Origin of the sequence: Maribellus mangrovi (genome assembly GCF_037646455.1) — a bacterium.
GTDB lineage: Bacteria > Bacteroidota > Bacteroidia > Bacteroidales > Prolixibacteraceae > Draconibacterium > Draconibacterium mangrovi_A.
Genome location: NZ_JBBIXN010000001.1, coordinates 1,123,026 through 1,180,696, shown reverse-complemented (window position 1 = coordinate 1,180,696; position 57,671 = coordinate 1,123,026). Strand labels below are relative to the sequence as shown.

Genomic DNA, 57,671 nt, shown 5'->3' with positions numbered 1-57,671 from the left:
AAAACCATAACTCTTCCTGAGTTTAAGGAATTAGCGCCCTTTGAATATGTTTCCCCCACCGGTCAGGTTACAAAAGGTAATCCTGATCTGGTAAAATCCGACAATTACAATTTCGACCTGAAGTGGGAATTTTTCCCGGACAGAGGCCAGTTGTTTTCGGTAACCGGATTTTATAAAATGATCAACGATCCGATTAACATGGCACAAACCCGCGGATCGTCCGGTAATTTCTACTTTGCCAACACCGGCGAGCGAGCCGATGTTTACGGCCTTGAGGCAGAAGCCCGCTTCGACATCATTAAAGCAGAAACTACCGGTACCCCCGATCTTAACATGACACTGAATGCCACTAAAATGTGGCACAACCAGGATCTCTACGATATTTTTCAGTACAACAGTAAAACCGAAACCGAATTGCAGGGAGCAGCCGGATTTATTTTCAACGGTGCTTTGAGTTATTCGACCAACACCGAGAACGAATTTCAGGCTACCGTAACCGGTAATTATTCATCGGATAAAATACTGGCATTGGGAGCTCCTGAAGACTATGCCAACAGTGCAACCTTGTTCAACAACGAAATTATCGAGAAAGGTTTTGCGACGGTTGATCTGGTTTTGAGCAAAGTGATCAACGAAACCTTTGAGTTGAAATTCTCAGCAAAGAATCTGTTGAATCCAAAAATTGAACAGACACAGGAAATCAAACCGCTGTCGAGTGAAGCATTCACCGACGTGGTAAGTTCTTATAAAAAGGGCATCAGCTTTGGGCTGGAGCTCAAGATTAACTTGAATTAAAAAATTAACGGAACGTATAATTTAAATCGTATTAAAATGAAAAAAGCAATTTTTAAAATTTTAGGTCTTGCTTTCTTGGCAGTATCAGTATTTACAAGCTGTGATAATGGAAATGATCCTACACCGGATCCATCTCCTGAAGTAATCACGAACCTTGAAAACGGTATTATGGACGGAACGCTGGAAGAGAACTACACTCTGAGCGCTAGCATGTCGTATAATCTTACCGGTTCTTTTATCGTATCCGACGGGGTTACACTGACCATCCCTGCAGGTACAAACATTATTGCCGATAACGGTGGTACCGACGTGTACATCGCTGTTTTGATGGGGGGTAAAATCATGATCAACGGTACTTCAAGCAGTCCTGTTGTAATGTCTTCACCAAATGCCAATCCGGGCGACTGGGGTGGTTTAACTCTTTGTGGTAAAGCCATAACTACAGCAGGTGTAAATGCTGAAGCTGAAGTAGGTGGATTTATTTATGGAGGTGATGATGACGGTGATTCATCGGGATCGATCACTTACCTGGTTATTAAAGGAACCGGGGCACAGATCAACGAAGAATCGCAATACAACGGTGTTTCGTGTTACGCCCTGGGATCAGGAACAACACTCGAGAACATTGCTGTAATCAACGGTTCTGATGATGGTATCGAATTTTTTGGAGGAACGGTTTCAGTTACGAACATGTTCCTGCAAAATAACGAAGATGACGCTATCGACTGGACAGAAGGTTGGAGCGGAACCGTGAACAACGCCTATGTTGAGCACACAATCGAAGGTTTCTCTACCGTAATTGAGGGAGATAAAGACAATATGAATCCAAAAATCAACAACCTTACTGCCGTTTCAACAACCGGAGGTACTGCTTTACAGTTCAAAAAAGAATCTGGTATGACCATTACAGGTTTGTCGTTGAGTGGTTATACCGTTAGTATCGATATGAAAGACGATGGTCCTTTATCGAACGTAATTATTGATGGCGAAACTGCCGATCCTACAAAATCATACAACGCTCCTGCCACGGTTGATCCAAATGGTTGGGAATGGGTTGATGCTGAACTGGCTGAAATTGTAGAATTGAATGGTAATGTTGAAGGTGATGTAACACTTGATGCCAGCAAAACTTACCGTTTAACCGGTTCTTACATTGTTCAGGACGGTGCTTCACTGACCATTCCTGCAGGAACAAAAATCCATGCCGACAACGGTGGTACAGATGTGTATATCGCCGTTTTAATGGGTGGTAAAATCTACATTAACGGAACGGAAAGTGATCCTGTAGTAATTGCATCAGACCTGAGCCAGCCCGGCGACTGGGGTGGTTTAACCATTTGTGGTAGAGGTATTACAACCGCCGGAGAAAACGCTGAAGCCGAAGTTGGCGGATTCATTTACGGCGGAACCGACAACGCTGATAATTCAGGCTCGGTAACCAACCTCGTAATTCGCGGAACCGGAGCTCAGATCAATGAAGAATCGCAATACAACGGTGTTTCATTGTACTCTGTTGGATCAGGAACAACGTTCGAGAACATTGCCATTTTCGATGGATCTGATGATGGTATCGAGTTCTTTGGTGGTGCTGCAACAGTAACAAATATTTATGTTGAAAACTGCGAAGACGATGCCATCGACTGGACAGAAGGTTGGAGCGGTGGAATCACCAACACTTATGTATCGCACACTATCGCAGGTTTCTCAACTGTTTTTGAAGGCGATAAAGACAACAATAATCCAACATTCACTAATGTAACTGCTATTTCAACAGTAGACGGAACAGGTTTGCAATTCAAGAAAGAGTCAGGTGCTACAATTACAAGCTTGCACCTTGAAGGTTATGCAATTGATCTGGACATGAAAGATTCAGGTGCATTATCGAATGTACAAATTGATGGTGCTGATCCGGATGCAACTTTAATGGATGGCGAAACCAGCAAATACACCCTGAATTCGGGAAAAGATGCTGACGCAATTGATATTTCAGGCTGGACCTGGATTGAAGCAGGACTCTAACTGAATAGAGAAATTGTCGCTTGTGTTTTAAATGAAACTCAAAAGAAAAAGCATAACAAATGCAGTGTTTAAGAACAGTTGGTTTTGACTAACTGGAAAGCTCCGGGAATTTATCCGGGGCTTTCATCTTAAACAGTTTAGAATTGGCAGTCAAAAAAACAATTAAATTTGATGATAAAGATCCTGGTCATACCGTTTAGAAGACAGATCAGACTGCTTGAATTAAAATTTTTAAACATGAAAAAAATAATAACACTGATTTTTATTCTGATGTCATTTATAGTTTCTGTGAATGCTCAGACAGTGAAAGAAGTAGACGGAATCTATTACCAGGGTGCAGATAAATTTACAGGCAAGTATGCCACCTATTACGAGAATGGAAATTTAAAGCAGGAATTACAAATAAAGGATGGATTGAAGCACGGAAAAATCCGCATTTACTTTGAGAATGGCCAGCTTAATGAAGTCCGTTCTTATAAAATGAATCAAATGCATGGCAAATGGATCATGTATAATGATCATGGTATAAAAACCTCCGTTGCCAGGTACAAAAATGGCGAGAAGGATGGGAAATGGCGTATCTGGAATGATTATGGCAACCTGCTATACGAATTACAATACGACATGGGCCAGAAAACAGGTGTATGGAAAAAGTACGATGAGCAGGGAAATCTGATCAGTGTCCGGGAATATTAATAGTCTTTTTTATCCCGGATTCCGATTTAATAAAAGTGTAATAATTCTTTAATTACCCCGTAATAGCCATTCTCTACTTTTACACTAACAATCAACAGTTAGAATACCATGAAAAACGTAATGATGATCGCCTGGATGTTACTCGTAGTAATAGCTGTACAGGCAAAGGATAACGAATCAAAAGTAAAGGATACTGATGGTCAGGCAACAATGATGCTTTCGGGATCAGTTGTTGACGAACAGTCCGGAGAATCCTTGGTGGGTGTTGAAGTTAAATTAGCAGGTACCGACAAAAAAACGTACACTGATTTTGACGGTAACTTTAACTTCGAAAACATTAAACCCGGAGAGTACAAATTAGAGACAAGTTATATCTCCTATCAGCAAAAGGCTGAAGAACTCACCATCAATACTAACGAAAACAAGATTAAAATAAAACTGCAGTCTTCGAATTAATTGCGAATTACTGCAGTCACTTAAGATTGAATCCGCCTCTGAGAGCAGGGGCGGTTTTCATCGTAATACGGTAGTCTCCTTTCTAAATGTTATCCGACAAATAAGGGATAAAATTTTATATCCAAGCAGTAGACCATGCATCAGATGATGTGTGGTTTTTTTTATGTTGTTGAATTTGCCTAACCAAAGTAACAGTTTCACGATAGCTCAGAGATTGAGAATCTCTTTTCTCGATTTAACTTTCAGTTTAGAAAATATACTGTTAACATGCGATTTTACTGTACTAAGGCTAATGTTTAATTCATCAGATATTTCTTTGTTCGTTTTTCCTTTTTGCAAGTGGGTGAAAATGTTTCTTTCCTGAACCGTTAAGGCTTGAATCGGATTTTGCGATTTTACCATCCTTCTTTTTTCGAATAAGTACATTAAAACAATACCAAGCATTAAGCCCAGGAATCCGTATAGCATTCCAAGGTTGTGATCGGCTTTTACCGGAATTTTATTGCGAAATTCAGTAAAATAAGAAGACTTTTCTTTTTTCCATTTCTTCAAAAAACGTATGTAAAATTCGGGATTAGTGTTGATGTCAGGTTCGAAGTTACTTTGATAAATGGAATACAATGCCACCAAAGGATAAGAACTGGTATCGGCAAACAGGCGGAGCTTTTCATCGAGGGCATTTTCCACGAACTCCCGCTTTAAAGGAGAACCGCTAAAATTAGCGGTGTCGACAAAAAGCACCATTTTATCGATTTCATTTAGCTGTCGGCTTTGAGGTGAATTTTTTATTTCAACTTTTCCGAAAATACTCCCTGCATCACTATTTTTGATTGACATGGCCGATTCTTTATTAGCAATCAGGAAAATATGATTTTCATCCTTGCCTCCAATGATTAACGAGGCGGGAGGATCGCCTTTCTTTGAAATGTGCAGGCGGTACAAATGATACTCTATGGGAAGATAACTGGTCTCAAACGAAAAGTTTCCGTTTTTTTCGATTTCAGCCTGATCGATAATCATTTGATTCGACATAGCGTTTGTTTGGTCGAACGCTGGAATCAAAGAAAGGTATACAATCCGGCTCCAGGTGGAATCTAAGCTAAGTTTACCTGTTATTCCGGATTGAGCAGATATTTGGCTTGATATTATAATTGAACAAATACCAGCCAATAACAATCGGCGATTAGAATTCAACATTACCGACTATTTGTTGGAAGTTTTTATAACTAAATCTTGAGAAAAATCGATTGCAACCTTCCCCACTGCATTTTTAGGTATTATTTTAATTTTCCAATCACCTAATTCAGGATTTTCAATCAGTTTGCTTATTTGGCCATTAACAGTCTCTTGCGAGTGGTCCGATTGTATCTCGCAACCAACGGAGAAATTTCCCTGTTTTTTCCCCTTTGGATTATAAATTTCTATCGTTACTTCTCCACCGCGAACCATACTATTAATCCTGAGATTAAACCGACATTCTTTTTCATTCATTTCAATTTTCACCTCCTTCGTTTGAGATTCATTTTTTAAATCAATGTTTCGATGAATATTGAAACTTGTTCTTTCTTGTGCCAGAGTAGAAACGGAGTAAAGTAAAAAGAGAATAAGAATTGATAAGTTTGCTGGAAATGATTTTTTCATGATTTAAAAATTAATGATTTGACGAAACAAATCTATTGGAAGCAAATCGTTTAGTTAAATTTCTTTGGTTTGAAATAAGAACGAAGAAAGTTGGAAAAAATGTTGAGGAACCCTCTTTTCTTGTGTATTTTAACTGATGCCGACATTTTATTTAAAAATATGTAACATTTTGTAACTTACATTTTGTAACTTACATTTTGTAACTTATATTTTGCGAGTCATGAAGTTTAAAAATCCATCAACCCCCTTTCCATCGGTTGGATATTTTGGCCCCGAATATTTCTGCGACAGGAAAGTTGAAACTGAGACGTTAATCAAAAATATTGAAGGAGGGCTTTCAACTACGCTTGTGGCAATTCGGCGAATTGGCAAAACAGGATTAATAAAACATGTGCAATATCTTTTACACGACAAATACATTTGTATTTACGCCGATATTTTACCCACCGAGACCGGCATCGATTTCCTTAATACCCTTGCATCCGCAATTCTGAATTCAGTTCCGGAGAAAACCGGGTTGGGACAAAAAATCTGGAGTTTTATTAAATCGCTTCGGCCCGTCATCACGTTCGACAAATTATCGGGTGAGCCTAATGTTTCGTTTAATATACAACCTAAGGAAACCACTCATCAGATTGAAAACCTGTTTGAATTTCTGGAACAACAGGACAGACGTGTGATATTTGCTGTCGATGAATTTCAGCAAATCCTCGACTATCCTGAAAAATCGATGGAAGCCTGGCTGAGAACAACAATTCAGCAGCTTCAAAATGTCATTTTTATTTATTCGGGAAGTCAGCCACACTTGATGAATGAGATGTTTGCAAACCCGTCAAATCCATTTTTCAGAAGTACGGTGCTACTTCCGTTAGAGAAAATAAATTTTGAATCGTATCAAGCGTACATCATTCAGAAATTTAAAGATTCTAAAAAGGAAATCGAGTCACAGGTTGCTGCCGAAATGTTAGACTGGACAACCGGGCATACATATTTTGTGCAACTTTTATGCAATCGTGTTTTTATTGGTTCAAAACGAGTAGTAACTACAGAAGTGTGGCAAAACGAGGCATTAAAACTGCTAAAGGAGCAAGAAATAATTTTTTTAGGATACCGGGATAATCTAACTCGCGAGCAATGGAAGCTACTTAAAGCAATTGCACAAGCAGGTAAAGCTTATTCGATAACATCAAAAAGTTTTATCCGGGAATATGCACTTGGAAGTTCAGCAACTATAATACGCTCAGTAAATTCTTTGGAGAAAAAGAGCTTTATTTACATGCAGTATGATGCTGAAGGAAACCGCTTTTACAGCGTTTATGATGTGCTTTTTCAACGTTGGATTCAAAATTTGTAACCATGATCTGCATTCAATTAAGAAACACGAACCCGTTTTTTTGTCTGGCTGCCGAAGAATACCTGCTAAAAAGTTTCTCGGAAGATATTTTTATGCTGTGGCAAAGTGAGAATACGGTGGTGGTGGGCAAACATCAGAATGCCCTGGGCGAGATCAATTACCCATTTGTGCGCGGGAATGAAATAACGGTGGCTCGTCGTATTTCGGGTGGTGGCACTGTTTTTCACGATGCAGGAAACGTCAACTTCAGCTTTATAAAAAACGTCAGCAGCCCGGCGGAGATCAGTTTTAGAATGTTTACCAAACCGGTGGTTGAAGCCTTGTCGAAGCTGGGGGTTCTGGCCACAACCTCAGGACGGAATGACCTGCTGATCGAAGGCTTGAAAATATCGGGGAATGCAGAGCACGTATACAAAAACCGGGTGCTGCATCACGGAACGCTGCTTTTTGATTCCGATCTCGAAAACCTTGGACAGGCGATAAAAGTCGTTCCCGGGAAATACGAAGGTAAAGCCGTTCAATCCAACAGAAGCAAAGTGGCCAACATTTCTCCCTTCTTGCCCAAAGCGATGAAGATTGATGAATTTGTCGATTTTCTGATCCGCGTTCAGATTCAAAAAGAAGGGAACAGCATGTATGAGCTTACCCAGGCGGATATTGAAATCGTTTCGAATCTGGCGCAGGAAAAATTTGTTACCTGGGACTGGAGTTATGGTTATTCACCCAAATATACCTTCAACAATAAAGTTGAAATTGATGGTAAGATCCTGAATGTTTTTCTGGAGGTGAAGAAAGGAATTATCCGGGACGCCAACCTCGAAGGAAACTATTTTGTGGAGCCGTTTACTACTGAATTATCGGCGCTGTTAGTTGACAAACGGCATTTTTATGAAGACATTCAGACCGTACTTAAAACAGATAACGAAGCCTTGATCTACGCTTTCTTCTGATTGAATTTTTAATAATTGCAGACTATTGAAACTGAAAGTGCAACATTTCTAAACAATAGTGTAAGTTCTTCGTGCCGAGTTTTTATAACTTGAACCTTCAAAATCAAATACCATGGGCCGATCCTTCTTGTTTGTTGCAGTTCTTCTCCCTCTTTTTTCGTGTCTTAGCTTAAAGTCGTTTGCCGGAAACTCGGACACCGTAAAAATCAGTAACAATGAATTTGTAATTAAAGCCCAAAAGTATGGTTTGTCGGAACTGAAAAGAACAAACGATATTTACCCTACAAATTACATCAGCAGACGAGGGCAACTGGGCGATGTTACAGTGAGATATATCTACAATAAAAAGCTCGATTCGCTTCGGGCTTCGGTAAACGGGAGTACGGAAATTTTTAAAGATGGCGAACCTGTTTATTCCTGGAGTATTGCCGATGAAGATCAAAAAGCCCTGAAATTGGAACAGGATTTTCTTCTTGAAGAAGGACAACTTGTTTGGAGAATTAAATTAACAAACACCGCAAAGTCGGCCATTCGAATAGAAGATCTGGTCGTTCCTGTTGCCTATCAGCGCCCTTACGGCGAAAATCCCCAAAAGATATTTGAAATGAGCGCTATCAAGCATCACCATATTGCCGGTGATAACTCGTTCTTTTATTTTGAGCGACCAACGGGTGTTGCACCTTACCTGCTTATGGTTCCGCAACAAAGTACTTCGTTGGAATACTGGACAACGGCATCGCATGTCCGTGCCGAAAGAGGCACTTTTAAGGCATTCATTCATTCTTCCTACACCGGAAACAGGGAGCAGCGTGGAGCATGGAGACAATATCATACTTCGGAATTAGTTGCACCCAATGAAACCCGGTCTTACGGATTTAAATTCCGCTGGGCCGATAATTATGATCAGATCCGCGATATCCTGGTCGAAGAAGGATTGATCGACGTGGAAGTAATGCCGGGGATGACGGTACCGACTGACCTGAGCGCTAAAATTGCTTTGCGCACCAAACAGCCGATTAACAGCATTGAACCCGAATTTGGTGGAGGCGAAACCAACATAAAGTTCCTGGGCAAAAAAAAGGATGACACCAACATTTACGAGATAAAGTTTAAGCATCTGGGTGAAAACAAACTGGTTATTAATTACGGCGATAATTTAAAAACGCAACTGGAGTTTTTTGTTACCGAGCCGCTGGAAACCTTATATAAAAAGCGCGCAGCCTTTATTGTAAATCGTCAGCAGCACCGCGATTCTACAAAGTGGTACGACGGATTATTTGGCGTTTACGATATGAAAAACGCCGAATTACGTGGCCCTGACAATGCAGATTATTTAGATACCAGTCGCTTAAGTTATATACTTACCTGCGACGATCCGAGCTTGTGCAAAGCTCCGTTTCTTGCGTCTAAAAATGTAGTTTATCCTAATAAAGAAGAAATTGAAGCCGTTGAATATTACATCGAAAATTTTGTATGGGGAGGTCTTCAACGAACCGATCAGGAAGAGCCATATCCGTATGGAGTTTATGGTGCGCCAAACTGGTTGGTAAATCGCAACCAAAGAGCCCGCGAAGCAAAAACAGAAGATCCGTATCGTTTTAAAATGCATGTGTGGCGTTCCTACGATTATCCGCACATCATGATGATGTATTATCACATGTACCAGATCGCTTCCATGTATCCGCAACTCACGAAATTTCGCGATGCCGATGGCTACCTAAAATTGGCTACCGAGACCGCAAAAGCCTATTTTATTTATCCGTACGAAATTCTTCCCTGGTACGAAACCTACAAGTGGGGATGTTACAACGAGCTCCTGATTCCGGAGCTTATTGAGGTATTGGAAGAAAAGAGTTTTGAAGAAGACGCCTCGTTTTTAAGAAATGAATGGGAGAAAAAAGTGAAGTATTTTATTTACGATGATGAGTACCCGTTCCGTTCGGAATATGCGGTTGATGCTACTGCTTTCGAATCGAGTTATGCCCTGGCAAAATACGGAGTGCTGAATGAAATGGAACCCGACTCGAATTTGTGGTTCGATAAAAACCTGAAACGTTGGTATTCGCATCCGGTTATCAGAAAAGAGGATGCTGTCGATTTTATGGTGCGCCAGAATGAGGCGAACATTGCACAACGGGGAAGCATAGAACCGGCTTACTATTTTTTAGGAAGCGATTACAGGGGGAGAAGTGATAAATATGTACTCGATTACATGGCGCAAATGGGCGGCTGGTCGATACTGGATTATGGCTTGTATTTTTCCGATTCGCCGGGAGCCGATATCCGTTTGGGGTATCAATCGTATTTAAGTTCGTTTGCATTGATCAATTCAGGAACACCCGAAACAAATTACGGATTCTGGTTTCCCGGGAAAGAGAATGACGGTGCGTCGGGCTGGGCGTTTGAGCCTCAAAAGTATACGCGAAACTGGATGCAAAAAACGCAGGGCAGAGGGCCGTGGTCATACGATGGGGAAATCGACCTTGGATATTGCGGAGCTTTGCGAACTGCTGCAACTGTAGTTTCCAACGATGAGGTATTTGGCATGGTGGCCTATGGTGGGGAACTGCAAAAAGACGGCGAAAAATACAGCGTCATTCCAAAAGACGGCTTGCGTCAGAAACTCTATTTCAGGGACAATGACCGAAAATTTGATGTTATTCTGAAACAGGATGGTTTTCAAAAAGATCAAGCCATTCAATTTAATAAGGACGGTGAAAGCATTGAGTTTTTGGTGGAAAACCGCAGCGGCGAAGCGCATCAACTTTCAGTAGAAATCAATGGTTTGAAAGGAGATTATTTAGTTGAAGCCGGAGAAAACTGGTCGGAAACGGTCTTTCTGGATGAAAATGCCGTTTTGAGTTTGCCCGTTTCAGGTGATACATCTTCCCTAATAAAACTTAGCCGAAAACCTAGATAATCTTCACAGGATCCTACAAAAAAAGCGCGCTACAAAACTGTAGCGCGCCAATTCTCATATTCTTATATTCCAATCTTCCTACTTTGGCAGAGGGTATCCTTCTAGTTTTTTCAGGTTCTCGGCAATTTCCGATTCCGGGTATTCGTAATCGTGTAATTCGCCGGCCAGGTATTTATTGTAACCTACAAGGTCCATCAATCCGTGTCCGCTAAAGTTGAAAAGGATTGTTTTCTCCTTGCCTTCTTCTTTCGCCTTTTTAGCTTCGCGAATGGTAGCGGCAATAGCGTGAGTGGTTTCCGGTGCAGGAATAATTCCTTCGGTTTTTGCAAACAACAATCCGGCTTCGAAACATTCACTTTGGTGAACAGCAATCGCATCCATTAATCCGTCGCGCAGAGCAGCACTTACCAGCGGCGCCATTCCGTGATAACGCAAACCTCCGGCATGTATCGGAGCAGGAATAAAGTTATGCCCCAGGCTGTTCATGGCCAGCAGCGGAGTCATTTGTGCCACATCGCCGTTATCGTAAATAAACGGCGCTTTGGTAAGGGTCGGGCAGCTAAACGGTTCTGCTCCGATCACCTGAATGTCGGCACCGTTGATCTTGTCGTAAATAAACGGGAACGATAGTCCTGCAAAGTTACTTCCACCGCCACAGCAGCCAATAACCACATCCGGCTTGTCGATACCGACTTTAGCCAGCTGTTTTTTGGCTTCGAGTCCAATAACGGTTTGGTGCAGCATTACGTGGTTCAAAACCGAACCCAGCGAATAACGTGTCTCACCGCTTGGATCAGTTACTGCGGCTTCCACCGCCTCCGAAATGGCAATTCCCAAACTACCGGGAGTATCGGGGAATTTGGCCAGAATATCGCGTCCGGCCTGTGTTTCTGTACTTGGACTCGCAATACATTTTCCGCCCCAGGTTTCCATCATCATTTTACGAAAAGGTTTCTGGTCGAAACTTACGCGAACCATAAATACTTTTACTTCCAACCCGATTTGGGCAGCAGCAAACGAAAGTGCCGATCCCCACTGTCCGGCTCCCGTTTCGGTGGTCAGCTTTTTAATCCCGAACTGTTTATTGTACCAGGCCTGAGCAACTGCCGTATTTGGCTTGTGACTACCGGCAGGCGAAACGCCTTCGTTTTTGTAATAAATTTTTGCCGGTGTTCCGAGTGCTTCCTCCAGCTCGTAGGCACGGATAAGCGGACTTGGACGCCACTGGATCAAAATGTCGCGAATACCGTCGGGAATATCGATCCAACGCTCCTGGCTTACTTCCTGTTCTACTAAATTCATTGGGAAAACCGGGGCCAGCATATCCGGATTCACCGGATTTCCGTCCGGTCCGAGTGGCGGATTTAGAGGTGTTGGCAGGTCGGGTGCCAGGTTATACCATTGCTTCGGAAATTCCGACTCTTCTAAAAAAATCTTTTTTTGTCTGGTCATGATTGTCTATTTTTTTGGTTGATATTTTTGTATTAGAGCTATTGCTCGGGATTCCTCACTTTGCTCAGAATCTTTTACTTCTATCCCATTCAATATTTCAACAAAAAAGGGACCTGCTGCATACACAACAAATCCCTTTTCCCGGCCTTCACCGCAAATTTATAGTATTATCCAGCGCTTCCATTTTCACGTTGCGCCAGTTCCATTCTTTTCCGTATAAAGGCTCTTTGTACATTTACTTTTCAGTGAACCGTAAAGCTAATTATTATTTTTTATCGTGGAAACATTTCCGTTTGTAAAATGGCCTACATTTGAATGTCTTAATTCCTGTTCATCTATTTTCCAGCAAAATTTATTAGACTATCTCAGGATTGAATCAATCTTCATCGATCTGTTTTCAATCGACATCAATCTGCTTTCACCGAAGATAAAATTGGCTGAATCAATATTGTTTTGAAAATTTGTAATCATTAAAAATGAATCATGAAGAAGACAAACGCCGCACGTTTTCTCGATACCAAAAAGGTGAACTACGAGTTGGTCGAGTATTTGGTTGATGAAGCGGATTTAAGTGCCGTGCATGTGGCTGAAACTATAGATCAGAATGTGGAACAGGTGTTTAAGACGCTGGTTTTGCGCGGAAATGCCAATGGAATATTTGTGGCCATAGTTCCGGGAAATGCAGAGGTAAATCTAAAAAAGGCGGCAAAAGTCTCGGGAAATAAAAATGCAGTAATGGTACAAATGAAAGAATTGCTGCCTCTGACCGGATACATTCGCGGAGCCTGTTCACCACTTGGCATGAAAAAGTCCTATCCCATGTTTATTCATGAAAGTTGCCTGAATTTCGAAACTATTTTTGTGAGTGCCGGTAAACGCGGGCTACAAATCAAGATCGATCCGCAAGATCTTATTGCTTGTGCAAATATTCGGGTTTGCGATTTAGTTAATGTATAAATTATTGATATTGAGCATTTAGCTGCCAGTTGCCATGTTTTTGTCCAATCGCTTTCTTTTTATCTTTTTACTTTCCTGCTGAATGTCTATTTTTGCAGCTACTTAAAAATCAGAATAGTAAAGATGAATAAACCGACAGTTGTTAGCGGAATACGACCTACAGGATATTTGCACCTTGGAAATTACTTTGGGGCGGTGCAGAATTTTATACGTATGCAGGATGATTTTAACTGCTACTTTTTTATTGCTGATATTCACTCACTGACCACACACCCAACTCCTGAGAATTTACAGTCGGGCGTGCGCCAGGTACTTGCCGAATATTTGGCTTGTGGAATTGATCCTGAGAAATCAACGATATTCATCCAGAGCGATGTTCCTGAAGTTTCGGAACTGTATGCTTTCCTGAATATGAATGCTTATTTGGGCGAGTTGGAACGCACAACCTCGTTTAAAGATAAGGCCCGCCAGCAACCCGACAACGTCAATGCCGGTTTGCTGACTTACCCGGTTTTAATGGCCGCTGATATCATTATTCATAAAGCGCATTTTGTGCCTGTTGGAAAAGACCAGGAACAAAACCTGGAAATGGCGCGCAAGTTTGCCAAGCGTTTTAACCGCATGTACAAGAGCGAGGTGTTCCCGATCCCGCGTCCGTTTACCTTTGGTGGCGGCGATATGATCAAGGTTCCCGGCCTCGACGGTAGCGGTAAAATGGGAAAATCGGAAGGCAATGCAATCAACCTTTACGAAGATCCAAAGTCGATCCGTAAGAAGGTGATGCGTGCTGTTACCGATTCGGGCCCAACCGAAATGAATCAGGAAAAACCTGAAGCTGTGCAGAATTTGTTTACACTGATGGATATCGTTTCAACACCGGATACTGTAGCACATTTCGATGAATTGTACAACAAGTGCGAAATCCGATATGGCGATCTGAAAAAACAACTGGCGGAAGATATAATTGCTTATACAGCACCGATCCGTGAACGTATTATCGAGATTCTGAAAGACGATGCTTACCTCGCAAAAGTGGCTAAAATGGGGGCCGAAAAAGCGCAGGAGTCAGCCGCAAAAACTTTACAGGAAGTAAAAGATGTAATCGGATTTAAGAAGTTATTTTAAAAAATCATAGAACGTCATTCCGAACTTGTTTCGGAATCTTTTTTAAAATAGATGCTGAATCAAGTTCAGCATGACGATTCATTTCAATCAAAATGAGTATAGAAAAAGAACTACAAAAACGCACTTCGGTATGTGAACTGTGCGGAGCATCAGAAAACCTTGGAGTTTACACTGTTCCGCCGGCAACACAGGAAAGTGAAAAAGACAGCATTTACATTTGTGATACCTGTTCATCTCAGATAGAAAATCCTGAAACTATGGATGCCAATCACTGGCGCTGCCTAAACGATAGTATGTGGAGCAATGTTCCTGCTGTGCAGGTTGTGGCCTGGAGAATGTTGAACCGCCTAAAAGCTGAAGGTTGGCCACAGGATTTATTAGACATGTTGTACCTCGACGGAGAAACTCAGGCATGGACAGAAGCAACAGGCGAGGGAATTGATCCGGACGATGTGGTAAAACACCTAGATAGCCACGGTGCTGTTTTACAGGCCGGCGACACGGTTGTTTTGATTAAAGATCTGAACGTAAAAGGCGGAGGGTTCACCGCTAAGCGTGGTACTGCCGTTCGGAATATCTCGCTGGTACACGATAATCCAGAACAGATTGAAGGAAAAGTTAATGGCCAGCAAATCGTTATTCTTACGCAGTATGTAAAAAAGAACTAGAAAGTAAATTGTACAAAATAACTGAGGCTGTTTAGGAATTCCGGAACAGCCTCTGTGCATTTATAAGCAATATAGAATTGATTGATTATTTGCTCAAATCTTTGATCCGGATGTTTCGGAAATACAGTTGAGACCCGTGACCTAAAAATCCGATGTAGCCTTTATCGCGTTTCAGACCCGGATGGTCTTTGCCGTCCTTCGTGCCGTTCTTGCGTGCATCAGCAATATCGCCGTCAAGAATTACTTCTCCGTTCAGGGTGATTTTGATTTTTGTGCCCTTCACGATGACTTCCTCTGTATTCCATTCGCCAACCGGTTTTAAAAATCCGCGTTTTGCTGCAATCGTTCCGTATACCGAACCGTGATACTGGTAATCGTGTAGGTTGGCATAAATTGGTGCAGTGTTATCCAGAATTTGGAGTTCCATACCAACATAAGCGGCATCGCCTTCAAGTGGTGCGCGAATTCCCAATCCGTTGTTGGCTCCGGGAGTGAGTTTGAATTCAAAACGGTAGATAAAATCACTGTATTCTTTTTCCGTAAACAGGTTTCCGTGACCACCCATTTTAGGATTCACAACTAAAATTCCATTTTCGGCATAATAGTCGGTAAGATTTCCCTGCCAACCGTCGAGGTTTTTACCGTTGAACAGCGTTACAAAACCTTCATCAATTTCTTCCTGTGTAAGGCCAATATTTTTGGTGTCGATCTCACGAACATATACATCGCGGAAAGCCAGTTCGTTACCATGAGCCTGCAGTTCGATGGTGCCTTCACTAAAAATCGGGATGCTGCGATCCCAGTAGTTATCCATTTTTACATTATCGACGACCAGCTCGCCGTTAAGGTAAACCGTAACATTTTCTCCGATCATGGTGATGCGGAAAGTGTTCCATTCGTAAATCGGGTTATCGGCAACCAGCAGCGGATTACGTACATTATCCGCATTGTTGTTGTACAGGCCACCTGAACCAACCTGGGCGCCCACTTGAACTCGCGAGGTATCCCATATCTGCACCTGAGGCGTGCCACGCAGGTAAATACCACTGTCACCTTCCTTAGTGATCTTCCAGTCCACGATCATCTCAAAATCCTTGTATCGTTTTACCGAAACCAGGTTGGCACCTTTCCCGTTAAAAATGATCATACCATCTTTTACGCTCCAGTTTTCGCGCATTTTTTCGTCCGCTCTTAGCTGCTCTTTTGCGCGTTCTTCATTGCTTAATTTGGCAATGGCTATCGGGTTACCGTTTAGCAACATACCTTGCCAGCCATCCAGGTTTTTACCGTTGAACATCGATACAAAACCTTTATCCTTTGGCATTTCATCCAGGTATTTCTGAATGTTGATCCGGTCGTACTGGCTGTCTTCTCCCGAGAGCGCGTTTTTTGCTTTCTCAAGGATCCGACGAACTATTTCACCCGACATTCCGGTACTTTCATCCGAACCCGGTATAGCAATGCGCATACAAGCGTAAGCCACTGTCGGCGCCAGTTCTTTTTCGTTGAAATACCTTTCGAGATAAACCAGCGACAGGAAGGTTTTTAGTCTTCCGATGGATGAAATGATGTTGTTTTTTTCTTTGTTAGTTTGGGCATAAGCCATGATTTTCCGGAACTGCAACAGTTTCTGATCATCGGGAATGTCGGCACTTCGAACTAAACGAACAAAATTGGCAAATGCTTTTTGGCGATATTCTCCTTTAGAAGTTTTGCAAATCTCGAACAAGGGTTGCGATGCTTCATAATCGGTCCATGCTGCCAGTGCCTCAAAAGCTGCTTCTTTTACTATTCCCGAACCGGTGTTGAAATAGCTGGTCACAGTCTCAAGTGCAACCGTTCCACCGATTTTCGGTAGAATGGGGAAAAGTCGTTCTTTTTTGTTACTCGTTTTTAAAGCAGTAAGTACTTTCCCGTTTTCCTGTTTTTCTGCCTCTACATTTTTTATGGCTGCTATAACTGCCGCTTGAGTTTGTGCTATTTCAGTTTCATCCGAAACAGAATGCAACAGATTTAAAAGCTCGTCAGTGTTTTCGTAGCTTGAAATACTTTTAAGTGCTTTAAAAGCCGCTGATTTTTCAACTACATTATTCGATTTAGTAGTTGCCAGCACCTCATTGAAATACTGAGATCCCGATTTAGCAGCAACGAGTTCGATAAAGGCTGCCTTAGTTTCTCCTTTTGAATTTTTCAGCGCCGCTTCCAAAGAATAAAGATGGTCTTTATCCAACAACGTATTTAAAGTTGTTTTTGTTATTTCAATATCTTTTCCTTCAGCCAGGCGAGCTACTAATACAGGAACGGCATCTTTCTCCTTTAACTTAGCCAGCGCAACAATGGCTTCCTGTCTTATATTTTCGAAAGAAGATTCCAGATTTCCTTTTACAAAAGCGGTGGCATAAGTGTCTCCGCGGCGACCCAGCATCGAAATAATATCGGCTTTTACTTCGGCCGTTTCACCTGCCGCTTTCTCTACCCAAAGACGGGTGTCCGCAATATCACCAGTCTTTGCGGCAATGTTCAGCACCGAATAACGGAAGGCTTTGTCAGTATTATCAACTGCGTCCAATAACAACGGAGTAGCTTCGCTGCCCAGGTATTTGGCATAGATAAATAATGCCGAAGAGTAGTTGTGCAAATGATCTGCCGCAGCATTGGCTTTAATGATGGCTTTGCAGGCTTTTTTCATCATCTCGATTTCATCCTGTGCACCAAGCCGGTCGGTATAAACGATAAAAGATTCCGTAGCATTGGTCGCATCGTACTTAAAATCAACATCCGAAGCGGCTTTCAGCAAGGTTTTATACGAATCAGGCGAGCCGATTTCTGCCAGAGCTGTAAGTGCTGTTTTTTGCATGGATAGTTCGTCAGAAACCGCGAAAGGAGTAATCTGGGCAACTGCCTTTTTGCATTTCAGCTGACCAAGTGCACGGATCAATGTCATTTTTGATCTTTCAGAAGCAGTTGGCAGCGCTTCCAAAAACTTTTCTGCTGCAGCATGTTCACCGGTTGCGAGCATGGCTTGTGTTGCCGGTTCAGCCAGTGCTTCGTTGGTCAAATAGCCCAACAAGCCTTCAATTGTATTCATTCCACCAACCAGGTTCAGTTGATTCATTATAAATGTTGAAACTTCAACATCAGTTTGTTTTTTCAGTGCAGTGAGCAGGTTTTCTTCAGCAAATGCCTTTTCTTTTTCTTTGCCAAAATCACTGGCATAACGCGAAAAACTGTTTAGTGCAAAACGCACGGCAGTATCGTCGCCGGTGCCCAGCGGAACCAGCATGCCTGCAAGTTTCTGAAATCCTTCCGATCCCATTTTATAAAATTCGGCCATCGCATTGTCGCTCTGTGCCAGATTTTGTGTCGGCATTTGTGCAAGCAGGTCGGCTACTTTTGTGTCGAGTGTCCGTCGGTCCTGTGCCGATGTTCCCAGTACAATTACTGATAAAAGGAGCAGTGTAAAAAGTTGAACTATATTTTTCTTCATTGTTGAAATTCTTTTAATCATAAATTTTTTACCCCTAAATCCCCTGAAGGGGACTTGAACATTTGCATTGCAAATGTTTTCTTCACCCCCTTTAGGAGGCAGGGGGTGTTATATCGTCCACGGTGAGCGCATTGGTTGATCGATCAATCGGTTGGCTCCCTCATCGTCGATAAACTCCAGTTTCTCCGGATCAAAATTCAGTGTTCTTCCCAAACGCACAGCTATAATTCCAAGATTCACCAATGTTGATGAACGGAAACCGTTCATTTCGTTCAAGGCAAATTTCTTTCGTGTTTTAACGGATTCGGAAAAAATACTGATCTGAGGTTCAGGTTCAGGTAAGGTTTTAATAAAACTCTGAAGATTGGGGATATCAGAACGGAAGCCCTGATAGATCTTGCCGTTCGGCCCTTCGATATAAGCCGCATCATTGTCGCGGTTCTCACCATCGAGGATGATCTGGCATCCATCGGCATAGGTATAAGTAATGCGTCGCCAGCTGCCGACGGCATCGTAATGTTGCTGTGGTGCATCCACTTCAATTTTTACCGGGCTGGTTTCGTCCTTGCCCAGCATGTACTGCACCGGATCGAGGTAGTGTTGGCCCATATCACCAAGGCCACCACCGTCGTAATCCCAGTAACCACGGAAGTTGGAGTGAACACGCAAATGGTTATAAGGCTTGTAAGGAGCCGGTCCCAACCACATGTCGTAATCCAGATTTTCAGGTACCGGCTCCGGGGTGAGGTTGTGTTTACCGCTCCAGTAGAACTTCCAGTTGTAGCCGGTAATTCCGCTAACGGTAACTTTCAGCGGCCAGCCCAGGATGCCACTGTCGATCACTTTTTTCAGTGGTTTAACATCGGTTCCCAGCCCGTAGAAGGTATCCTTAAAACGGAACCAGGTATTCAGGCGGAACATGCGACCGTGGGCATTTACAGCCTCCACCACTTTTTTGCCTTCGCCAATTGTACGGGTCATTGGCTTTTCACACCAAATGTCTTTTCCGGCTTTGGCAGCTTCCACTGCCATAATTCCGTGCCAGTGGGGTGGGGTGGCAATATGCACGATATCCACTTCGGACAATGCGCAAACTTCTCTGAAATCGTCAAATTCTTTTACTTTGTAATCTATTAGCTTGCGGGCCATTGCCAGGTGCATAGTATCCACATCGCAGATGGCTACTACTTTTGTTCCTTCGTAAGGGATGTGTCCGCGTCCCATTCCGCCAACACCAATAATCGCTTTAGTTAAAGTGTCTGATGGTGCCAGAAATCCATTTCCTCCCAGAACATGTCGCGGGACAATGGTTAATCCGGCTCCGGCAGCTAGGGCACTTTTTAAGAATTTTCTCCTTGATGATCTTGTCGAACTCATATCAGTTGCTTATAGATTATTATTCGAATTACTTAGTTAGCTTTCAAAAATAGTAAAGTTTCTAAAATTAATTTGTAATCGAGCAGATACTTTTTAAAAAAATATGGAATTAGGGATTGGCAGTTCCCGTTGAATAAATGTTGAAAACTAGCACTACGTCCGATCAGTAGCAGGATGATCAATTTGTATCTTCGGGAAGACTTTAAACCGATTAAAATGAAGAACATACCTGTTATCACCGTTTCCTGTGTATCGCTTGCCGAGACTTATGAAAATGCCCTGATCAGTTTGTACGAGCAAGGCACACGTTTTAAAACCCAGTACGATAAACCCGGCGACCCACAAAGTATCGACTGTACCATGAATATGACCATTCTGGAGCCCGAAACCGATCCGATGATCCACATGGCATTCCCGGGAGGGATTGATGATTTGAAGGAGTATGTTCTGGAATTAAAAGGTTATAAAAACCACTGGGTAAAAAACATGAACGACATGAGCGACACGCGGTGGGAATATACTTACCACGGGCGTTTGAAAAATTATGGAGTTTGGAAAGACCTGGTGGATGGGGCTTCAACCGAAGTTGGGCCGTTTAAAGTCGATCAGATAGAAAGTGTGATCAAGAAACTATCGGAGCAGCCGTTTACCCGTCAGGCGCAAATGATCACCTGGATGCCCAACCTTGATAATGCTTGCTACGATCCGCCTTGTTTGCAATCGTTATGGTACCGGATTCTGGAAGATGAGGATGGTGTGTACTGGCTGAACAGCAACATCCGGTTCCGGAGCAACGATGCCTGGGGAGCAAGTTTTATGAATATGTTTGGTTTTATTCAGTTTAACAAAGAAGTGATTGCTGCGGGTGTTGCGGAAAAAACAGGTAAAACGGTAAAACTTGGCCGCCTGAACTGGCAAGCCGATTCGTACCACATTTACGGAAAAGATATTAAAGCGGCCAAAGAACGCTTATTCGATCGTGTTGCCGATATGGCTTTTGAGGAACGTACCATGCCTTTTAACGATCCTTTTATTCGCGATATGTACGACGGTGCCGAGCCTGTTGTTATTCAGAAAATAAAGGAATTCGATGAGCGGCATTAATAGATTTTGTTGAACTTTTCTTTGGCGATCTCTTTAACCTCCTCCATGGAAATTTCTTTACCGAGTTCCTGTTGAATGGAAGTAACTGCAGACGATGCAAAACCACAGGGATTAATGTAGTTGTAGTAACGCATATCGGTGTTTACGTTAAGCGCAAAACCATGCATGGTTACAAAGCGACTTACGCGCACCCCGATCGCACAGATCTTGCGGGCACGAACTTTATGATCGGGTTGCAGCCAAACGCCTGTTGCACCTTCTTTTCGACCACCTTCGAGTCCGTATTCGGCAATCGTGGCAATGATGGCATCCTCCATTTTTTCGATGTACTCACGCACCCCGATTTTGTAATATTCGAGGTCGATAATGGGGTAACCCACCAACTGCCCCGGCCCATGATAGGTGATATCGCCACCGCGATTGATCTTGTAATAAGTGGCCTCTATTTTTTTCAGGAAATCGGCATTGGCCAGCAGGTTTTTTTCGTCGCCGCTTTTACCGAGGGTATAAACATGCGGATGTTCCACCAGAATAAATTCGTTACGCGAAGTCGCCTGATTGGAACTGCGTTTTTCATCCGTAACTTCTTTCAGCCTATCTTCCTGGTAATCCCAGCAATCCTTATAATCTTTTAATCCTAGATCTTTATAATTGAAATCTGCCATTTTTTCGTTTAGCTTCAAGCTACAAGCCCCGAGTCCTAAGCTCACTCACTCAGTAACTCATTTTTATAATTGCTAAATTGTTAAACTGTCAACTGCGACTGATTGCTGTTCTCTTCCTTTAAGCATTCACATGCTCCTCTGCCCTGTACGAACTACGCACCAGCGGAGAACTCTCTACAAACTTAAATCCTTTTCGGATGCCGATGTTACGGTATTCTTTAAATTTCTCAGGTGTGATATATTCTTCCACCGGCATGTGTTTGGTGGTTGGTGCCAGATATTGTCCGATGGTCATGACTTTTACTCCAGCATCCAGCAAATCGTCCATGGTTTGCAGAACATCTTCGTATGTTTCGCCAAGCCCAAGCATAATACCCGATTTGGCTACCCTGAAATTTTCTGAAATATATTTAAGAACATCCAGACTGCGGCGGTATTTCGAAGCAAAACGGATAAATGGTGTCAGGCGCTCGGTAGTTTCCAGGTTATGAGAAATAACATCCGGTCCGGCATCAATTACCTGTTGGATTAGCTCTGTTTTTCCCCTGAAATCGGGGATAAGCACTTCAATTTTAGTTTCAGGATTTACACGTTTTACTTCGCGTATGGTCTCCGCCCAAATTCCGGCTCCCTGATCATCCAGGTCATCGCGGTCAACCGAAGTAATTACACAATGTTTTACGCCCATGATTCGTACCGATTCGGCGAGCTTTTTAGGTTCTTCCAGATCGGGAGCAAGTGGCCGCCCACTTGGCACCGCACAAAACTTACAACGGCGTGTACAAATATTTCCCAGTATCATAAAAGTAGCGGTTCCACGACCCCAGCATTCACCAATATTCGGACAATTACCACTGGTACAAATGGTATGCAGTCCGTTTTCTGCTACCAGATTTTTTACTTTCGAGTAGCTTTCGCCTTTTGGCATTTTCATCTTCATCCACCGCGGCAGTCGTTCCCTGCTCTTCAACTCATGTGCCATAATATAAACTGACTAAAAATTTTTTGCAAAGGTAAAAGATAAATATCAATTAAGGATGATAAACTCCCAAATGCTAAATTTGTTCTAACCTGAAAGATTCCAGAATTTTTCACACGAAGTGTTGACAATTGAAAATCAAAAGAATATATGATGTGGAATACAAACCAATTATGATTTTCAATATCAAGATCAGCCCGTTGGGTGATTCATCCATCAAAATGAATTAATCAGGCTAAAAGAACACTATTTAGTGGTTCTGTGTTATTTTTGTATTCAATGTTGAATATTATGCACTATTTAAAATACATCATTCCGGTCCTGTTTTTGCTTTTTACGTTGAACACTGCTGAGGCGCAGCAAAAAAAGCAATCGGAATTGCAGACCAAATCGAGCCTGGGCATCCGTTACTACAATGCCAAGGATTACGAAAAAGCTATGCCCTTGCTTAAGGATGTTTATAAGCTGACCAAAAGCACCACGTATTTTCGTTATTACATAACCTGTTTAACAGAGCTGGATCGATTTACCGAAGCTGAAGCAGAGATCCAGGATGAGATCCGCAAGCAAAAAACACCTCGCCCCGAGTACTATATTCACTGGGGGTATGTGCTCGAAGCTCAGGGGAAAGAGGAAGAGGCTCAACAGAAATACGAAGAAGCCATTAACAAAACACTGCCCAACAGGGGAAGTTATTTAACCGTTGCCAATACGTTTATGGGTTGGCAGAAATTCGATCTGGCAAGGGATACCTATTTGCGTGGAAGGGAAAAATTACCCGATCAGGAATTTAATTACGAGTTGGCGCGTTCGTACCTGTACCTGCGCGATTACACCAACATGATGGAAGAATACCTGAATTTACTGAGGCAGGATGAAAAACATTTGTCGAGGGTACAGAGCAGCCTTTCTTCGGCCATGCGTTTGGACATTGATGATGGGTTGCGCGATCAGTTCAGGGAGCAGGTCTTATTACGCATTCAGTCGGAGCCCGATGTAATTGGCTATAATCGCTTGTTTATTTGGTTTTTATTGCAGGAAAAGCAATTCGCCAGTGCCTTGAGACAGTCGATTTCTATTGACAGAAGAACGGGTAATGAGGCCGGACAAATTGCTCAGCTGGGTGATATGGCATTGCGGAACAAACAATACACCGAAGCTCAGAAAGCCTACGAATATTTAATGGACAAAGGTGTTGAAAACAGTTACTATGCCCAGGCTTTTGCCCGAAATCTGCACGCTTCATACCTTGAATTTGTAAACGAAACTCCCGATGACAGTATTAAAGGAGCAGAACTTGCAGGGCAATTCGAAGAAGGACTCGGATTTCTGAATTACAGTCCGGCAACTTTAAATCTGGTTCGTGAATATGCGCACCTGCTTACTTTTTATTTGAACCGTACGGATGATGCACTGGCGGAACTGGAAAAAGGGTTGAAAATCCCGGGACTAAAACCTGAAGAAATAGGAATTTTGAAAACCGAAAAGGCAGATATTTATGTGTATGCCAACGATCCCTGGGAAGCAATGTTGATTTATTCTCAGGTGATTGAAGAGAATAAGAAAAGCAGTTTGGGTGATGAGGTGAAACTAAAAAAAGCCAAACTGGGTTATTACATGGGTAATTTCAACTGGGCCAAAGCACAGTTGGATGTCTTGAAGGCAAGTACTTCGAAATTGACTGCCAACGATGCCATGGAGCTTTCGATGTTGATAGGGAATAATCTGAATTTGGATACGACAGCCTTACCGTTAACCATGTTTGCCAAGGCTGATCTGCTCTTTTTTCAGAACAGAAATGATGAAGCAATGACAATTCTTGATGGCCTGGCAGAAACTTATCCTTACCATTCGCTGGTTGATGATATCCTGTACAGAAAAGCCAAACTGGCCATGGCCGATCAGGATTATACCTTAGCTGCTGAGTATTACGAAGCGATAATAACCGATTACAGTTACGATCTGCTGGGTGATGATGCTTCCTTCAATCTGGCAGAAATTTATAATTACCATCTCGATCAAAAAGAAAAGGCGCGGGACCTGTATAAAAGAATGTTAACTGCCTATCCGGGTAGTGTTTACATTGAAGAGTCGCGGGCAAAATACCGGGAACTTCGCCAGGTTTACCCCGACGAAGAATTGAATCAGAAAACGAAGGAAGAACTCTTTATGGAGGGAGTGAACCCGGATGAATTCCAGTAGTAAGGCATATCTTTTTGCGGCGCTGGCTGTATTTTTCTGGTCAACCGTGGCCACATCCTTTAAATTGGCTTTACGCGAATACGACTTTATTCAACTCATATTTTATGCTTCTGCAGTAAGTGTAATCCTCTTGTTTTTGGTTTTGCTGGCTCAGCGAAAAACGCATTTAATTTTGCAACAAACCCCACGGCAATGGACCCATTCAATGCTCATGGGCGCCTTTAATCCCTTGCTGTACTACCTGGTGCTTTTTAAAGCGTACTCCTTGCTACCGGCGCAGGTGGCGCAACCCCTGAATATGATCTGGCCAATAACTTTGGCGCTGCTTTCGGTGCCTTTGTTGGGACAGAAGATCAGCTGGATCAGCGTGGTGGCACTCATTATCAGTTTTGGTGGTGTATTTTTTATTTCGTCGCAAGGCGGACTGGACGGATTCAGAAATACCAATCCACTGGGTGTGATACTTGCTGTCGGGAGTTCGGTTCTTTGGTCGCTCTACTGGATCTTTAATGTGCGCGATCGACGCGATGAAGTGGTAAAATTGTTTCTCAACTTCTTTATCGGGATGGTATTTCTGGTGCCGGTTGTGGTCTTATTTTCGTCGTTTAAATTTCAATGGGGCCCCGGATTTTGGGCCGTTATTTATTCCGGAGTTTTTGAAGTCGGGATAACCTACGTATTGTGGTTAAAAGCTATGAACCTCACCACAACCAATGCCAAAATTGGCAACCTGGTTTTTTTCGCTCCCTTTCTATCGCTGGTCTTTATTCATTTTATTCTGAAAGAAACCATTTATACCACTACTTTCATCGGCCTGATCTTCATTGTTACAGGTGTTTTGGTTCAGCAAATGGACAGGAGGAGAAAGCGAGTTTGAATGAGATTGATTGTGGACGGAACAACTATTCTCAATTAATTACCATAAGTCGCCACAAATCACTATTTTCAAAAAATGGAAAAACCACTACGTATTTTGGGGATTGATCCGGGAACCACGGTAACCGGTTACGGCTTGGTGGAGATCCGTCAAAACAAACCGGTGATCCTGCACATGGGCAACATTACGCCGGGTAAATACTCCGATCATTACCAACGTTTGAAATACCTGCACGAGCGGGCACTTCACCTGGTAGAATCGTACAAGCCGGATGTGATGGCTATTGAGGCTCCGTTTTATGGGAAAAATGTGCAATCGATGCTGAAGCTGGGACGCGGACAAGGTGTACTGATGGCCGCTGCACTGATTCACGGTGTGCCGATACAGGAATATGCACCTTTGCTGGTGAAGCAGTCGATTACCGGAATGGGACGCGCCTCAAAAGAACAGGTGGCTTATTTTCTTCAGAAAGTGTATCACCTGAAAGAAATAGACAAGGTGCTGGACGAAACCGATGCAGTGGCCGTTGCGATCTGTCATTTTATCCAGATGAATAAACCGCAAAAATCGAAAGAATATAAAAACTGGGCCGATTTTATTAAGAAGAATCCCGATAAAGTGAAGTAAAAATTCATGTTAAAAAGGAAATCAATCATTACGATATTGCTGGTATTCTTGGCTGTTGCACTGTTTTTATTTGTACCGCCTCTTATCGTTTGGGCAAACGGTGGAGCTTTTGAAGTGCAGGTTCAGGAATTGCGTTTTTCAATTCTGCTGCTGATTTTAACTCCGTTCCTGATCTGGCTCTCCTCTAAAATAAAAAACAATTGGTTGTTCGTTTTTCTGGCGATTGTAATTATTGCTGTTGCAGGATTCCTCATGAATATAATTTTCCCGAATTAACATATCTCATGTCTCAAAATCTAATAATCTATATGTTATGAAACGACGTACTTTTTTCAAAACCGGGGCCCTCGGAGGATCGGTGCTGGCGATCTCCGGAGTGGCTGCCTGCACTACAGAGAATACTTCAAATCAAAAAGAATTGGATTTTACCGACTTTGATTTGAATGAAACTACCGTTTCTGATCTTCAGCAAAAAATGGAAAGCGGTGAATTGACTGCTGAAAGTATTTGCCGAAAGTACCTTGATCGCATTGATAAAGTTGATCCTTCTCTGAAATCGGTGATTGAATTAAATCCCGATGCGTTAGCCATTGCACAAAGTCTGGATGAAGAGCGGAAAAGTGGAAAAGTACGCAGTGCATTGCACGGTATTCCAATAATGATTAAGGACAACATCGATACCGGAGATAAAATGCAAACAACGGCAGGATCGCTGGCGCTGTCTGGCAATGTGGTGGAAAAGGATGCATTTATCGTAAAGAAATTGCGTGAAGCCGGTGCGTTATTGCTCGGAAAAACCAACCTTAGCGAGTGGGCCAATTTCCGATCGAATAATTCGTCAAGTGGCTGGAGTGGGCGTGGCGGCCAGGTGCGTAATCCGTTTTGCCTCGATCGCAGCCCCTGCGGCTCGAGCTCTGGAACAGGCGCTGCCGTTTCTGCCAATCTTTGCACCATCGGTATCGGCACCGAAACAAATGGTTCCATTGTTTGTCCATCGGGAATAAACGGTTTAGTAGGTATCAAGCCAACGCTTGGTTTGTGGAGCCGGCAGGGTATAATTCCCATTGCTCACAGCCAGGACACGGCCGGTCCAATGTGCAGAAACGTTAGTGATGCAGCATTATTGCTGGGAGCACTGGCAGAATCCGATCCAAATGATGCTGAAACACATATTGAAAAAACGGATTCCCCAAAAGATTATACACCGTTTTTGAAAGCCGACGGTTTAAAAGGGAAACGTATTGGAATTGCTTCACAAATGTCATCTTCTGATCAAAAAGTAAAGGCAATTTTTGCGCAGGCTATTGATGATTTAAAAGCTCAGGGAGCCGAAATTATTGAAGACGTAAAATTCGAACATAACCGGGAGTGGGGAAGTCCTTCGTATCAGGTGTTGTTGTACGAGTTCAAAGCCGATCTGAACAAATACCTGGCAGAACATCCCAAAGCACCGACGCGCACAATGGCCGAGATCATCGAATTCAATAAAAAGAATGCCGACAAGGAAATGCCCTGGTTTGGACAGGAGATTTTTGAAATTGCTCAGGAAAAAGGAGATCTGTCTTCTGAAGAATACCTGGAAGCATTGAAGAACTCGAAGCTTTTTGCCGGTAAAGAAGGCATTGATAAGGTTATGGAAGAGAACAGCCTGGATGCGATTATTGCGCAGACCAATGGCCCGGCCTGGACGATCGATTGGGTAAATGGTGACCATTTCAGTGGCGGTAGCTCGTCGCCGGCAGCCATTTCCGGTTATCCGAATATTACTGTCCCGATGGGTTTTGTGGAAGGATTGCCCATTGGGATTTCTTTTTTCGGAAAGGCCTGGAGTGAACCAAAACTGATCGAGATCGCTTTTGCCTATGAGCAAGCTACCAAGCACCGAATGGCTCCGGGCTTTATAAAATCGTTAATGACATAAGACTCCGAACAGAGAACCGTTCTTTTAGGTTTCATTAAAGAGCTGACAGCCAAAGGAATTTTTGCTTTATCTTTGCACCAAATTATGCATAGGATGAAAGAAAGGTTGTTCGGAAAAACGTTAACGGAACTGCAGGAGATTGTGCTGGAATTGGGATTGCCAAAGTTTACGGCAAAGCAAATAACCGATTGGCTTTATAAGAAACAGATTTCGTCGATTGACGAGATGACCAATCTTTCACTGAAAGCGCGTGAACTTTTAAAGGAGCGATTCGAGTATGGTTTGACGGCTTATACAAAAGTTCAGGCTAGTGTCGACGGCACAAAAAAATACCTTTTTCCAACTATTCAGAACAAGTTTATTGAAACCGCGATGATCCCCGAACGTGACCGTAAAACCGTTTGTGTGAGTTCGCAGGTGGGTTGCAAAATGGGCTGCCTGTTTTGTTTTACCGCCAAGCAGGGATTTCAGGGACAGCTCTCGGCAGGTGAAATTCTAAACCAGATTCAAAGTATCGACGAGTTGGATGAGGTGAGTAACATTGTTTACATGGGCATGGGCGAGCCTTTCGATAACCTTGACGAAGTGTTGAAGAGTCTGGAAATCCTGTCTGCCGACTGGGGTTACGCCATGAGTCCGCGAAGGATCACAGTGTCAACAATCGGAATTATTCCCGGCATGCTGACTTTCCTTGAGAAAAGTGAAGCGCACCTTGCCGTGAGTCTGCATACTCCTTTTCACGAAGAGCGCCAGAAACTGATGCCCGTTCAGGTGGCTTATCCCGTTGAACAGGTGGTAGAAGAAATAAAAAGCTGGGATTTTGGCCGGCAGCGACGCATTTCGTTCGAATACATTGTTTTTGAGAACCTGAACGACACGATGGAACACGTGGACGAACTCGCCCGCTTGCTTAGCGGTTTGAAATGCCGGATCAACCTGATCCGCTTTCATCCGGTTCCGGGAACGCCGCTAAAAAGTCCCGACGATGCCACCATTCAGAAATTTAAAGATGCGCTGAATAAAAAAGGAATTCTCACCACTGTTCGTGCTTCGCGCGGTCAGGATATTTATGCCGCCTGTGGTTTGCTTTCTACAAAAGAGTTGGTGAAATGATGGCACGCTGAAAGCGCTGATTCAGCAGATTTACATGGTAATTATATGTTTGGCATTGTAACCGAATAATCTGGGATCACTTGAAATTTATGGTTGAGAATCCTTTGGGGATAAATGAACGTTTAAATAGCAAAAATAGGTTTTTGCCTTATCAGGCGCATTCTACTCTTTGGCTTAGCCCAAAGAGTAGACAGAAAACCCAAGGTTGTGCCCGCTTCCCTCAGAAAACTACGCGATACCGACTATAATTACAGAACTCGTCGTACCTCCTCAAACAGCAGTAATTTTTAAACGCCGACACCGCTTGTTTTCTGGCTCACCGTCCGAGACCATAGCTCTGAAGTAGCTTACCAATTTACTGTCTGTTCAGGAGTGGAGCGGCCTCTTTTGGTCGTTGTCCGGAGCTGAAATAAAACCTTAGTAAGAGCGGTAAGCTCTCCCGAGGACTCGGGAAGGAGATCACCCGTCCGAAATTAGGTTTTATGAAAACGCAGGGAAACGATCAAAAGCAGCCTTGAATTTTGTGCATACTATTTGGTTCAAGCCAAATAGTATGACTGCCGGTAGGCAAAAGATTCAATTAGTTATACTGTTGTCCATTAATTGAAATCAGCCGGATTTTCAATGAAATCCATTATCTGCGATTATCAAATCGATCAGTGAAATCATTGTTCAAATCTTAAAACATCATCATCTTCTCAATATAAATATCCTGAAATGCGGGATCGCCTTCCAGGTTGATGTGGGTAGTGAGATCCAGGATGTTTTGTATTTCTGTTTCTTTTTCGAACAAAAACATTTTAGCCCCGATCAGGGCTGTATTGCCCAATTTGTGAATTTTTTCCTCGGGCGCTTCTATCAATCCGGTTCTGATCACATTTTTCAGATTCAGAAAGTTGCCAAAACCGCCGGCGATATAGATTTTCTCTACATCATCCATTGTAATTTGAAGCCGGTTTAACAACAACTGAACACCAGTTGCGATGGCCGCTTTGGCCAGTTGGAATTCGCGGATATCCTGTTGGGTGAGATTTACATTACTTGTAATTTTTATTTCCTGATCGCCGTTTTCAATCTCACCAAACATCCCGATTTTCTGCTGCTCCAAAAGAATCGCCATGATATCAATCAGCGCGCTGCCGCAGATGCCACGTGATTTTACATTACCGATTACATGGCAGTTTAAATCCTTGCCCCTTAATTCAATGGAAGAAACAGCACCCGTGGTTGCCCGCATCCCCTGGCTGATTTTTGCTCCTTCGAAAGCCGGCCCGGCAGCCGTTGACGCGCAAATGATCTTCTCACGATTCCCAACAACAATTTCGCCGTTGGTTCCGAGGTCGATCAGAATAGAATAAGCCTCATTCCTTGCCATTTTTGTAGCAGCAATCCCGGCCAGGATATCGCTGCCGACAAAACTGCCGATGGAAGCATGAAATTTTATCGAAACTTCCGGTTGAATTTCCCATCCAAGTTCTTCTGGTGTAGGTGTTTTACTGCCCAGGTTTGGTGATTCAAAGGGATACATGGAAAGTGGCTGCACGTCGAGGCCACAAAAGATATGCTGCATTACCGTATTTCCGACCAGTTCAATGTTGGTCAGTTCAACCGGGTGTTTTTGCAACATCTGTATAACCATCTCACCGATTTTTTCGCGAATCAACTTTTGCAGTTCATCCAGTTTTCCGGCAAGACAACTTTCGATTCGCGAGATCAGATCGGCACCAAATTTAGCTTGCGGATTTACGTCGGAAACAGAGTCAATGATCTGTCCGCTTTGAAGATCAACAAGTTGTGCGACGATGGTTGTTGTTCCTAAGTCGACCGCAATCCCGGCTCCTTTTTGTGGTTTAAAGTGAAACTCCGAATTGTCGGCAAGTATAATGTGTTCAAACTGCGAAACTTCAAGCGTAATATCCGAATCGGCATTGCAATAGCACGCCAGTCGCCAGTTTTTGGGGTAGTTGAGTTTTTGCAGTTTTTCAGCTTCCTGCGAACTGGTTTCCAGATTGCCATCAACAAGTTTTACTTTGCATGCCCCGCAACTTCCTTTACCACCACACGGGAATTCCACACCATATTCGTGCAATACATCAATAAGCGGTGTTCCGGGATTTACTTCCACGATTTTGTCGAGAGGCTGTAATGTAATTTTTACTTTATCGGGCATGAAAAATCGTACCATTGGTGCGTGGCTACGAATTTAGTGGTAATTTAATATGTTTTGTTCGCGCAACCATTTTTTCTGAAATAACATCCAGTAAATAAAACCGCTTTCATGAAAAAATCAATCCTGACAGTTCTTCTGATTGCATTATTTCTTGCTTCCTGCAGGGATAATGACGCTAAAAATTGTGAAGAGCTCACCGGCAAATGGGAGATAAAAGAATTCATTTCAATAGAATCAGTTCTGTATGCCAAAGACAATGCTTACAACCCGCTTATCGAGTTCAATGATGATGGAACATATAACTTGTATCTAGACAGAAATGGCTGTCAGGGCAGTTTTGAATTCGGGGAGGGTGATGCAATTCATATTTCGCCAGCAGGGTGTACCGAAATGTGTTGTGACAGCGATTTTTCTATTAAAGCCGCGATAATGTTAAATCAGGTTGAGACATACGAAATGCAGGACAATGATTTGGAATTGCATATTCCCACCTGGGGATTTCTCGTCTTAAAGAAAGTTTCAGATTAGCTCAGTCAGTATCATTTTTTCGTTCAAGGCAAAACCTTTTTCCGTTTTCCGGACAGTGGCGCACTCGGTATAATAATCATGTACGAAAAAAAGAACGTAATCTTTTTCCACAACTTCCTCCAGAAATTGTTCTTTTTCTTCCATAACCTTCACAGGATCGAGGTCGTAGGAAGCAATCCAAAGCAGAGGAATATTTGCTGCTGTTGGAATGAGATCTGATGTATAGAAAAATGTTTTGTCCTTGGTGTGAAGCAGTGGCAGCATTTGTCCCGGAGTGTGGCCATTAAAAAAACACACCTCAAACCCGGGGAACAATTCTCCTTCATTTTCCACAAAATTTAGTTTTCCTGAATCGGATAAAAAATCGAGGATTTCGCGGTGAAAGGCAGCCTTTTCGCGAGGATTAGAAACTTGAGCATGTTCCCACTGAGTGCGGCTGCACCACATTTGGGCCGACTGAAATACAAGTTCCAGTCCTCCCTCCGTTTTTCGAGCTGCTCCGGTGCAATGGTCCCAGTGTAAATGCGTAAAAAACACATCGGTGATCTCATCGGCAGCATGTCCGGTTTTACTCAAGGATTCTTCAAGATCTGTCACCGAAGTAACACCATTGTTTTGCAGGTATTTTTCCGAATAGTGATTTCCTATTCCTGTTTCGATGAGGATCTTATGGTTGCCGGTTTCAACCAGCAGGCAACGCAGTGTTAATTGGGTGAAGTTGTTTTCATCTGAAGGATAAACTTTGTTCCAGAGCACTTTTGGGATTACGCCAAAAAGGGCACCGCCGTCGCAGTGAAAGTGACCGGCCGATATGGGTGTGAGCTTCATTCTTATAAACTGATTTTGTGCAAAAATAAAAGAATTTACTCAGGCAGCAGTCCGTATTTTTGTTGAAATGTCGTGTCCAGCGAATAATCCATCACATGTTTAACCACTCCGTAATAATCGTCGATGCCTTTTTCAACTTTATTGGTTTTTAAATACACATCGTTCACTTTTGCCGCCACTTTTTCGTAGCTCTCTTTCTGTAGTTCCTGCCAGTGTTTGCGAATGCGGTCAAAATCATTCTGGACTTTTGGATCGAGCATTTTTACCAGTTGCGGATCTTCTTCCAATCCCCTCGCCGTGCTGAAAAAGTACCTCAGAATAAACAGGTTGCCCGAATACTGTAATTCGGGGGAATCGCTTTGCGAGCAGACCAGCCAGGCGTAAAAATTGGCCTCCGATTCATCGGTGATGCCAAACTGGTGGGCTTTTTCGTGTGCCAGAATGACCGGATATTCTACTGGCAAAATCTCCTTATTGACATGCACCTCGTTAAAGAAAGGTCCGTAATAACCGCTAATTCCCGATTGTGCGAAAAAGCGACTAAAGGTGATTGACTTATCGTTACGTTTGCCGGCCGGATAATTGATCTTCAATACATCTTCCAGTCTTTTGTAAGAAGACTCAACGAGGCTGTCGATCTTAATTGTATTGGTTTTGGGAAGGTCGATATAACTTGCGTTTGTTTTTTCGATAAGTTGCTCCATTACGTCTAAGAATTCTTTTTTATCGGGTAGAGTTATTGCGAAATTGAGTCGGGGGTTCAAATCTTCGCGAAAATAATTGAATCCCCAAAGCAGGTAAAAGGCGATGTAAGTGCCCGCCAGAATATTCAGGATCAGTTTCCCTGTAAAACGAAAGGAGATTTTTCGCAGGATCAGAAGAATGATGAGTAACGGCACCATAGCGATCAGAGCCAGGTAGAACAGGTCATCCAGGGAAAATGGAACTACAGAACTTATAGCAGACAGCAGGCTTGCCAAAACCGGGTAAAAACCCTGGGCATACCACTTTTCGATCCATTCGGGATTTTTACCTGCGGGTATTGTCAGCAAAAAACAAGCAACGGCCAAAGCAGGCAATAATAACCACCTGTATTTTGAGATTCTTCTTTTCATCTTCTTCAAGGTAAACGCGAATAAAGAAAATAATTTCCTAAAGTACTGAGAAATTTGTCACATTTATTCTTGTAAAATGACTTCGTTCGACGATAAATGCGTACTCCCTAAGTTCTTGTTAGCCTGATCGCTGGTCCCGAATCGGGAACGCATATCAGAAATTGGTACACCAGGTAGAGGTCAAATTGAATCTAACTTATGGAATAAAATGTTCTTATGTGTGAGCATTTTGTTATAATTGTAGCCTGTAACTTTTACAAAAAGGAAAATGATCAAAGCTGTTTTAATCTTGTTGACAATGGGAGTATTGCTTACACAGTGTACATCGGAAACCCCGGAAGAAAAATTGAAAAGAATCCATGAAAGTGCCATTACCGTAGATACGCATTGCGATACGCCGATGGCTTTACTGAATGATGATTTTGACGTGGCAGAACGCAATGAATCGCCGCGTAGCAGGGTCGATTTTCCAAGGATGAAGGATGGTGGTTTGGACGCCATATTTTTTGCGGCATTTACCGGTCAGCGCGAACGTACTCCCGAAAATACCCAGGCAGCCTACGAAATGGCCAACAAGATGATCGAAAAAACTTACGAAGTTTGTGACAAAAACAGCGAAGCGGCCGAAGTTGCTAACGAACCGGGCGATGTTGTGCGTTTGGAAAAAGAAGGCAAAAGAGCCATTTATATTGGCATGGAAAACGGATTTCCGATAGGAACGGAACTTGGGCGGGTGGAGGAATTCTACAACAAAGGAGTACGTTATGTTACGCTTTGTCATTCTTCGAACAATGATATCTGTGATTCTTCAACCGATAGAAAAGGACCGGAACATGACGGTCTTAGCGAATTTGGGAAAAAGGTAGTCGGGGAAATGAACCGGCTGGGGATGATGATCGATGTGTCGCACATTTCCGACAAATCGTTTTACGATGTTATCGAACTGAGCAAAGCGCCGGTAATAGCTTCTCATTCTAGTGTTCGGGCCATTGCGCATCACAAGAGGAACATGACCGATGATATGATTAAAACCCTGGCGGAAAACGGAGGGGTGATTCAGATTTGTTTGCTTGATGATTATATAAAAGATCCGGATACCATGACGGTTCGTTTTCAAAAACAAAAGGAGCTACGCGCCAAATTTGCCAAACCCGATGAGATGAGCGATGATGAAGTAAAATCATTGCGCGAAGAATGGAGAAGCCTCGACGAAAAATACCCGAAAGATCTGCCCACAGTTGCCGATTGTGTGGATCACATCGATCATGTGGTTGACCTGGTTGGAGTTGATTATGTGGGTATTGGTTCCGATTTTGATGGTGGCGGCGGATTAAAAGATTGCGCCGACGTAAGTCAGTTTCCTAATATTACGGCTGAAATGTTAAAACGCGGTTACTCTGAAGAAGATATCGACAAAGTTTGGGGCGGTAATTTTCTGAGGGTGTTTAATGCCGTTGCAGAGTTGGCAGAATAATTCTTTGATCAAACTTATTTTATCTTAAAATCCTACAATTTTAAACCGTCTCAAAATTGACTTGACTATCAATGTTTTATGTTCAATTCTGAAGATTGTTAATGATTGTTAAATCCATTATTGCACCTCATTTGGTTATTAACAATTCCCATATTGGGAAAATCAACATCGAATTTTTTTAGATTCCTTTATTCGCAGGCTTTTTGTGAATATCTTTTTCTATCACGTTTGATTGGTTTTGTTAATAATTCTTCGTAGTTTGGTCATTGTTGTAACGAGAAAAATAGGTATCGTCATTAAAAAAATTGCTGTATTAGGAGTTTTTGTCTTACTAATTGCAGTTGACTGTAGGGCGCAACAAGATCCCATTTTGACCTCATACATGTACAATAGCCAGGTGATAAATCCGGCTTATGCAGGTATTTGGGAGAAAATAGGATTCACGGCATTAGTGAGAAAACAATGGGCAGGAATAAACCGTTCCCCGCTCACCGAGTCTTTCTCATTTCATTCGCCTCTCAGAAACGAAGCAGCTGGTATCGGCCTGAATATTATGAACGATAAATTCGGGTTGGAAAATCGTTTGAGTATACTCGGCGATTATTCCTACGAAGTTTACCTGTCGCGCCGAACACGACTTCGCATGGGTATTAAGTTTGGTTTCGTTAACTACAAAAACCCACTTACCGAATACGAATTGTATCCTGATAATAAATACGATCACGCCTTTGATGAAGATGTGGATTTAAAGTTCCTGCCCAACTTTGGTGTGGGATTTTTTATGTACCACGAGTATTTCTATGCCGGACTTTCGATACCTAAAATCGTTGAAAACGACCTGAAAGAGAATTTTCACAACTATTCGACAAGCGCCGAAGTGAGGACTGTTTACCTGAACGGCGGTGTTGTTCTTCCTGTAGATCCGCTGAATTACATCGTGTTTAAACCTACTCTTCTCATACGGGCAACATGGGGAACTCCCTTGCAGGCTGATATTGCAGCCAATTTTATGATTCGGGAAAGATTGTGGCTGGGTGCGATGTTTCGAACAGGTGCCGCACTTTGTTTCACCGGCAACTGGATTTTCAGCAACAACCTTCGTGTAGGTTTTGCAATGGATGTGACCATGAATGAAATTTATCCGTATCAGAACGGAACTTTTGAATTTACGATCGGATACGATATCGACTTTTTTGGAAGAAGTTATTTGAGAGCAAGATATTTTTAAAACAAATGATTATGGACACGTATTTACAAACCCGTTGTAGAGTGTTAACGATTAAAAAGATTAAGCTTATTGAAAGATTTTAAGTAAAAAAGAAAAGCCTTAATAACTATTAGGTGACTAAACAACCACATAACCAGACTTTAAAAATAGCTGTATTGTTTATGGCCGCTATTGCTGTGCTTATGGGAACTGCTTCCGTACATGGAAGTAATGTGTCGCCGAATTATCCATTATCAATTTATTCAGAAGGTTCCGGACAACAACTCACACAAGACGATACAATAAACCTCGTTTGTCCGGAAGACCTTTTAGTATATACCGACCTGAATTCCTGCGATGCCCTCGTTACCTCAGGTCTGGCCATTTCAGATCCCGACAACATCATCACTTCACTGACCTGGCAAATGACAGGTGCCACCCGCGATCAGTCGCCAAGCTCGGGTGTGAATCAACTCAGTTCTTACGTATTCAACGAAGGAACCACCGTAATTACCTACCGCGGCAGAACGCGTTACAACAATCCAATCTTCTGCTCTTTTACGGTTACGGTGAGCGATAACCAGGTTCCCCGTCTGATTTATTCACCCGGAAACATCACTGTTTCAAACATTCCGGGTGAGTGTTATGCCAAAGTAAGCTGGACCGAACCTATCGTATCCGATAACTGTGTATCGAACGATAATTTGGTTATTCAATCGAGTCACTCTTCGGGAGATGATTTCCTCGTGGGTGATACCGAAGTTGAGTACCGCATCAGTGATGGCTTAAATGAAACCACGCACAGGTTTACGGTTAGTGTTGTTGATAGGGAAGCCCCCGAACTATCAGCCCCTGAACCCATTGTTATTGTTTGTGGCGAAGAGGTGGAAGATGCTTTTACCGACTGGGAACATTTTGAACAAGCCGGAGGAACAGTAAGCGATAACTGTGCTGTTGATTTCGAAAGCTTCCGTTATGTACGCCAGACCAGTAGCGATATCCGCTGTCCTTACACCATTACACGTACCTATAGTATTGCTGATGTTTATGGAAATGTTACTGAAGTGAAACGCTATATTCAGGTTACGGGTGAGGAGCCGGAGGAAATTGGGGAAGAAGTCATTGTCGGTTTGAAATCTGCTGCAGCGGACTTTACAGCGGTGCAATCCGGTAATTGGAGCGATCCTGCAACATGGGGTGGTGCTGGACCACCGACAGCTTCTGACAATGTCACAATCCCGAATGGAATTACAGTTACTGTTGATGGATCATCTAGTGTACTCGATATCGATATAGCGAGTGGCGGTTCGCTCGATCATTCAGGGGCTACTACTTTACATGTTTATGGAGACTGGACCAACAATGGTAACTATGAAGGTGGAACCAACGGGATAATTGAATTTACCGGAAATAATAGTGTAACCATTTCAGGAAATACAGATTTCGAAGAGCTGATTATTAGTAAAGGAAGCCTTAATACTACCCTCACAATAACTGGAACCAATTCTGTAACAAGTGGGGGTAGTCTAACGATGACAAGTGGTTTGATTACGGTTCCTGGAAGTGGTAGCTTCACGGTAAATTCTTCATTAGGATTGGACATTGAAAAGGATGCAGGTTTTGATGTGACCGGAGGAACACTGACAACCGGTAATTTCACGATAACGAATGAAGGACTGATCCGCGTTAGTTCCGGTACAGCTAATTTCGGGAATACTTCAGGGAATGAGGTACACACTCAGGTTGATGGTGCTTTTATAGTATCGGGAGGAAATGTGAATATCGCCGGAAGGCTATATAATTCAGCTGCTGGGACATTGATATCCGGGATTACATCTGGTATTGAAATTTCTGCGGGGACTGTTACTTTATCTACTGTTGGAAATGGAGAAAGTGGTACTGGTTCACTTCACGTAACGGCGGCCGGTAATTTTGATTTTTCAGGAGGAACTATCGTATTCGAAAGGCCAAGTAATGCTTCTACCGAATTAGACCTGGGACTTTTAAGTGGAACAGGAACAAAAAATACAACCGGCGGTACTTTCCAGTTTGGAAATGCATTTACTCCTTCGAATTCTGTCTTTAATATTTCAAGCGATATTGCACTTGATCAGGTAACTTCCAGTGCCAATGCAGATCTTGTCTTGGAGAGTGATGTGAAAATTAATCAATTATCACTGAATGGCGCCACAACGATCGATTTAAACGGATATGCAATTCAAAAGGAAGTCACGGGAACAGGTTCGTTTACTATTCAGTTGGATGATGGTTCGGGCAACTCAATTCCTGTCACCATTAATCTTACATCTGGTTCGGTTGCTGCAGGTGCCTATATTGAAGTATTGACCACTGATGCGATGCACCCGAACAATGCCAACACCAATAATTATCTTACCCGATACTGGGAAGTAAATACCAGTGGCATTACAAATCCGGTTTATAATGCAACGTTTACTTATTCAAATACCGATATTAATGGTAGTGAATCTGCAATTGCCATGGGGATTTGGGATGGAAGTTTACCATGGGTAAAATATGGTGCTGCGGGTTCCAACACAATTTCAGTTACAGGTGTGGCGGGAACAAGTCTACAGTTTTCCGGAATTACGCTTGCCCCGCCAACGGTAACTGCTTCTGCAACGAATACAACGATTTGTGACGACGATGACATTAATTTAACAGCCAGTGGTTCAGGGGATGCTCCACTCAGTTATTCCTGGACCGGTCCAAATGCATACACATCAACACAGCAAAATCCGACCATTAGCAGTGCGTCAACGTCATATTCCGGGATATATACCGTAACCTTAACTGATGGAAATGGATTTACTGCCACAGATCAAATTGATATTACAGTAAACCCAATTCCAACAGTAGATGGAGTGTCTAATCAAACCGTTTGTAATGGAGATGGGACAACAACCGTTTCATTTTCCGGAACTGCAACTTCTTACAGTTGGACAAACGATAATACATCAATAGGCCTTTCAGCAAACGGGACAGGAAATATTGGATCTTTTACTGCCACAAACGGAGGTAATTCGCCTGTTGTTGCAACCATAACGGTAACACCTGTGTACACGAACAACGGAGTTAGTTGTAACGGTGCCACGGAAACATTCACCATTACAGTTAATCCAACACCAACTGTTAATGCAGTTTCTGATCAAACTGTCTGTAATGGAGATGGGACAACAACCGTTTCATTTTCCGGAACTGCAACTTCTTACAGTTGGACAAACAATAATACATCAATAGGCCTTTCAGCAAACGGGACAGGAAATATTGGATCTTTTACTGCCACAAACGGAGGTAATTCACCTGTTGTTGCAACCATAACGGTAACACCTGTGTACACGAACAACGGAGTTAGTTGTAACGGTGCCACGGAAACATTCACCATTACAGTTAATCCAACACCAACTGTTAATGCAGTTTCTGATCAGGAACTTTGTCATGGGACAAATACAGCTTCTATTAACTTTACAGGAACAGGAACCCGTTACGACTGGACAAACAGTAATACAAGTATTGGTTTAGCAGCAAGCGGTTCTGGTAATATTCCATCATTTACAGTATCCAATACCGGTGGATCGGGACAAGTTGCAACAATTATAGTTACCCCTGTTTATTCGAATAATGGCATTGATTGCTCAGGAGCGACTCAGACATTTACCATCACGGTTAATCCTATTATTACTCCAATTGTTTCAATATCTTCCAGTGAAGGAACCACCATCTGCGAAACAACACCGGTAACCTTTACTGCAAATGTCAGTAATGCCGGTTCAAGTCCTTCTTATCAGTGGAAGTTGAATGGTGTAAATGTAGGTACAGGAACGACCTACATCAACAGCACCCTTTCCAATAATGATAAAGTAACACTTGATGTAACTTCCGATGCCACCTGTCCGGCCACAACTACCAGTAACACAATTACCATGACGGTAAATCCGTTGGTAACACCAACGGTTTCTATTGCTGCTTCTGATAACGATATTTGTGATGGCGATGCAGTTACATTTACCATCAGCTCTATTCAAAACGAAGGTTCTTCTCCTGGTTACCAGTGGTACCTGAATGGATCACCGGTCTCTACCGCTTCTAGTTATGCATCATCATCACTAAACGACGGAGACCAGGTTTACCTGGTGGTTACTTCAAGTGCAACCTGTCCCTCACCGGCCACAGCAACCAGTAATGCGGTTCCAATAACAGTTAATCCATTACTGACGCCTTCAGTAAGTATATTGGAATCTGTTAACGATATTTGTCCTGGGACAAGCGTAACCTTTACCGCCACACCAACAAGCGGAGGTTCCAGTCCTTCCTACCAATGGAAGAAAAACGGATCAAATGTGGGTACTAACAGCCCGGTATTTACAACTAACAACCTTGCAAATAACGACGTGATCACGGTGGTAATGACATCCAGTGAAGATTGTGTAACAAGTTCTACAGCCACAAGTTCCCCGATCACCATGACGGTCAATCCGGGAACACCTGCGGTACCGGGAGCCATTACCGGTGACATTACGGTTTGCGAGGGAACTACCGGATTAATTTACAGTATTTCAGCTGTTGCAGGTGCAACATCCTATAATTGGACAGTACCATCCGGAAGTTGGTCGATTACCAATGATCTGGGTACATCTATCGAAGTAACTGCCGGAGCTTTTGGCGATAATGGAAACATATCGGTCACGGCATCAAACTCGTGCGGTACAAGTTCTGCTCGCACGCTGGGCGTAACGGTGAGCAGCGAATCAATAGCTCCAACTACTATAAATGTTACGAATAACAATACCTGCTTCGGTACCAGCAAAACACTTACGGTAACTGACGGTTCACTGGGCACTGGAGCTACATGGCAATGGTATACCGGCTCGTGCGGCGGGACTTCTGTTGGCAGCGGAAGCAGTATTTCTGTAAATCCGCCAGCAGGAACAACGACAACTTTTTATGTACGTGCTGAGGGTGATTGCAATACCACCGGTTGTGCCGATGTAGATGTTATTGTTCTTCCGGCTACACCGGCACAACCACTTACCATAAGCGGAGATTTATCAACCTGTCCCGGAACAACAGGTTTAACATACAGTATAAGTGCAGTTACCGATGCAACTTCGTATACATGGACCGTTCCTTCAGGCTGGAACATTACAGCAGGGCAGGGAACAACATCAATAACTGTTACCGGAGGAAACTATGGCGATAATGGCAACATTAGTGTAACCGCAACAAGTTCATGTGGAACAGGACCGGCACAAACCCTGGCGGTAACCGTCGATCCGGGGATACCTGAAGTTCCGGGAGTCATTACAGGAGTTTCCGATCTATGCGATGGATCTACAGGAACCTACAGCATAGATCCGGTAGATTTTGCAACAACCTATAATTGGAGTGTTTCCGGCGGCTTATCCATAAGTAGTGGAAACGGAACAACTTCGGTCGATATTACCAATAGTGGTACCGGCGGTACGATTAGTGTGACTGCTGAAAATGGTTGTGGTATAAGCAGTGGCTCAAGCGATTGGCCGGTTAGTGTTGTTGCTGCTCCTCCAAGTGCACCGGACTCGATTGACGGATTAATATCCATTTGTCCGGAACTTTCAACCGTGTATACAACAGTAAATAATGGTGCAGACTACTATGACTGGGATGTTCCTTCAGGTTGGATTATCAATTCAGGACAGGGAACTACTTCTCTTTCAGTTACGGTTCCACTTACGGGCCAGAGTGGGGACGTTAGTGTGACAGCCAATAACGTTTGTGGCCCAAGTCAACCTGTAATCTTCCCGGTTAATGTTTCAACAGCAGATGCATGGGTTAATGCAGGACCTGATGCCGTTGTATGTTTAGGTACAGGTAGTGTTACACTGACCGGAACAGTAGATGGTACTGCCGTTATTGAAGCTGATAAAAAAACATGGGATTGGGTTAATCTTTCAGGTGGTAGCTTAGGACAGGATAAATTAACCACGACTTATACTTTACCCGGTGGAGTTACCGGTGATTTTTATGTTGTCCTAAAGTCAGATGTGAGTGTTGTAGGTTGTAATATGGTTTCGGATACAGTGATGATTCGTGTATTGCCTTATCCTGACGCTGCTGTTGTTTCGACCGGTGGTTCAGTGTGTTCAGGGGAGACTACAACAGTTACTTTGACCGGGACTGCTAACACAACAGTAACTTACAATATCGATGGAGGAGCAAATAGTACGGTAGACCTTGATGATTCAGGTTCGGGTACATTTACGACAGGTGTGCTAATTTCTGGCGCCACTTTATACCTGGTGAGTGCAGACTATACCTCAGGGCCTTCCTGTCCACAAACTTTAAACGTGTCAGAGCCGATCACGGTTGATCCACTTCCAACTGCGAATGCCGGAGCAGATCAGACGATGTGTGCCGATGGAAGTACCACTCTTAACGGAACACTTAGCGGTGGAGCTTTAACAGCCACCTGGAGTGGTGGTACCGGTACTTTTGATGTTGCAACTGATTTAAATGCCGTATATACACCGAGTGCTGATGAAATTTCAGCAGGATCTGTGATTCTTACCCTTACTCCCGATCCAAATGGACCTTGCAATATTGTTCCGGATAATGTTACAATAACCATTGATCCGATACCAACGGTTGATGCGGGAAGCGATCAAAACATTTGTGAGGATGATGTGGCAAATTTGTCGGGTTCATACGGTGGAGCTGCTTCATCTGTAACCTGGTCGACTTTGGGAGATGGCGATTTTGATAATTCATCACTATTTAATGCGGTTTATACGCCCGGTTCAGGAGATATTACAACAGGTTCAGTAGAATTGATCCTGACAAGCGATGATCCGGCAGGAAGTTGTGGTCCGGTTTCAGATACTGTTTTAATAAGCATTGATCCACTGCCAGTTGTAAATGCTGGTTTACCACAAACCATATGCGAAGGGGAGGTTGTGACTATGGCGGGTACTATAACAGATCCTGTTATTACTACCGGTACCTGGAGTGGAGGAACGGGAACATTTGCTGATCCGGCAGTTTTGAATACAACGTATACACCCGGAGCAAGTGATATTGCAGATGGCAGCGTTACCCTTACACTGACCTCCGATGATCCCGGGGCACCGTGTCATGCTGTTTCTGCACAGGTGATCATAACGATAAATGAGGCTGCAACTATAAATGCCGGGCTGGATCAAACCATTTGCGGTGCATCTCCGGTAGTACTGGATGGTTCGATAGGTGGAAGTGCTATTTCTGGTTCATGGTCACATAATGGATCGGGCAACTTTGATGATAATACAAAACTGAATGCAGTGTATACGCCGGGATCCGGCGAATTTGGAACGATCCAAATGATCCTTAAAACTAATGATCCGGGAACAAGCTGCGGAGCTGTTTCAGACACCATGTTACTCAATATCGATTTGATGCCAAGCGCTGATGCAGGTGACGATCAAACTATTTGTTCGGGTGGAACCTTCGCAGTAAGCGGATCGATCGGAGGATCTGCAGGTTCTGCAACCTGGAGTACCAGTGGGGATGGTACTTTCGATGATAATACTGCACCCGGTACCAATTACAATCCTGGTAGCAGCGATATTGCCAATGGCCAGGTATACCTCATCTATACCACTGATGATCCTGTAAACTCTTGCGGACCAGATAAGGATACACTGATCCTTACCATCCAAAAAGAGGTTCAGATCACGACACAACCTGTCAATACCGGTGTTTGTAACCTCGATCCTGCAACTCTTTCTGTCGTTGCGATAGGTGACAACCTAACTTACCAATGGTATAAAGGAACTGCACCCGGAACGCTGCTAACAGATGGCGGTACTATTTCGGGAAGTTCAACAGCCACGCTCCAGTTTAGCAGTGTAAATGCATCGGATGATGGTATTTATTATGTTGAAGTCGGCGGTGCTTCAGAATGTTCAACTGTTCTTTCCGAAGAGATCACCCTGAATGTTGACCAGAATATCAGTATTACAACACCAATTTCCTCTGATACGGTTTGTGTGGGAGACGATATTACGCTTTCGATCGTAGCAGAGCCCGCAACACAACTTTCTTACCAGTGGAGGAAATATGGGGTGGAAATCCCGGGAGAAACAAATAGTTCTATCTCTTTTACAGGGATTGCTTTAGCCGATGCCGGTGATTACGATGTTATATTGAGTGGCTTAACGGGATATACTTGTGATTCGACTATCGCAACTGCCGGAACGCTTACGGTAGAAGATTATGCAACAATTGCATTAACAGGAGGAAGCCTGCTTGATTCTGTATGTACGAATAATGCCCTCACCAGTATTACCATTGAAATAGGTGGGGCAGCAACCGGTATTGATTTTACAGGAACATTACCAACCGGAGTAGACTCATCCTTTAGCGGCACCACGTTCACGATTAGCGGCACCCCAACTCAGGTGGGTGTATTCCCCTATACTGTGGCCACTGTAGGATCATGGTGTGATAATCCATCACTGAGCGGAACAATTACTGTGCTCGATAACGGAACCATTACTCTGGTTTCAGGAAATGCGGATACCTCTTTATGTACTTTTGCACCATTGGAGGATATTGTATTCAGTATCGGAGGGGCTGCCACCGGAGCTCAGGTTACAGGTCTTCCCGCTGGACCAGTTGGGGTGTATAGCTCCGGAACGTTTACGATTAGCGGAACTCCAACAGAAACCGGGACATTTAATTATACCGTAACTACAACTGGGGCACCGTGTATCAATCCAATTTATTCAGGGACCATTGTAAACGGAGATACTGAAGATCCTGTAATCATTACCTGTCCTGATACATTTTTTTCAAATACTGATGGTTCACTTTGTACGGCTACTATACAGGGATCAGATCTGGTCATTTTACCAACTGCAACCGACAATTGTACCGCTCCGGGAGATATTAACATCAACAATAATTTTGATGTACTGTTCCCATCCAACACGGTTCCTGTAGGAAGTCATACAATAACCTGGACTGCTCAGGATGCCTCAGGTAATACAGCGACCTGTGAGCAGATAATAACAGTTATCGATAATGAAGCTCCGTCGATCACCTATTGTCCTGACAGTATATCGGTAGATAACGATGCCGGTCAATGTTCTGCCGCATTATCCTTAACTGATCAGCCAACAGCAACTGATAATTGTACATCACAAACAAGTTTAGTTATTAGCAACAATGCACCTGCAAGTTTCCCGGTTGGTACAACAAATGTTACCTGGACGGTAAGCGATGCTGGCGGAAACAGCACTACTTGTATTCAGGTTGTTACCGTTGTGGATGCGGAATTACCTGTCGTGACCTGCATTTATGATACATTGATTTATTATTCTGATCCCGGAGTGTGCTATTATGACGCACCTGCAAACGATAATGCTTTGAAGACTACTGCTACTGCAAGCGATAATTGTGCCGTTGTTAGCTTTGTTAACGATTATAATAATACGAGTTCACTTGCCGGAGAAGTTTTCGATGTAGGGGAGCACTTTATTACCTGGACTGCTACCGATGCTTCAGGAAATGAGAATTTTTGCTCATTCTATGTCATTGTCTATGACTCAGAAAAACCGGTTATTTTTGATTGTCCTTCAGACATGATAGGACAAACTGATCAAAACGATTGTACGGGTGAGGTTACCATACCTCCGCTAACATTTGATGATAATTGTCCTGATCCGATCCTTACCTGGCAAATGGGAGGGGCAACTTCGGCTGCTGATACCGGACAGATTGGTACTTTTAGGTTTAATGCCGGTCGTACCCAGATTTTTTATACAGTTAAAGATGCAAATGACAGTACTGCCGTTTGCGTCTTCTATGTTGAGGTAATCGATAGCATTCCTCCTACTGCAGTCTGTCATGACATCACCATTCAACTTGATCATTTGGGGGAAGCGGCCATATCGGCAAGTGCAGTTGATTCCGGTTCCTTCGATGATTGTGCTGGTGGTGTGACTTATGTTACAAGCAAACGAAATTTCTATTGTGATGATCTGGGCGACAATGTAGTTACCCTTACCGTGACCGATGGTTATGGTAATAAAGATCAATGTACTGCTACTGTTACTGTGGAGGACGTTACTCCTCCGGTTGCTGACTGTAAAAACATTACCGTAGATCTCGACAGCGCAGGAAATGTTTCAATTGCACATGACGCCGTGAATGGCAATTCGTATGATCTCTGTACGGAGGTTACTTTCAGTACCAGTGATACGGCTTTTACCTGTGCAGATATCGGTCCTAATACGGTTACTTTGACGGTTAGTGATACCAGTGGTAATACTGCAAGCTGTCAGGCTACAGTTACTGTTCGTGATCGGATTCCGCCTGTAATTGACTGCCCGAATGATACGACCGTAAGCGCTGATCCGGATGTTTGTACGGCTAATCTGGATCTGGCCGCCAGTGCTACCGATGTTTGTAGCAATAATCTAACCCTCACCTACACCGACGGATTTGGAAATCCCATCACTTTCCCGCATAATTTTAATAATGGAACAACTACAGTTATAGCAACAGCTGCCGATGAGTACGGTAATAAATCAAGCTGCCAGTTTAATGTAACTGTTGAAGACGATGAAGATCCGACAATTAGCTGCGTGGATACCGTTTGGGGCAATACTAGCAATGGAACCTGTGAAGCAACAGTCGTTAATTTAGGAAACGTTACCACTGATGATAACTGTGGTGTAGCAAGTCTGACCAATGACGCTCCGGCTGTTTACCCGGCCGGTGTTACTATCGTTACTCATGTTGTTACTGATAACAGCGGTAATGCTGACTCCTGTTCAACCGTGGTGGTTATTGTAGATAACCAGGAACCAACCATAACTTGCCCGCCGGCAGTAAACGCAACTGCCGATATTGGTTCATGCGATGCAACAAACGTAGCATTGGGTACTCCAACGGGTTCGGATAATTGCAGTACAATTAGCTTTACCAACGATGCGGATACCATCTTCTCGCTGGGAAATACAATTGTTACCTGGACAGCTACTGATACCAGCGGCAACTCAGCTACCTGTCAGCAACTCGTAACTGTAGCAGATGCAGAGAATCCAACGATAATCTGTGCTAATGATACAACGGTTTATGCCGATGATGATGCCTGTGAGGCCACCGGTATTGTTCTGAATCCACCTGTAGCTGATGATAATTGCGGTGTGGCTTCTGTTACAAATAATGCCCCGGCAGCGATCCCATTTGGCTCAAACACCATTACCTGGACCGTTACTGACAATGGTGGGCTTATAGCAACCTGTGATCAGATCGTAACAGTAGTGGATACTACATCTCCTGTACCTGATATTGATCCGTTGCCGGATAGAAACGGTGATGTATGTGTCGTAACAAACGTAAATACTCCGACAGCTAGTGACAATTGTGGTACCGTCACGGTTACTACCGATTCAGCAACGACTTATACTGAACTTGGCACCTACTATATATTGTGGGTCTACACTGATGCTTCAGGAAATAAAACTGAACAATGGCAAACCGTAAATATTACCAGTTCATCACCTCCTGTAGCGGTTATTCAAAACTTACCAAACATAACAGCACAGTGCGATACCACCATATCTGTTACCCCTAAAGCCACAATGTGTGGAACTGATACCATGTTAGCGACTACAAGTGATCCTTTAACATATAATCAGCAAGGCGAATATATTATTACCTGGACCTATACCTACGATACACTGGTAGCAACTCAGCCCCAACGTGTAATCATTGAAGATACCCAGGATCCGGTGATAACCTGTCCGGTGGATGTCACACAGGAAGTAGATCCCGGCACTTGTGAGGCCACGGTTAGTTTGACTGCTTTGGGCTGTGCTGATAATTGCGGCGATTGTTACATTATAACCAACGATATTTATCCTGCAGGTGGCGCCGATGCTAGCGGTATTTATCCGATCGGAACCACAATTGTAACCTTTACTGCTGAAGATTCTGTCGGTAACCAGGCTACGTGCCAGGTAACTGTTACTATAACTGATACCATTGCTCCACAAATCACATGCCCGGGCGATATTTCTGATTACAGTAATAATAACTGCACAAAAACACTTACAGTTCCTGGTCCAACTGTATCGGATAATTGTGGTAGTGTGGACATTACCTGGAGCCTGAGTGGTGCAACAACAGGTAGTGGTTTTGGTATCATCGGATCGCGTCAGTTTAATAATGGTATCACCACGGTAACTTATACTGCAACGGATACCTTTGGTCTTTCAACCGACTGTAGTTTTACCGTATCAATTGAAGATACAATTTCTCCGGTTATCGGAAGTTGCCCGTCGTTTGTAAATGCTACCACAGATGCCGACGATGCGGACTGTGGTGCTGTGGTTAACTGGACTGAACCGGTAGCTCAGGACAACTGTTCACCGGCTGATAGCCTGGTATGGTCATCCACACACAGTCCCGGAGCAACTTTCCCATTAGGAGTGACAACTGTCGTTTATTCGGTTACCGATGAGAATGGGAATTCTTCGACATGTTCTTTTGATGTGACATTAGTGGATAATACGCCACCTGTTGCTCCTGTGTTAACAAATATAACAGCACAGTGCGACACCACTCCAATAACTCCATATGCGATAGATAACTGTAACGATACGATTTACGGAACAACCATAACTCCTTTCCCCATTAATGACCAGGGACTGACCACCGTAACCTGGGTATTTACAGATAGCACCGGAAATTATTCCACTGCAAATCAACAAGTAACCATTGAAGATCAGGAAGCACCGCAGTGGGTTGATGAAACCATTTTCAACAGTATTCTGAACTTAGAATCGTGTGTTGATCTTACTTTGCCGTCGAACACGGGAATACCCGTTGCTTTGGATAACTGCAGTGAAGTTGCGGTCAGTTATACGGATGTTATTATACAAGGAACTTGTCAGTATAACTATACGATCCAAAGGACCTGGACTGCAAAAGATTCTGTTGGTCTTGTAATCAGGGATGTTCAAACGATATATGTAAGAGATAATACCCCTCCAGTATTAACTTGTAATGATACAGTCGTTGAGACTCCTGATGATATCTGGAATCCTTACACAACACTTGAAGGTATTACCTTTTACGATGAGTGTGGTATAGATACCGTATTCCTGGTGGATGAACAGTATATTTTTACAGATGACGGTGTAGCCGGTTTTTGCCCCGATACTGTATACAGGACTTATGAGGTGTATGACCGTTGTGGAAATCATACCACGTGTTCGCATTTTATTGCTGTCAACGATTTGACTAACTGTAACTATTGTCAGGATACGGTTCCTTATCGACTGGCAGATTTGAACAATGCACCTGACAGTGTTTGGATACTGAATGAAAAGTGGCTGGAACGTGAAGGAGCCTGTTGTTTGTTCACTGACCATAACACTGCTTATGGTTGTATTGCCTTTAACGTATACCTGGATGAAAATGCTGTTGGACTCGTTATGGATATATACAGCCCGGCACCGCCTCAGGGATCTGAATATTTCCGTATCGATTGTTCAGATGAGCAGTACGAACTTGGACAGGTTATTTGTTTGCAGGGTGGACAATTCTATACATTGACCTTCTGTAAACCGGGAGAAGACAAACCTTGGTATGAAATTCGATCCATTGCCGGTGCGATTACGGCTGATTCGCTGACCACACGTGCTGATGTGGAATGTGAAGGCGACTTGCATGTTAGCGGCTTAGAACCGTCGACCATTGAATGGTCGGTAAGTTATCCTTCAGGAGCGGACAGTTTGATGCGTTACCTGGATTTAAGCGATGTTGAGAATCCTGTTTTTACTCCGGATTCTGTTACTCCGGCTCTGATAAAATACCAGGTTTGTGGTACTTTACTTGGAGCACCTGAGTGTGATGGTGATCCTGCAACCGATTGTGATGAAGTCATCGTGAATGTTTTACCGCCGGTTAAGGTTCATCTTGATCAGGATCTTACAGCAATTTGTGAGGATAATATACCACCGATCACTGCCCAGATACCATTCGAGGACCCTGATCTTGTTTATACTTATCAGTGGCTTTATGAGGATGGAACCCCGATTCCCGATGAAACAGGACCTACGTATCAGCCACCGGGATTGGGAAGATTCGGTGTGCGGGTAGCAGAAGTTTCTACAGGAGTAGGTTGTAATACCGACGAATACTATTTCAATGTAGGTCTAGATTCAGTAGGACCTGCCGTAATGATCGTTCCGGATACACTCTTCCTTGATTGTAGTGCCACCGACTTTGAAGAGCAGATAGCACTCTGGCTGGCTGAAGCTTCTGCCTACGATGAAGCAGACACTACGGGTAGTACCAGCGTTGAAGACGATTACACACCTTTTGATCCGGGTTGTGGACATGTTGAAGTAGTCCATTTCACGGCCTACGATATCTGTGGTAATCCAACTATCGATTCTGCGTATATTGTTATTGAAGATGATGTGCCTCCGATAATCAGCCCGGAAGCAGCAGATGCATCTTCAGATTGTTATTCGTTAGATCCAAATGATAATACAGATTATCTTAACTGGCTGGCAATTTACGGAGGCGCAGGTGCAAGTGATGACTGCGATCATCCTGACAGTTTAATCTGGACTGCAGATACAGCAACGGCGGTTTGGTCGGGTGATCCGCAAAACAATACCATTACAGTCACCTTTACGGTTACCGATGCTTGTGGAAATACAGATCAGACTGTTGCGACATTTACCATAGTCGATTCAATTCCTCCAACAATAACATGTCCTGATGATGCATCTGAAATAGCTGCTGCAGATAGTTGTTCAAAAACTCCGACTGCGATCCTCGATCCAATATATTCCGACGACTGTTCAATTCCTGAATTGACATACGAACGCTTGCTTCCGGATGGTTCCAACGATAGTGGAACAGGAACGGTTACAGGAATGAGCTTCCCGGTAGGAACAACCACTGTAATCTATACCGTAACCGACGATGCCGGTTTAACTGATAGTTGTGATTTTACGGTTACTATTGTAGATACAATACCTCCAATTATCGAGTGTGATCTGATCGATGACGTAACAGAAACTCTATCGCTTGATAGTTGCTCAAAAACACCAACTTCATTGCCGATACCCAATTTTTATGACAACTGCTGGGATTATGCTTCACTAACAATCAACTATACTATAACAGGGGCAACAACAGGCTCAGGAAATGGTTTTGTACCAGTGAATACTGTATTTGGGACTGGAACTTCAACCGTAACATACCTGGTTAGCGATCCGGATGGAAACAGCGAAACCTGTTCATTTAATGTAACTATTGTGAATATAACGCCACCTGAACTGGATTGCGACGGCGTTTACGATGTAGCAGAGACCCTTTCGGCAGATAGTTGTTCGAAAACGACTGTTCTGCCACCGGTTCCCAACATTACTTTTACCTGTTGGGACGAAGATTCGTTGACCCTTTCTTATACTATAAGCGGGGCAACAACAGCTTCCGATACGGGGTATGTACCAGCGGATTTCGAATTCAATCCCGGCGTTTCAACCGTAACCTATATAGTTACCGACCCGGATGGCAACAGTGCAAGCTGTCCGTTTACAGTAACTATCGAGAGTGTTAAATCTCCGGAGATCGATTGCGATGGGGTTTACGATGTAGCAGAGACCTTATCAGAGGACAGTTGTTCGAAAACTACTGTTCTGCCACCGGTTCCCAACATTACTTTTACCTGTTGGGACGAGGATTCGTTGATCCTTTCTTATACCATAAGCGGGGCAACATCCGCTTCTGATACGGGGTACGTACCGGTTGATTTCGAATTCAATCCCGGCGTTTCAACCGTAAGCTATATAATCAGCGATCCTGATGGCAACAGTGCCAGCTGTTCGTTTACAGTAACCATCGAGAGTGTTTTGCCACCGGAGATAAATTGCGATGGTGTTTACGATGTAACAGAGACTTTATCGACAGATCGTTGTTCGAAAACGACTGTTCTGCCACCGGTTCCCGAAATTACTTTTACCTGTTGGGACGAGGATTCTTTAACACTAAGCTATTTCATAGAATCGGAATTTGGCGACTGGAATACAACGGGAGTTGATACTGTTCCGGGCGATCTGGAATTTCCGGTTGGAGTGAATACGGTAACGTATACAATAAGCGATCCTGATGGCCATTCGGTGAGTTGCGCATTTACCGTAACCATATTACATGTTGATATACCTTGGCAAGTGTACACCTGTCCGCCAAATCCTGCCAATGAAACCGTTGATTCTTTCTCCTGCGATGCCTGGATTGATATTCTTCCTCCAACGATAGAGGATCATTGTTTGACAGCAAGCTATTCCATAAATCATGACAGCCCATATGCTGCTGGAACCGATTCTACCGATGCCAGTGGTTATTACCCGATTGGGCAGCATACAGTTACCTGGACCATCTCTGATAATTCTGGTAACGATACTACTTGTGTTCAGACTTTTGAAGTGTTTGACCTGAAACCTGTACTTGAATGTCCACCATCCGTAGAAGTTCCTGCCGATTTTAATCAAACCTTTGCATCAGGAGTTGAGGTAGGTTTACCACGCTATCAGGATAACTGTGATTCCATTCTTACCTATACGATTCTGGATCCTTCCGGCAACCTGGATTCTATTTACGGTGATCCTTCAGATATTAACTTGCTAACCGGTGAAAACACCTATGATATTGGTGTTACCACAATTACTTATTATTTCGAAGATGGAAATGGAAATCGTGTAAATTGTAGTTTTACTGTAGAAGTTACAGGTCCTCCGGTTATCGACTGTCCTGATGATACCACTTTGATTTGTGAACAATTTTACGATCCCGGAGGTGCTAAATTAATAGAAGGTATTCCACCAATTGAGTGGACCTATACTATTATTGATCCGGATGGTAGTATTGGCTTAACAGTTACTTATACTAAGAATGTTTTCGAGGATGCTGATCCGATTGGACCTTATTACTTTCAATATGGGACCTCACGCATTACATGGATAGCAACGAATGTATCAGGTGCTGATACCTGCTGGCATGAAATCACTGTAATAGATACCACTCCTCCGGATATAATTTCCTGTGCCGTTCCAAGGGATTTGGAAGGTTGTGATGAAAGTATTATAACAGGTCCTATATTCTCATTGGATACAGCTATTTCTTCTTATGGTGAATTTTCGGATGCGACCAACCAGGGGAATGCAACGGACAATTGTGGAATTGTTGCAGTAAATTATTATGATGCGTCTACAGGATCGTGCCCTACTGTTGTAACCCGTACCTGGACCTTGTATGATGCGGTAGGAAATAATTCAAGCTGTACACAGACAATTACAATTAACGATACTGAACTTCCTATTATAAATTGTCCGTCCGACACCACACTTGAATGTGTGGGCGATACCGCTGGTATACCAATTCATACTACTTTGGTTGATTTTATAGCAGCAGGGAATTCAGCATCAGATAACTGCGGAATAGAAACATTTACTGCTACAGAGGCTGTTAGTGGATCTTGTCCGATGATTATTACACGGACCTACACAGTAACTGATAGTTGTGGTAATTCTAACAGTTGTGTACAGACAATCACCGTTGACGATATCGAAATTCCTCAGATCACGTGTCCGTCTGATACCACATTGGAATGTGTAGGTGATACCGCTGGCATTCCAATTCATACGACCTTGGCTGATTTTATTGCAGCGGGGAATTCAGCATCAGATAACTGCGGAATAGAAACATTTACTGCTACAGAGGCTGTTAGTGGATCTTGTCCGATGATTATTACACGGACCTACACAGTAACCGATAGTTGTGGAAACTCAGCCACCTGCACACAGACGATTACTGTTGATGACCAGGAAGATCCTGTGATCACCTGTCCTGCAGATGCTACATTGGATTGTGTAGGCGATACAGCTTCATACCCGATTTACTATACATTAGCTGACTTTACAGCAGCCGGAAACACTGCTTCAGATAACTGTGGCATCGAAACCTTCGAGGTAACAACCAGCACCAGTGGCAGCTGCCCGATGATACTGGAGCGTACTTACACGATTACCGATAGTTGTGGTAATTCTAATAGTTGTACACAGACCATCACAGTTGATGATACAGTTGATCCTGTTATCAGTTGTCCTGCAGATGCTACCCTGGAATGTGTTGGTGATACTACCTCTTACCCGGTTTATACCACTCTGGCTGATTTTATTACAGCCGGTAATACTGCCACAGATAACTGCGGTATAGAAACCTTCGAGGTAGTAACATCTACCATTGGCACCTGTCCAATGACATTAACCCGAACCTATACTGTTACAGATAGTTGCGGTAATTCGGCCACCTGTACTCAGACTATAACGGTTGATGATACACTAGATCCTGTGATAAGCTGTCCAGTGGATTCTACAGTAATTGTATGTGGTGTTTCCAATATTAATAGCGTTACAGGATTACCTTTCTCAACAACTACACAAACGGTTTCCATGGCTGCATTTACTTCACTTGGTGGAACAGCCACCGATAATTGTGGTATTTTTGAGTTAAGTTATCAGGATACTCAAAGTGGAAACTGTCCGATTGTTGTAACAAGAACATTCACTGCAATTGACAGCTGTGGTAATTCAACTAACTGCATACAAACTATTTCCATAACGGATACCATAAGTCCGGAAATAAGTTGTCCGACAGCAAATGATGTTATTGCTTGTAGTGTTGCTGATGTTAACGCTGCCACAGGTTTACCTTATTCAACCACATTACAAACAATAGCTGTTTCAACTTTCACTTCAATGGGGGGAACCGCCACAGACAATTGCGGCATATATGAGTTAAGTTATCAGGATTCTCAAAGTGGAAGTTGTCCGATAGTGGTGACTCGTATTTTTACTGTGGTAGATACATGTGGAAACACAAACAGTTGTGAACAGACAATTACCATTAATGATACAATAAGCCCGGTTATTAGTTGTCCAGCTGATGATAATGTGATGGCTTGTGATGTCACGTCCTTGGCATCGGCAACTGGACTTTTGTATTCAACCAGTGCCACAACCATTTCTTTAAGCACCTATAACTCGATGGGTGGAACCGCCACTGATAATTGTGGTATATTCGAAATAACCTATCAGGATGCTCAAAGTGGAAGTTGTCCGGTTATTGTAAGCAGAACCTTCACAGCCATAGATACTTGTGGTAATTCAACATCTTGTACACAAACGATTACGATTGAAGATACTGAAGATCCGGTGATCAGCTGTCCAGCAGGAGCGACATTGGAATGTGTTGGCGATACAGCATCTTACCCTATCTACTATACTTTAGCCGACTTTATAGACGCCGGAAACACGGCCACCGATAACTGCGGAATAGAGACCTTTGAGGTGGAAGTAACGACAACTGGCACCTGCCCTATGACACTGACACGTACTTATACGGTGACAGACAGTTGCGGCAATTCCAACAGTTGTACACAGACCATAACAGTTGATGATACGGTGGAACCTGTGATCAGCTGTCCTGCAGATGCTACCCTGGAATGTGTTGGAGATACAGCATCTTATCCAATTTATACTGCATTAGCTGACTTTATAGCAGCGGGCAACACAGCTACCGATAACTGTGGAATTGAAACCTTCGAGGTGGTAACCTCTACCAGTGGTACCTGTCCAATGACCTTAACACGAACCTATACAGTTACCGATAGTTGTGGCAATTCGAATAGCTGTACCCAAACGATTACAGTTGACGATCAGGAAGCTCCTCAAATCACTTGTCCTGCAGGTGCAACATTGGATTGTGTTGGGGATACTACTTCTTACCCGGTTTATACCACTCTGACAGACTTTATTGCAGCGGGTAACACAGCTACTGATAATTGTGGTATTGAAACCTTTGAGGTAGTTGCTACCACCAGTGGTACCTGTCCAATGACCTTAACCAGAACTTATACGGTTACCGATAGTTGTGGCAATTCGAACAGTTGTATCCAGACGATCACAGTAGATGATACCGAAGCTCCGGTAATTTCTTGTCCTGCAGGTGCAACATTGGATTGTGTTGGGGATACTGCTTCTTACCCGGTTTATACCACTCTGACAGAATTTATTGCAGCGGGTAACACAGCTACTGATAATTGTGGTATTGAAACCTTTGAGGTAGTTGCTACCACCAGCGGTACCTGTCCAATGACCTTAACACGAACTTATACGGTTACCGATAGTTGTGGCAATTCGAATAGTTGTACCCAAACGATCACAGTAGATGATACGGTAGATCCGGTGATCAGCTGTCCAACGGATATCAACTCCATTGCTTGTGATATTTCAGGACTGGATACACTAAGCGGCTTTGCATTCTCATCGACTTTGCAAACAATAACAATTGCTGAGTTTAATCTAGTAGGTGGCGTAGCTACCGATAATTGTGGTATCCTTTCTTTGAGTTACCAGGATAGCCAAAGTGGACCATGTCCAATAGTGATTACTCGAACTTTTACAGTTGTTGATTCATGTAATAACTCAGCAACTTGTGTTCAGACGATTACCTTGGATGCACCAGAAGTAACCTTTACAGAGCCAAATGACACGATACTAGATGCCTGTGATTATGCCGACCAGGCGGCTATTGACGCAGCCTACACGGCTTGGCTTGCCGATGTTCTATTGCAGGCAGATGTTCAGGGCGGTTGTGATCCACAGGTCGTCAATGACGGAGGCAGCCAGACGATCCCAACGCTTTGCGGCGGCGGAACGGCAATCGTAACCTGGAGCGTAAGTGATCTTTGTGAAAGTCCTACTTTCGATGCTACCTTCACGGTAACTCCACCGGTTCCACTGACCCTGACACCTCCAGCGAACGAGACCGTTAACGCCTGTGACATTTACGATGCCGACGATAACCAGGCCTCAGCTCAGGCCGCGCTTAACACTGCGT

The 57,671-nt window shown here is 43.3% G+C and carries 31 protein-coding genes (1 of these 31 only partly in view); 21 read left to right on the top strand and 10 right to left on the bottom strand.

Features of this window, described 5'->3' with window-relative positions:
• From WFY05_RS04360 to WFY05_RS04345, 4 genes are all read left to right on the top strand, one after another.
• On the top strand, positions 1 to 795 hold the final stretch of the coding sequence (locus tag WFY05_RS04360; RefSeq protein WP_340111506.1) for a TonB-dependent receptor. Its footprint begins 1,944 nt before the window's first position; 795 of the gene's 2,739 nt are visible here — the last part of the coding sequence; its start codon lies beyond the left edge, outside the window; its stop codon occupies positions 793 to 795.
• A gap of 36 nt (positions 796 to 831) precedes the next feature.
• Entirely contained in the window at positions 832 to 2,814 is a 1,983-nt protein-coding gene (locus tag WFY05_RS04355) for a beta-helix domain-containing protein (RefSeq protein WP_340111505.1), read from the top strand.
• 237 nt (positions 2,815 to 3,051) lie between these two features.
• On the top strand, positions 3,052 to 3,510 hold the full coding sequence (locus WFY05_RS04350; protein ID WP_340111504.1) for a toxin-antitoxin system YwqK family antitoxin: 459 nt from the start codon (positions 3,052 to 3,054) through the stop codon (positions 3,508 to 3,510).
• Between the two features lie 108 nt (positions 3,511 to 3,618).
• Positions 3,619 to 3,966: a carboxypeptidase-like regulatory domain-containing protein gene (locus WFY05_RS04345; RefSeq protein WP_340111503.1), complete on the top strand. Its 348-nt coding sequence runs from the start codon at positions 3,619 to 3,621 to the stop codon at positions 3,964 to 3,966.
• Positions 3,967 to 4,173: 207 nt separating this feature from the next.
• Here the strand turns inward: WFY05_RS04345 and WFY05_RS04340 are convergent, their stop codons facing one another.
• Complete coding sequence (locus WFY05_RS04340; protein WP_340111502.1) at positions 4,174 to 4,998, bottom strand: helix-turn-helix domain-containing protein; 825 nt, start codon at positions 4,996 to 4,998, stop codon at positions 4,174 to 4,176.
• A gap of 171 nt (positions 4,999 to 5,169) precedes the next feature.
• Entirely contained in the window at positions 5,170 to 5,607 is a 438-nt protein-coding gene (locus tag WFY05_RS04335; RefSeq protein WP_340111501.1) for a hypothetical protein, read from the bottom strand.
• Between the two features lie 220 nt (positions 5,608 to 5,827).
• Here WFY05_RS04335 and WFY05_RS04330 point away from each other — a divergent pair, with 220 nt between their 5' ends.
• The 3 genes from WFY05_RS04330 to WFY05_RS04320 all read left to right on the top strand — a co-directional run bounded on the left by WFY05_RS04330 (position 5,828) and on the right by WFY05_RS04320 (position 10,831).
• Positions 5,828 to 6,961, top strand: a complete 1,134-nt coding sequence (locus WFY05_RS04330) for an AAA family ATPase (protein WP_340111500.1) — start codon at positions 5,828 to 5,830, stop codon at positions 6,959 to 6,961.
• A 2-nt stretch (positions 6,962 to 6,963) separates the two neighbouring features.
• Entirely contained in the window at positions 6,964 to 7,911 is a 948-nt protein-coding gene (gene lplA, locus WFY05_RS04325) for a lipoate--protein ligase (protein ID WP_340111499.1), read from the top strand.
• Positions 7,912 to 8,023: 112 nt separating this feature from the next.
• On the top strand, positions 8,024 to 10,831 hold the full coding sequence (locus WFY05_RS04320) for a DUF5695 domain-containing protein (protein WP_340111498.1): 2,808 nt from the start codon (positions 8,024 to 8,026) through the stop codon (positions 10,829 to 10,831).
• A gap of 78 nt (positions 10,832 to 10,909) precedes the next feature.
• On the opposite strand, the gene WFY05_RS04315 is transcribed toward WFY05_RS04320, so the two are convergent.
• The gene (locus WFY05_RS04315; protein ID WP_340111497.1) at positions 10,910 to 12,283 is read right to left on the bottom strand and encodes a TrpB-like pyridoxal phosphate-dependent enzyme; all 1,374 of its coding nucleotides are present in this window, start codon (positions 12,281 to 12,283) and stop codon (positions 10,910 to 10,912) included.
• 483 nt (positions 12,284 to 12,766) lie between these two features.
• Here WFY05_RS04315 and ybaK point away from each other — a divergent pair, with 483 nt between their 5' ends.
• From ybaK to WFY05_RS04300, 3 genes are all read left to right on the top strand, one after another.
• Entirely contained in the window at positions 12,767 to 13,240 is a 474-nt protein-coding gene (gene ybaK / locus WFY05_RS04310) for a Cys-tRNA(Pro) deacylase (RefSeq protein WP_340111496.1), read from the top strand.
• 123 nt (positions 13,241 to 13,363) lie between these two features.
• Complete coding sequence (gene trpS, locus WFY05_RS04305) at positions 13,364 to 14,365, top strand: tryptophan--tRNA ligase (protein ID WP_340111495.1); 1,002 nt, start codon at positions 13,364 to 13,366, stop codon at positions 14,363 to 14,365.
• A gap of 92 nt (positions 14,366 to 14,457) precedes the next feature.
• Positions 14,458 to 15,033: a PhnA domain-containing protein gene (locus WFY05_RS04300; protein WP_340111494.1), complete on the top strand. Its 576-nt coding sequence runs from the start codon at positions 14,458 to 14,460 to the stop codon at positions 15,031 to 15,033.
• 85 nt (positions 15,034 to 15,118) lie between these two features.
• On the opposite strand, the gene WFY05_RS04295 is transcribed toward WFY05_RS04300, so the two are convergent.
• The gene (locus WFY05_RS04295; protein ID WP_340111493.1) at positions 15,119 to 18,520 is read right to left on the bottom strand and encodes a DUF1080 domain-containing protein; all 3,402 of its coding nucleotides are present in this window, start codon (positions 18,518 to 18,520) and stop codon (positions 15,119 to 15,121) included.
• Positions 18,521 to 18,628: 108 nt separating this feature from the next.
• Positions 18,629 to 19,897: a Gfo/Idh/MocA family oxidoreductase gene (locus WFY05_RS04290; protein ID WP_340111492.1), complete on the bottom strand. Its 1,269-nt coding sequence runs from the start codon at positions 19,895 to 19,897 to the stop codon at positions 18,629 to 18,631.
• A 216-nt stretch (positions 19,898 to 20,113) separates the two neighbouring features.
• Here WFY05_RS04290 and WFY05_RS04285 point away from each other — a divergent pair, with 216 nt between their 5' ends.
• On the top strand, positions 20,114 to 21,001 hold the full coding sequence (locus WFY05_RS04285) for a thymidylate synthase (protein WP_340111491.1): 888 nt from the start codon (positions 20,114 to 20,116) through the stop codon (positions 20,999 to 21,001).
• Here the strand turns inward: WFY05_RS04285 and lipB are convergent.
• Together lipB and lipA are read right to left on the bottom strand one after the other, a co-directional pair.
• A complete protein-coding gene (gene lipB, locus WFY05_RS04280; protein WP_340111490.1) occupies positions 20,998 to 21,666 on the bottom strand; it encodes a lipoyl(octanoyl) transferase LipB in 669 nt (222 codons plus the stop codon). The genes WFY05_RS04285 and lipB overlap by 4 nt on opposite strands.
• Positions 21,667 to 21,784: 118 nt before the next feature.
• Complete coding sequence (lipA, locus tag WFY05_RS04275; RefSeq protein ID WP_340111489.1) at positions 21,785 to 22,648, bottom strand: lipoyl synthase; 864 nt, start codon at positions 22,646 to 22,648, stop codon at positions 21,785 to 21,787.
• 288 nt (positions 22,649 to 22,936) lie between these two features.
• Here lipA and WFY05_RS04270 point away from each other — a divergent pair, with 288 nt between their 5' ends.
• The 6 genes from WFY05_RS04270 to rlmN all read left to right on the top strand — a co-directional run bounded on the left by WFY05_RS04270 (position 22,937) and on the right by rlmN (position 29,385).
• Positions 22,937 to 24,847, top strand: a complete 1,911-nt coding sequence (locus WFY05_RS04270; RefSeq protein WP_340111488.1) for a tetratricopeptide repeat protein — start codon at positions 22,937 to 22,939, stop codon at positions 24,845 to 24,847.
• Positions 24,834 to 25,724 (top strand): DMT family transporter, encoded by an 891-nt coding sequence (locus tag WFY05_RS04265; RefSeq protein WP_340111487.1) that lies wholly within the window; start codon positions 24,834 to 24,836, stop codon positions 25,722 to 25,724. Before WFY05_RS04270 ends, WFY05_RS04265 begins: the two co-directional genes overlap by 14 nt.
• A 75-nt stretch (positions 25,725 to 25,799) precedes the next feature.
• Positions 25,800 to 26,351: a crossover junction endodeoxyribonuclease RuvC gene (gene ruvC / locus WFY05_RS04260; RefSeq protein WP_340111486.1), complete on the top strand. Its 552-nt coding sequence runs from the start codon at positions 25,800 to 25,802 to the stop codon at positions 26,349 to 26,351.
• 6 nt (positions 26,352 to 26,357) lie between these two features.
• A complete protein-coding gene (locus WFY05_RS04255; protein WP_340111485.1) occupies positions 26,358 to 26,627 on the top strand; it encodes a hypothetical protein in 270 nt (89 codons plus the stop codon).
• A 37-nt stretch (positions 26,628 to 26,664) separates the two neighbouring features.
• Positions 26,665 to 28,272, top strand: a complete 1,608-nt coding sequence (locus WFY05_RS04250) for an amidase (protein ID WP_340111484.1) — start codon at positions 26,665 to 26,667, stop codon at positions 28,270 to 28,272.
• Between the two features lie 93 nt (positions 28,273 to 28,365).
• Positions 28,366 to 29,385, top strand: a complete 1,020-nt coding sequence (gene rlmN, locus WFY05_RS04245) for a dual-specificity RNA methyltransferase RlmN (protein WP_340111483.1) — start codon at positions 28,366 to 28,368, stop codon at positions 29,383 to 29,385.
• A gap of 679 nt (positions 29,386 to 30,064) precedes the next feature.
• Here rlmN and WFY05_RS04240 read toward each other — a convergent pair.
• Positions 30,065 to 31,570, bottom strand: coding sequence for an ASKHA domain-containing protein (locus tag WFY05_RS04240; RefSeq protein WP_340111482.1), 1,506 nt, complete (start codon positions 31,568 to 31,570; stop codon positions 30,065 to 30,067).
• A 93-nt stretch (positions 31,571 to 31,663) separates the two neighbouring features.
• Between WFY05_RS04240 and WFY05_RS04235 the strand changes: the two genes are divergently transcribed.
• The gene (locus WFY05_RS04235) at positions 31,664 to 32,083 is read left to right on the top strand and encodes an META domain-containing protein (RefSeq protein ID WP_340111481.1); all 420 of its coding nucleotides are present in this window, start codon (positions 31,664 to 31,666) and stop codon (positions 32,081 to 32,083) included.
• Here the strand turns inward: WFY05_RS04235 and WFY05_RS04230 are convergent.
• Together WFY05_RS04230 and WFY05_RS04225 are read right to left on the bottom strand one after the other, a co-directional pair.
• On the bottom strand, positions 32,075 to 32,911 hold the full coding sequence (locus tag WFY05_RS04230; protein ID WP_340111480.1) for an MBL fold metallo-hydrolase: 837 nt from the start codon (positions 32,909 to 32,911) through the stop codon (positions 32,075 to 32,077). The two genes, WFY05_RS04235 and WFY05_RS04230, sit on opposite strands and share 9 nt — an antisense overlap.
• 35 nt (positions 32,912 to 32,946) lie before the next feature.
• Positions 32,947 to 34,026: a DUF3810 domain-containing protein gene (locus tag WFY05_RS04225; RefSeq protein ID WP_340111479.1), complete on the bottom strand. Its 1,080-nt coding sequence runs from the start codon at positions 34,024 to 34,026 to the stop codon at positions 32,947 to 32,949.
• A gap of 268 nt (positions 34,027 to 34,294) precedes the next feature.
• Between WFY05_RS04225 and WFY05_RS04220 the strand changes: the two genes are divergently transcribed.
• The 3 genes from WFY05_RS04220 to WFY05_RS04210 all read left to right on the top strand — a co-directional run.
• Positions 34,295 to 35,500 carry a dipeptidase gene (locus WFY05_RS04220; RefSeq protein WP_340111478.1) on the top strand — a complete coding sequence of 402 codons (1,206 nt, stop codon included), beginning with the start codon at positions 34,295 to 34,297 and terminating at the stop codon, positions 35,498 to 35,500.
• Between the two features lie 232 nt (positions 35,501 to 35,732).
• Positions 35,733 to 36,728 carry a PorP/SprF family type IX secretion system membrane protein gene (locus WFY05_RS04215; protein WP_340111477.1) on the top strand — a complete coding sequence of 332 codons (996 nt, stop codon included), beginning with the start codon at positions 35,733 to 35,735 and terminating at the stop codon, positions 36,726 to 36,728.
• A 113-nt stretch (positions 36,729 to 36,841) separates the two neighbouring features.
• Positions 36,842 to 57,671, top strand: a 20,830-nt coding sequence (locus tag WFY05_RS04210; RefSeq protein ID WP_340111476.1) for an HYR domain-containing protein, incomplete at its 3' end; no start/stop codon positions are given.

Coding starts and splice junctions, on each gene's coding strand:
- WFY05_RS04355 (WP_340111505.1), top strand. CDS start 832: ATGAAAAAAGCAATTTTTAAAATTTTAGGTCTTGCTTTCTTGGCAGTA.
- WFY05_RS04350 (WP_340111504.1), top strand. CDS start 3,052: ATGAAAAAAATAATAACACTGATTTTTATTCTGATGTCATTTATAGTT.
- WFY05_RS04345 (WP_340111503.1), top strand. CDS start 3,619: ATGAAAAACGTAATGATGATCGCCTGGATGTTACTCGTAGTAATAGCT.
- WFY05_RS04340 (WP_340111502.1), bottom strand. CDS start 4,998: ATGTCGAATCAAATGATTATCGATCAGGCTGAAATCGAAAAAAACGGA.
- WFY05_RS04335 (WP_340111501.1), bottom strand. CDS start 5,607: ATGAAAAAATCATTTCCAGCAAACTTATCAATTCTTATTCTCTTTTTA.
- WFY05_RS04330 (WP_340111500.1), top strand. CDS start 5,828: ATGAAGTTTAAAAATCCATCAACCCCCTTTCCATCGGTTGGATATTTT.
- lplA (WP_340111499.1), top strand. CDS start 6,964: ATGATCTGCATTCAATTAAGAAACACGAACCCGTTTTTTTGTCTGGCT.
- WFY05_RS04320 (WP_340111498.1), top strand. CDS start 8,024: ATGGGCCGATCCTTCTTGTTTGTTGCAGTTCTTCTCCCTCTTTTTTCG.
- WFY05_RS04315 (WP_340111497.1), bottom strand. CDS start 12,283: ATGACCAGACAAAAAAAGATTTTTTTAGAAGAGTCGGAATTTCCGAAG.
- ybaK (WP_340111496.1), top strand. CDS start 12,767: ATGAAGAAGACAAACGCCGCACGTTTTCTCGATACCAAAAAGGTGAAC.
- trpS (WP_340111495.1), top strand. CDS start 13,364: ATGAATAAACCGACAGTTGTTAGCGGAATACGACCTACAGGATATTTG.
- WFY05_RS04300 (WP_340111494.1), top strand. CDS start 14,458: ATGAGTATAGAAAAAGAACTACAAAAACGCACTTCGGTATGTGAACTG.
- WFY05_RS04295 (WP_340111493.1), bottom strand. CDS start 18,520: ATGAAGAAAAATATAGTTCAACTTTTTACACTGCTCCTTTTATCAGTA.
- WFY05_RS04290 (WP_340111492.1), bottom strand. CDS start 19,897: ATGAGTTCGACAAGATCATCAAGGAGAAAATTCTTAAAAAGTGCCCTA.
- WFY05_RS04285 (WP_340111491.1), top strand. CDS start 20,114: ATGAAGAACATACCTGTTATCACCGTTTCCTGTGTATCGCTTGCCGAG.
- lipB (WP_340111490.1), bottom strand. CDS start 21,666: ATGGCAGATTTCAATTATAAAGATCTAGGATTAAAAGATTATAAGGAT.
- lipA (WP_340111489.1), bottom strand. CDS start 22,648: ATGGCACATGAGTTGAAGAGCAGGGAACGACTGCCGCGGTGGATGAAG.
- WFY05_RS04270 (WP_340111488.1), top strand. CDS start 22,937: ATGCACTATTTAAAATACATCATTCCGGTCCTGTTTTTGCTTTTTACG.
- WFY05_RS04265 (WP_340111487.1), top strand. CDS start 24,834: ATGAATTCCAGTAGTAAGGCATATCTTTTTGCGGCGCTGGCTGTATTT.
- ruvC (WP_340111486.1), top strand. CDS start 25,800: ATGGAAAAACCACTACGTATTTTGGGGATTGATCCGGGAACCACGGTA.
- WFY05_RS04255 (WP_340111485.1), top strand. CDS start 26,358: ATGTTAAAAAGGAAATCAATCATTACGATATTGCTGGTATTCTTGGCT.
- WFY05_RS04250 (WP_340111484.1), top strand. CDS start 26,665: ATGAAACGACGTACTTTTTTCAAAACCGGGGCCCTCGGAGGATCGGTG.
- rlmN (WP_340111483.1), top strand. CDS start 28,366: ATGAAAGAAAGGTTGTTCGGAAAAACGTTAACGGAACTGCAGGAGATT.
- WFY05_RS04240 (WP_340111482.1), bottom strand. CDS start 31,570: ATGGTACGATTTTTCATGCCCGATAAAGTAAAAATTACATTACAGCCT.
- WFY05_RS04235 (WP_340111481.1), top strand. CDS start 31,664: ATGAAAAAATCAATCCTGACAGTTCTTCTGATTGCATTATTTCTTGCT.
- WFY05_RS04230 (WP_340111480.1), bottom strand. CDS start 32,911: ATGAAGCTCACACCCATATCGGCCGGTCACTTTCACTGCGACGGCGGT.
- WFY05_RS04225 (WP_340111479.1), bottom strand. CDS start 34,026: ATGAAAAGAAGAATCTCAAAATACAGGTGGTTATTATTGCCTGCTTTG.
- WFY05_RS04220 (WP_340111478.1), top strand. CDS start 34,295: ATGATCAAAGCTGTTTTAATCTTGTTGACAATGGGAGTATTGCTTACA.